54 protein-coding genes (1 of these 54 running past the window's edge) are annotated in these 57,671 nt (G+C 67.6%); 22 read left to right on the plus strand and 32 right to left on the minus strand.

The features are described from left to right. The 6 genes from glnA to G9U51_RS09440 form a co-directional block, all read left to right on the plus strand. Positions 1-302: the 3' end of a type I glutamate--ammonia ligase gene (glnA, locus tag G9U51_RS09415; RefSeq protein WP_166196341.1), read on the plus strand. It extends 1,123 nt beyond the left edge of the window; 302 of the gene's 1,425 nt are visible here — the last part of the coding sequence; its start codon lies off the left edge, out of view; it ends in the stop codon at positions 300-302. A gap of 275 nt (positions 303-577) precedes the next feature. Beyond that, positions 578-2,221: a class I SAM-dependent DNA methyltransferase gene (locus G9U51_RS09420; RefSeq protein ID WP_166196343.1), complete on the plus strand. Its 1,644-nt coding sequence runs from the start codon at positions 578-580 to the stop codon at positions 2,219-2,221. After that, positions 2,218-3,306 carry a restriction endonuclease subunit S gene (locus G9U51_RS09425; RefSeq protein WP_166196345.1) on the plus strand — a complete coding sequence of 363 codons (1,089 nt, stop codon included), beginning with the start codon at positions 2,218-2,220 and terminating at the stop codon, positions 3,304-3,306. The genes G9U51_RS09420 and G9U51_RS09425 overlap by 4 nt, the downstream gene beginning before the upstream one ends. After that, entirely contained in the window at positions 3,303-6,467 is a 3,165-nt protein-coding gene (locus tag G9U51_RS09430) for a type I restriction endonuclease subunit R (protein WP_166196347.1), read from the plus strand. Before G9U51_RS09425 ends, G9U51_RS09430 begins: the two co-directional genes overlap by 4 nt. 169 nt (positions 6,468-6,636) lie before the next feature. Next, entirely contained in the window at positions 6,637-8,427 is a 1,791-nt protein-coding gene (locus G9U51_RS09435; protein WP_166196349.1) for a GmrSD restriction endonuclease domain-containing protein, read from the plus strand. Between the two features lie 147 nt (positions 8,428-8,574). Next, entirely contained in the window at positions 8,575-9,354 is a 780-nt protein-coding gene (locus tag G9U51_RS09440; protein ID WP_166196351.1) for an HNH endonuclease, read from the plus strand. Positions 9,355-9,441: 87 nt separating this feature from the next. Here the strand turns inward: G9U51_RS09440 and G9U51_RS09445 are convergent, their stop codons facing one another. The 3 genes from G9U51_RS09445 to G9U51_RS09455 all read right to left on the minus strand — a co-directional run bounded on the left by G9U51_RS09445 (position 9,442) and on the right by G9U51_RS09455 (position 12,228). Beyond that, a complete protein-coding gene (locus G9U51_RS09445; RefSeq protein WP_166196353.1) occupies positions 9,442-10,245 on the minus strand; it encodes a DUF1206 domain-containing protein in 804 nt (267 codons plus the stop codon). Between the two features lie 89 nt (positions 10,246-10,334). Then, a complete protein-coding gene (locus G9U51_RS09450; RefSeq protein ID WP_166196355.1) occupies positions 10,335-11,132 on the minus strand; it encodes a GH25 family lysozyme in 798 nt (265 codons plus the stop codon). A 358-nt stretch (positions 11,133-11,490) separates the two neighbouring features. Further along, entirely contained in the window at positions 11,491-12,228 is a 738-nt protein-coding gene (locus G9U51_RS09455; RefSeq protein WP_166196357.1) for a hypothetical protein, read from the minus strand. A 352-nt stretch (positions 12,229-12,580) separates the two neighbouring features. Here G9U51_RS09455 and G9U51_RS09460 point away from each other — a divergent pair, with 352 nt between their 5' ends. Next, entirely contained in the window at positions 12,581-13,174 is a 594-nt protein-coding gene (locus G9U51_RS09460) for a DUF6642 family protein (RefSeq protein WP_166196359.1), read from the plus strand. 67 nt (positions 13,175-13,241) lie between these two features. Here G9U51_RS09460 and G9U51_RS09465 read toward each other — a convergent pair whose 3' ends face one another. Next, positions 13,242-13,883: a cation transporter gene (locus tag G9U51_RS09465; RefSeq protein WP_166196361.1), complete on the minus strand. Its 642-nt coding sequence runs from the start codon at positions 13,881-13,883 to the stop codon at positions 13,242-13,244. A gap of 59 nt (positions 13,884-13,942) precedes the next feature. Here G9U51_RS09465 and G9U51_RS09470 point away from each other — a divergent pair, with 59 nt between their 5' ends. From G9U51_RS09470 to G9U51_RS09500, 7 genes are all read left to right on the plus strand, one after another. After that, on the plus strand, positions 13,943-15,364 hold the full coding sequence (locus G9U51_RS09470) for an HNH endonuclease signature motif containing protein (protein ID WP_166196363.1): 1,422 nt from the start codon (positions 13,943-13,945) through the stop codon (positions 15,362-15,364). A gap of 116 nt (positions 15,365-15,480) precedes the next feature. Continuing rightward, entirely contained in the window at positions 15,481-16,059 is a 579-nt protein-coding gene (locus tag G9U51_RS09475; RefSeq protein ID WP_166196365.1) for a hypothetical protein, read from the plus strand. Between the two features lie 110 nt (positions 16,060-16,169). Next, positions 16,170-17,720 carry an ABC transporter substrate-binding protein gene (locus G9U51_RS09480; RefSeq protein WP_166196367.1) on the plus strand — a complete coding sequence of 517 codons (1,551 nt, stop codon included), beginning with the start codon at positions 16,170-16,172 and terminating at the stop codon, positions 17,718-17,720. 2 nt (positions 17,721-17,722) lie between these two features. Beyond that, on the plus strand, positions 17,723-18,817 hold the full coding sequence (locus G9U51_RS09485) for an ABC transporter permease (RefSeq protein ID WP_166196369.1): 1,095 nt from the start codon (positions 17,723-17,725) through the stop codon (positions 18,815-18,817). Further along, positions 18,814-19,713 carry an ABC transporter permease gene (locus tag G9U51_RS09490; RefSeq protein WP_166196371.1) on the plus strand — a complete coding sequence of 300 codons (900 nt, stop codon included), beginning with the start codon at positions 18,814-18,816 and terminating at the stop codon, positions 19,711-19,713. Before G9U51_RS09485 ends, G9U51_RS09490 begins: the two co-directional genes overlap by 4 nt. After that, positions 19,710-20,504, plus strand: a complete 795-nt coding sequence (locus G9U51_RS09495; RefSeq protein ID WP_166196373.1) for an ABC transporter ATP-binding protein — start codon at positions 19,710-19,712, stop codon at positions 20,502-20,504. Before G9U51_RS09490 ends, G9U51_RS09495 begins: the two co-directional genes overlap by 4 nt. Further along, positions 20,497-21,282 carry an ABC transporter ATP-binding protein gene (locus G9U51_RS09500; protein ID WP_166196376.1) on the plus strand — a complete coding sequence of 262 codons (786 nt, stop codon included), beginning with the start codon at positions 20,497-20,499 and terminating at the stop codon, positions 21,280-21,282. The genes G9U51_RS09495 and G9U51_RS09500 overlap by 8 nt, the downstream gene beginning before the upstream one ends. Here G9U51_RS09500 and G9U51_RS09505 read toward each other — a convergent pair. From G9U51_RS09505 to G9U51_RS09515, 3 genes are read right to left on the minus strand one after another with little or no spacing between them, the layout of a single operon-like run. Further along, a complete protein-coding gene (locus tag G9U51_RS09505) occupies positions 21,271-22,815 on the minus strand; it encodes an acyl-CoA synthetase (protein ID WP_166196378.1) in 1,545 nt (514 codons plus the stop codon). The genes G9U51_RS09500 and G9U51_RS09505 overlap by 12 nt on opposite strands. Positions 22,816-22,822: 7 nt before the next feature. Next, complete coding sequence (locus tag G9U51_RS09510) at positions 22,823-23,950, minus strand: DUF5938 domain-containing protein (RefSeq protein ID WP_166196380.1); 1,128 nt, start codon at positions 23,948-23,950, stop codon at positions 22,823-22,825. A gap of 8 nt (positions 23,951-23,958) precedes the next feature. Continuing rightward, positions 23,959-24,750 (minus strand): SDR family NAD(P)-dependent oxidoreductase, encoded by a 792-nt coding sequence (locus G9U51_RS09515; RefSeq protein ID WP_166196382.1) that lies wholly within the window; start codon positions 24,748-24,750, stop codon positions 23,959-23,961. A 125-nt stretch (positions 24,751-24,875) separates the two neighbouring features. Between G9U51_RS09515 and G9U51_RS09520 the strand changes: the two genes are divergently transcribed. The 4 genes from G9U51_RS09520 (at position 24,876) to G9U51_RS09535 (ending at position 26,968) form a co-directional block, all read left to right on the plus strand. Next, entirely contained in the window at positions 24,876-25,526 is a 651-nt protein-coding gene (locus G9U51_RS09520) for a TetR/AcrR family transcriptional regulator (RefSeq protein WP_166196384.1), read from the plus strand. A gap of 129 nt (positions 25,527-25,655) precedes the next feature. Beyond that, on the plus strand, positions 25,656-26,066 hold the full coding sequence (locus G9U51_RS09525; protein ID WP_166196386.1) for an HIT family protein: 411 nt from the start codon (positions 25,656-25,658) through the stop codon (positions 26,064-26,066). 42 nt (positions 26,067-26,108) lie between these two features. Then, a complete protein-coding gene (locus tag G9U51_RS09530; RefSeq protein WP_166196388.1) occupies positions 26,109-26,378 on the plus strand; it encodes a DUF4031 domain-containing protein in 270 nt (89 codons plus the stop codon). Between the two features lie 110 nt (positions 26,379-26,488). After that, positions 26,489-26,968, plus strand: coding sequence for an SRPBCC family protein (locus G9U51_RS09535; protein WP_166196390.1), 480 nt, complete (start codon positions 26,489-26,491; stop codon positions 26,966-26,968). Positions 26,969-26,973: 5 nt separating this feature from the next. Here G9U51_RS09535 and G9U51_RS09540 read toward each other — a convergent pair whose 3' ends face one another. From G9U51_RS09540 to G9U51_RS09550, 3 genes are read right to left on the minus strand one after another with little or no spacing between them, the layout of a single operon-like run. Next, on the minus strand, positions 26,974-29,055 hold the full coding sequence (locus tag G9U51_RS09540; RefSeq protein WP_328823404.1) for a S9 family peptidase: 2,082 nt from the start codon (positions 29,053-29,055) through the stop codon (positions 26,974-26,976). A 9-nt stretch (positions 29,056-29,064) separates the two neighbouring features. Next, entirely contained in the window at positions 29,065-30,531 is a 1,467-nt protein-coding gene (locus G9U51_RS09545) for a sodium:solute symporter family protein (RefSeq protein WP_166196392.1), read from the minus strand. Beyond that, positions 30,528-30,752, minus strand: coding sequence for a DUF3311 domain-containing protein (locus G9U51_RS09550; protein WP_166196394.1), 225 nt, complete (start codon positions 30,750-30,752; stop codon positions 30,528-30,530). The genes G9U51_RS09545 and G9U51_RS09550 overlap by 4 nt, the downstream gene beginning before the upstream one ends. 108 nt (positions 30,753-30,860) lie before the next feature. Here G9U51_RS09550 and G9U51_RS09555 point away from each other — a divergent pair, with 108 nt between their 5' ends. After that, on the plus strand, positions 30,861-31,097 hold the full coding sequence (locus tag G9U51_RS09555) for a BrnT family toxin (protein ID WP_166196396.1): 237 nt from the start codon (positions 30,861-30,863) through the stop codon (positions 31,095-31,097). A gap of 5 nt (positions 31,098-31,102) precedes the next feature. Further along, positions 31,103-31,345 carry a hypothetical protein gene (locus G9U51_RS09560; RefSeq protein ID WP_166196398.1) on the plus strand — a complete coding sequence of 81 codons (243 nt, stop codon included), beginning with the start codon at positions 31,103-31,105 and terminating at the stop codon, positions 31,343-31,345. 22 nt (positions 31,346-31,367) lie between these two features. Here the strand turns inward: G9U51_RS09560 and G9U51_RS09565 are convergent, their stop codons facing one another. The 7 genes from G9U51_RS09565 to G9U51_RS17415 form a co-directional block, all read right to left on the minus strand. After that, entirely contained in the window at positions 31,368-32,222 is an 855-nt protein-coding gene (locus G9U51_RS09565) for a carbohydrate ABC transporter permease (protein WP_166196400.1), read from the minus strand. After that, a complete protein-coding gene (locus tag G9U51_RS09570; protein WP_166196402.1) occupies positions 32,219-33,193 on the minus strand; it encodes a carbohydrate ABC transporter permease in 975 nt (324 codons plus the stop codon). Before G9U51_RS09570 ends, G9U51_RS09565 begins: the two co-directional genes overlap by 4 nt. Then, entirely contained in the window at positions 33,190-34,473 is a 1,284-nt protein-coding gene (locus tag G9U51_RS09575; protein ID WP_166196404.1) for an ABC transporter substrate-binding protein, read from the minus strand. The genes G9U51_RS09570 and G9U51_RS09575 overlap by 4 nt, the downstream gene beginning before the upstream one ends. Before the next feature lie 57 nt (positions 34,474-34,530). Beyond that, positions 34,531-38,097 (minus strand): DNA polymerase III subunit alpha, encoded by a 3,567-nt coding sequence (gene dnaE / locus G9U51_RS09580; RefSeq protein WP_166196407.1) that lies wholly within the window; start codon positions 38,095-38,097, stop codon positions 34,531-34,533. Positions 38,098-38,314: 217 nt separating this feature from the next. Beyond that, positions 38,315-39,250, minus strand: a complete 936-nt coding sequence (locus G9U51_RS09585) for an RluA family pseudouridine synthase (RefSeq protein ID WP_166196409.1) — start codon at positions 39,248-39,250, stop codon at positions 38,315-38,317. Then, complete coding sequence (gene lspA, locus G9U51_RS09590) at positions 39,243-39,821, minus strand: signal peptidase II (protein WP_207948178.1); 579 nt, start codon at positions 39,819-39,821, stop codon at positions 39,243-39,245. Before lspA ends, G9U51_RS09585 begins: the two co-directional genes overlap by 8 nt. A gap of 2 nt (positions 39,822-39,823) precedes the next feature. After that, positions 39,824-40,231 carry a TraR/DksA family transcriptional regulator gene (locus G9U51_RS17415; RefSeq protein ID WP_328823406.1) on the minus strand — a complete coding sequence of 136 codons (408 nt, stop codon included), beginning with the start codon at positions 40,229-40,231 and terminating at the stop codon, positions 39,824-39,826. 1 nt (position 40,232) lies between these two features. On the opposite strand from G9U51_RS17415, the gene G9U51_RS17420 reads away from it, so the two are divergent. After that, positions 40,233-40,436, plus strand: coding sequence for a hypothetical protein (locus tag G9U51_RS17420; protein WP_235945862.1), 204 nt, complete (start codon positions 40,233-40,235; stop codon positions 40,434-40,436). 60 nt (positions 40,437-40,496) lie between these two features. Continuing rightward, positions 40,497-40,895, plus strand: a complete 399-nt coding sequence (locus tag G9U51_RS17425) for a hypothetical protein (protein WP_235945864.1) — start codon at positions 40,497-40,499, stop codon at positions 40,893-40,895. Positions 40,896-41,008: 113 nt separating this feature from the next. Here G9U51_RS17425 and G9U51_RS09600 read toward each other — a convergent pair whose 3' ends face one another. The 15 genes from G9U51_RS09600 to rsmH form a co-directional block, all read right to left on the minus strand. Further along, positions 41,009-42,148, minus strand: coding sequence for a DivIVA domain-containing protein (locus G9U51_RS09600; protein WP_166196413.1), 1,140 nt, complete (start codon positions 42,146-42,148; stop codon positions 41,009-41,011). Positions 42,149-42,233: 85 nt separating this feature from the next. Beyond that, positions 42,234-42,512 (minus strand): YggT family protein, encoded by a 279-nt coding sequence (locus G9U51_RS09605; RefSeq protein WP_166196414.1) that lies wholly within the window; start codon positions 42,510-42,512, stop codon positions 42,234-42,236. Positions 42,513-42,579: 67 nt separating this feature from the next. Continuing rightward, complete coding sequence (locus tag G9U51_RS09610) at positions 42,580-43,083, minus strand: cell division protein SepF (protein ID WP_166196415.1); 504 nt, start codon at positions 43,081-43,083, stop codon at positions 42,580-42,582. A 64-nt stretch (positions 43,084-43,147) separates the two neighbouring features. Further along, a complete protein-coding gene (locus G9U51_RS09615) occupies positions 43,148-43,858 on the minus strand; it encodes a YggS family pyridoxal phosphate-dependent enzyme (RefSeq protein ID WP_166196416.1) in 711 nt (236 codons plus the stop codon). Continuing rightward, on the minus strand, positions 43,855-44,598 hold the full coding sequence (locus G9U51_RS09620) for a polyphenol oxidase family protein (RefSeq protein WP_166196417.1): 744 nt from the start codon (positions 44,596-44,598) through the stop codon (positions 43,855-43,857). Before G9U51_RS09620 ends, G9U51_RS09615 begins: the two co-directional genes overlap by 4 nt. After that, complete coding sequence (gene ftsZ, locus G9U51_RS09625; protein ID WP_166196418.1) at positions 44,595-46,028, minus strand: cell division protein FtsZ; 1,434 nt, start codon at positions 46,026-46,028, stop codon at positions 44,595-44,597. The genes G9U51_RS09620 and ftsZ overlap by 4 nt, the downstream gene beginning before the upstream one ends. 108 nt (positions 46,029-46,136) lie before the next feature. Then, positions 46,137-47,582, minus strand: a complete 1,446-nt coding sequence (murC, locus tag G9U51_RS09630; RefSeq protein ID WP_166196419.1) for a UDP-N-acetylmuramate--L-alanine ligase — start codon at positions 47,580-47,582, stop codon at positions 46,137-46,139. Next, the gene (locus G9U51_RS09635; protein WP_166196420.1) at positions 47,582-48,667 is read right to left on the minus strand and encodes a UDP-N-acetylglucosamine--N-acetylmuramyl-(pentapeptide) pyrophosphoryl-undecaprenol N-acetylglucosamine transferase; all 1,086 of its coding nucleotides are present in this window, start codon (positions 48,665-48,667) and stop codon (positions 47,582-47,584) included. Before G9U51_RS09635 ends, murC begins: the two co-directional genes overlap by 1 nt. Continuing rightward, positions 48,667-49,899, minus strand: coding sequence for a putative lipid II flippase FtsW (gene ftsW, locus G9U51_RS09640; RefSeq protein ID WP_328823407.1), 1,233 nt, complete (start codon positions 49,897-49,899; stop codon positions 48,667-48,669). Before ftsW ends, G9U51_RS09635 begins: the two co-directional genes overlap by 1 nt. Before the next feature lie 4 nt (positions 49,900-49,903). Next, the gene (gene murD, locus G9U51_RS09645; RefSeq protein ID WP_166196422.1) at positions 49,904-51,412 is read right to left on the minus strand and encodes a UDP-N-acetylmuramoyl-L-alanine--D-glutamate ligase; all 1,509 of its coding nucleotides are present in this window, start codon (positions 51,410-51,412) and stop codon (positions 49,904-49,906) included. Then, positions 51,409-52,488, minus strand: a complete 1,080-nt coding sequence (gene mraY / locus G9U51_RS09650; protein ID WP_166196423.1) for a phospho-N-acetylmuramoyl-pentapeptide-transferase — start codon at positions 52,486-52,488, stop codon at positions 51,409-51,411. Before mraY ends, murD begins: the two co-directional genes overlap by 4 nt. Continuing rightward, positions 52,485-53,861: a UDP-N-acetylmuramoyl-tripeptide--D-alanyl-D-alanine ligase gene (locus G9U51_RS09655; protein WP_328823417.1), complete on the minus strand. Its 1,377-nt coding sequence runs from the start codon at positions 53,859-53,861 to the stop codon at positions 52,485-52,487. Before G9U51_RS09655 ends, mraY begins: the two co-directional genes overlap by 4 nt. A gap of 5 nt (positions 53,862-53,866) precedes the next feature. Beyond that, the gene (locus G9U51_RS09660; RefSeq protein ID WP_328823408.1) at positions 53,867-55,897 is read right to left on the minus strand and encodes a peptidoglycan D,D-transpeptidase FtsI family protein; all 2,031 of its coding nucleotides are present in this window, start codon (positions 55,895-55,897) and stop codon (positions 53,867-53,869) included. Between the two features lie 6 nt (positions 55,898-55,903). After that, positions 55,904-56,560: a hypothetical protein gene (locus tag G9U51_RS09665; RefSeq protein WP_166196425.1), complete on the minus strand. Its 657-nt coding sequence runs from the start codon at positions 56,558-56,560 to the stop codon at positions 55,904-55,906. A 16-nt stretch (positions 56,561-56,576) separates the two neighbouring features. Continuing rightward, positions 56,577-57,533, minus strand: a complete 957-nt coding sequence (rsmH, locus tag G9U51_RS09670; protein ID WP_166196426.1) for a 16S rRNA (cytosine(1402)-N(4))-methyltransferase RsmH — start codon at positions 57,531-57,533, stop codon at positions 56,577-56,579. Between the last annotated feature and the right edge of the window lie 138 nt (positions 57,534-57,671).

The following is a 57,671-nucleotide window of genomic DNA, read 5'->3' on the forward strand; positions in this document are numbered from 1 at the left end:
GCTTCGCGGCGCAGCTGATGGCTGGCCTGGACGGCATCCGCAACCGGATCGAGCCGCCGGAGCCGGTGGACAAGGACCTCTACGAGCTGCCCCCGGAGGAGCACGCCAACATCCAGCAGGTGCCCGGCTCGCTGCCGGCCGTCCTGGACGCGCTTGAGGCCGACCACGAGTACCTCACCGAGGGCGACGTCTTCACCCAGGACTTGATCGAGACCTGGATCGACTACAAGCGCACCAACGAGGTCGACCCGATGCGCTTCCGCCCCCACCCCCACGAATTCGAGTTGTACTACGACATCTGACGAAGCATGTAGCGGAGGCTGCGGGCGAAGCGACGAAGGAGCGGAGCACGCGGCCGAAGCGGAGTGCGAGGAAGATGTCGAGAGAGAATCGTCATCTGACTCGCACCAAGCGATACGCACAGCTGGAAGGTGGCCGGCCCCGAGGAGGGTCGGCCACCTTTTCGTCAGTCGGCCACAGCTTAGTTCCCTTGACCTCGCGTTCCAGCGTCTGACGACGAGACGCGTGCTTACCTCGGTCGCAGCCACGGCCTATCATGCGCGGAAGAGCCAGGTCGATGACGATGTCGTCTCCTGGCCACGGACACGAAGGGGAAGCGATGGCGGCACGAGCAACCAACACGAGCGCTTTAGGCTTGGAGGCCGCGCTCTGGGAGTCGGCCAATCGGCTTCGCTCCTCGATGGACGCAGCCGAGTACAAGCATGTTGTCCTGGGGTTACTTTTCCTGAAGTACGTCTCGGATAAGTTCGAGTTCCGGCAACAGCGGCTCGCGGAGTTAGTCACCGACGAGTCGAGCGATTACTTCATGCCGACCGAGGACGCGCGGCAAGCCGTTCTGGAGGACCGCGACGAGTACACCGCAGAGGGTGTCTTCTGGGTCCCTGCTGGCCACCGCTGGTCTGATCTGCGCAAGGTCGCGAAGCAGACCGACATCGGGCAGCGCATCGACGCAGCGATGGAAGCCATCGAGAAGGAAAACCCCTCACTGAAGGGTGTTCTCCCGAAGAACTACGCCCGCCGTGAACTCACCGCCGCCACGCTGGGCGGGCTGATCGACACCTTCTCCCGCGACGACCTCGCTGCCGCCGAGCACTCTGGTCTGGATGTGCTGGGCCGGGTGTACGAGTACTTCCTCGCTCAGTTCGCCTCCAACGAAGGCAGGAACGCGGGCGAGTTCTACACGCCCCGGTCGGTCGTGTCCCTGCTGGCCGACATGCTCCGCCCGTACAACGGCAGAGTGTTCGACCCGTGCTGTGGCTCGGGTGGCATGTTCGTGCAGGCCGAGCACTTCGTCGAGACTCACGGCGGCAACCGCAACGACATCTCCGTCTTCGGCCAGGAAAGCAACCCCACCACCTGGCGGCTAGCGAAGATGAACCTCGCCATTCGCGGTATCGAGGCCAACCTCGGCGCGGAGTGGGCCGACTCCTTCCACGACGACCAGCACCCGGACCTGCGGGCCGACTTCATCATGGCCAATCCACCGTTCAATATCTCCTCCTGGGGCGGCGAGCGACTGGCCGACGACCCGCGTTGGGTGCACGGCACCCCGCCACCTGGGAACGCGAACTACGCCTGGCTTCAAACCATGCTGGCCCACCTGTCACCAACCGGAACGATGGGAGTGGTGCTCGCCAACGGGTCGCTCACGGTGAACTCTTCGGGTCAGGGTCAGATCAGGCAGCGTATGGTCGATGCCGACTTGGTGGAGTGCATCGTCGCGTTGCCGTCGCAGTTGTTCTACGGGGTGCAGATTCCCGTGTCCCTCTGGTTGTGCACCAAGGACAAGTCAGGAAAGAAGACCAAGAGCGGCCAGATTCGCCGGCCCCGGTTCGGCGAGGTGCTGTTCATCGATGCCCGCGACATGGGCTACATGGAGAACCGCACCCACCGCAACCTCTCACCCGAGGACACCGCGCGGATCGCTGACACCTACAACGCGTGGCGCGGCGACCCTGACCTGCCTGCCTATGAGGATGTCCCCGGCTTCTGCGCCTCGGTGACCAAGGAGCAGGTCGCGGACGCTGGCTACGCGCTCAGCCCCGGTCGTTACGTCGGCACTGAAGAGGTCGCGGACGATGGCGAACCCGTTGAGGAGAAGATCGCGCGACTGAGCGACGAGATTCGCGAGGGGCTCGCGACGCGAGCCGGACTTCACACTGAGATCGAGGCAGCGCTCGAGAGGTTGATGACTCCGTGAGTGGCACGGTTTCACTTGGAGATGCGACGGTCTCGCATAGTTCTCGCCGTGTTCCTGTCAAGGGCTCAGATCGCCGAGTCGGACCCTATCCATATTGGGGCGCATCCGGCGTAGTCGATTATGTTGACGACTACCTGTTTGATAAGCCCATGCTTCTGGTTTCGGAGGATGGGGAGAATCTTCTCTCACGCAAGACTCCCATCGCGTTCATCGCCACGGGGAAGTATTGGGTAAATAATCATGCCCACGTCCTCGCTGCCGCCCCAGGGTATGACCTTCGCTTTCTCTACTATTTTGTCTCCACCTATGACTTCAATGGGCATGGCCTAGTCACCGGTTCCGGCCAACCAAAACTCAATGCCGCCAATCTTCGCCGGGTTCGCGTGCCCTCGCTCCCCTTGGAGGAGCAGGAGCGGATCGCGGGGGTGCTAGGGGCTTTCGATGACCTCATCGAGACGAACCGCCGCCTATCCCGTCACGCCAATGACCTTCAACGGGCGGCCTTTCTGCGCGCCACCGATGGGCTCCTGCGTGTTGCAATCTCGGAGCTCATGCAGGTCGAGATGGGTCAATCGCCGCCAGGGCACACGTACAACTCTGATGGGGACGGGTTGCCCTTCTTCCAGGGAGTCAAGGACTTCGGCGACCGCTACCCCGCGATCCGTATCTACTGCAGCGAACCACGGCGGATTGCAGAGCCTGGCGATCTCCTGCTGGCCGTCCGGGCTCCCATCGGTCGGGTCAACGTTGCCACCGAGAGGTGTGCAACGGGCCGCGGACTGGCCATCCTTCGGTCGGCGAATTCAGCGGTTGCACTACAGGCCCTGACGGCCCAGCCTGATCTTTGGGCGGCCTACGAGGACGAGGGAACGGTCTTCTCTTCGATCAACCGCAAAGTGATCAGCGAGCAGCGGATTCGTTGGAGCAACGACCCGGTCCTCGCGGATGTACTGGAGACCTTGGACCATCTCGTACTCGATTGCCACGAGCAGAACGTCGCCTTGGCCCGCCAGCGTGACGAACTCCTGTCGTTGCTGATGTCGGGCAAGGTGCGGGTGCGCGATGTGGAGGTTCCGATGTCATGAGCGTGGCGGAGTCGGAGTTCGAGACCTGGGTGCTGGAGATGCTGGCCGAGCAGGGCTGGCAGACCGTTCACGGGCCGGACATCGCCCCGGGCATGCTGGATGCCGAGCGCTCCGACTACCGCGAGGTCGTCCTTGAAGGACGCCTCCGGGATGCCATCTATCGACTGAACCCGAACCTCCCAGACGATGCCGTCGAGGAGGCGATCAAGACTGCCGTCCGACCGGAGTCGTCCGTAATCCAGTCCGAGAACTGGCGGGCGTACGAACTGCTGACGCAAGGGGTCCCCGTCGAGTACCGCGACGCTGAAGGAGTGTTGCGGAACGTTCGAGCGCGGCTGGTCGACTGGGCCGAGCCCCTCTCGAATGACTTGATCGCGGTCAACCAGTTCACGGTCCAGGGGCCGAAGAAGGAGCGGCGCCCGGATGTCGTGCTGTTCGTCAACGGCCTGCCCCTCGGCCTGCTGGAGTTGAAGAAACCCGGGGCGCAGAACGCAACGATCGCCAGCGCGTACGCCCAAATTCAGACCTACAAGGCACAGATCCCCGACCTGTTCACCTGGAACGCGGGCGTCGTGATCTCGGATGGGCTGCTGGCGCGGATGGGAACGCTGACCGCGCAGGCGAACCACTACCAGGCGTGGAAGACCATCGACGGGCGGAACCTCGCGACCAAGTACCGCCCCGAGATCGAAGTCATCGTCGCCGGGTTCCTCAACCCCGAGGTGTTCCTCGACTGGACGCGCAACTTCCTCGCCTACTCCGGCGACGGCGCGAAGATAACCAAGATCGGTGCGAAGTACCACCAATACTGGGCGGTGCGGAAGGCCGTTCACGAGACCATCGAAGCGGTCGAAACGGATGGCCGAGCCGGGATCGTCTGGCACACCCAAGGCTCTGGCAAGTCGTTCGAGATGGCGTGGACAGCGGGAGCACTTATGCGCCACCCGGCGATGGATAACCCGACGCTGCTGGTACTGACCGACCGCAACGACCTCGACAATCAGTTGTTCGAGGACACCTTCGCCGCCACCAAGATCGGCGCACCGCTCCCTGAGGCTCCCGTCCAAGCGGAGACCCGAGCCGAGTTGAAGAACCTCCTGTCCGGGCGTCAGTCGGGTGGCATCGTGTTCACCACGATCCAGAAGTTCGGCCTCTCCAAGGATGAGCGAGACGCAGGGATCGCGTTCCCCACCCTGTCCGAGCGCATGAACATCGTCGTCATGGTCGATGAGGCCCACCGCTCGAACTACGACTTCATCGACGGGTTCGCTCGTCATCTACGCGACGGTCTGCCGAACGCCACGTTCATCGGCTTCACCGGCACGCCCATCGAGGCCAAGGACCGCTCCACGACGGCGGTCTTCGGAGACGTGATCGACACCTACGACCTCACCCAGGCCGTCGAGGACGGGGCCACGGTCAAGGTCCTGTACGAGGCTCGCCTGGCGAAGGTGCGCCTGCCGGAGGACGCACTCACCCAGATCGACAACGCCTTCACCGAGGCTGTCTCGGGCAGCGAGGATGAGGCTCAGGATCGTCTGAAGTCTCGCTGGTCTCGGGTGGAAGCCATCGTCGGCTCGGATGAACGGCTGACCGAATTGGCAGCCGACATCGTGGCCCACTGGGACAAGCGCAAGGAGGTCATACCCGAGGCCAAGTGCATGATCGTCACGATGTCCCGGCGCATCGCAGTCGATCTGCACGACAAGATCGCTGCGCTGCGACCCGACTGGGCCACCGATGACGACGCGACTGGGCGGATGAAGGTCGTCATGACCGGCTCCGCGACCGATCCGGAGCACTGGCAGGACCACATCCGCAACAAAGCCCAGATGCGCGCCCTGAAGGCCCGCGCCTCGGACCCGGAAGACCCCCTCGACGTGGTGATCGTGCGCGACATGTGGCTCACCGGCTTCGACTCGCCCGCCATGACAACCATGTACGTGGACAAACCCATGCGCGGCGTCTCCCTCATGCAGGCGATCACCCGGGTCAACCGGACGTTCCGCGACAAGGCCGCCGGCCTGATCGTGGACTACATCGGCATCGCGGAAGACCTCAAGACGGCCCTGGGCGATTACACCCAGCGTGACCGCGACAACGCCCAGGTTGGTGCCGACATCGAGGCGACCGCGATTCCGGAGATGGAGAACGAGCATGACATCGTGTGCTCAATCCTGTCTGGCTTCGAATGGCGTCCGCTCGTCGCGCAGAAGACCCAGAAGGCGTACATCAACGCCGTCATGGCGACGGTCGAATGGCTGCTGGAGCAGGAACACGTCGAGGACGCCTTCGAGGGCCTCGATGGCGACGAGCCTGAGAGGCGCAAGGAACTGACGGTCAAGCAGCGGTTCATCGCCCACGTGGCGCGCCTGCGGTCGTTCTTCTCCCTCGTCCCTGCATCAGACGCAGCCACGGCCATCCGTGATGACGTGGCGTTCTTCGACGCGGTGCGTGCCGCCATCGCCAAGATCGAGGGCGCGGGACGGGGCGCGACGGACGCGGGTGCGGAGTTGGATACGGCGATCCGGCAGATCGTGTCCGAGAACATGACCGGGACGGGCGTGGTGGACATCTATGCCGAGGCGGGGATCGCCAACCCAGACATCTCGCTCATCGACGATGCGTTCGTCAAGAAGATCAGCGAGTCTGATCGGCCCAACATCCAGATGGAAGCGCTGAAGCGACTGCTGAACGCCGAGATCAGAGCCATCGCCGGTCGCAACCTCGTCAAGGGCAAGCAGTTCTCCGAGATGCTCAACGCCTCCCTACTGCGCTACCAGAATCGCAGTCTCGATACCGCCGCCGTCGTAGCCGAACTCGTTCGCCTGGCCCAGGCGCTGAAGGCCGAGCAGGAGCGCGGTCGCGAGACTGGGCTGACCGAGAACGAACTCGCTTTCTACGACGCGTTACGCGACAACGAGTCTGCCCGCGAGGCGATGCAGGACGAGACCCTGAAGGAGATCGCACACGAGCTCACGGACATCGTGCGCCGTGACGCCAAGACCGACTGGAGCGTAAAGGAGCAGGTCAGGGCCAAGTTGCGCACCACTATCAAACGGCTCCTGCTGAAGCACGGTTACCCGCCCGACAAAACGAACGCCGCAACGGAGTTGATCCTGAAGCAGGCTGAGACGCTGAGCGGTCAATCGGACCGTTAGGGAAGTGTCAGCGGTGCGGCGCCGTCCACGCCGAAGGTCCAGCCGAGGGCCGCCGACGTCATCACGCCAGGAATCGCCCAGGTGGCGGATCCCGTGAAGTTCGGAAGGTCGAACCACAGGCGGCGGCAGCTGGCGCGGGCTACGTTGGCTCCCAAGCGAAGGAGACCACGTGGCGAAGTATTCGGTGACCCAGTCGGCAGTGACGCAACTGCTTGCGGACGTCAAGGGCGAGAAGATCGCGATCCCAGAATTGCAGCGCCCGTTCGTCTGGGACAGCGTCAAGGTGCGCGACCTCATGGACTCCCTTTACAAGGGATACCCCGTCGGTTATTTGATCACCTGGCAGTCGCTGGGCGCCAAGCTGAAAGGTGGTCAGATCGCGTCCCACCAGCAGATCCTGATCGATGGGCAACAGCGCATCACTGCGCTCCGCGCCGCCGTTGCCGGACTGCCCGTCATCGACAAGCGCTACAAGTCGATTAGGATCCGGATCGCGTTCAACCCGATCACCGAGGAGTTCGCGACCCTCACCCCGGTCCTCGACAAGAACCCGCAGTGGATCTCGGACATCAGCGCGTTCTTCAACTCGACGTCACCGCTGTCCTTCGCCCGCGGCTACCTCACCGAGAACCCTGACGCCGACGAGATGGTCTTCGAGACAAACCTCGGTCGCCTGGAGAGCATCAAGAACTCCCAGATCGGGATCATCGCTCTCGCCGATGACCTGGACGTCGAAACGGTCTCCGAGATCTTCATCCGGATCAATTCCAAGGGTGTGCCACTGAGCAGCGCGGACTTCGCGATGAGCAAAATCGCCACGTACGGCGACCGTGGGCGGAACATCCGCAAGCTGATCGACTACTTCTGCCACTTGGCCGTTGCGCCGCACGCCTTCGCCGACATCCAGGAGAATGACCACGAGTTCGCCGAGACGAAGTACCTGAGCGCCATCAAGTGGCTCAAGGACGACTCCGAGGACCTGTACGACCCGGCCTACAGCGATATCATCCGCGTCGCGGGCCTCGTGGGATTCAGCCGTGGCAAGGCTTCAAGCATCGTCAGTGAGCTCTCGGGCCGTGACCCCGAGACACGCAAGGTCGACGACGAGCGCATACCGATCGCCTACGACAGGCTTGAGAGTTCACTGCTCCAGATCGTTAACAAGTACAACTTCGAGAACTTCATCATGACCATCAAGGCCGCCGGCTTCATCTCCGCCGGCATGGTGAACTCAAAGAACGCTTTGAACTTCGCCTACGCCCTCTACCTGCGGCTCCGGGCAGACGCGAACCTCAGCGACGGCGAACGGAAGCGCATCGTCAAGCGCTGGTTCGTCATGTCGATGCTCACCGGCCGGCACTCTGGCAGCTTCGAGTCGACGTGGGAACAAGACATCCGCCGCATCACCGAGCAGGGCGCTGCCAACTACCTCAAGCAGATCGAGGAGTCCGAGCTTTCGGATGCATTCTGGGCGGTCGCGCTGCCCGCGGCGTTGGAGACCACCAGCACCGTGAGCCCGTTCTTCCAGACCTTCCTCGCTGCGCAGGTCGCCACCGGTGCTCGCGGCTTCCTATCGAAGGCAGTCACAGTGGCTGCAATGCACCAGCAGAGCGGAGACATCCACCACATCGTTCCAAAGGACTACCTGATCAAGAACGGCTATCCGGATCGCGGCGACTACAACCAGGTCGCCAACTTCGCGCTCACCGAGACGGCAGTCAACATCGCGATCAGCAACCGGCCCCCGGCCGAATACATGGCGTTGGTCGACGAACAGATCGGCTCCGGGATTTTGCGGCTCGGCGAGATCACAAGCCGTGCTGTGCTCGAGGCCAACCTCGCCGAGAACGCGGTCCCCTCCGATATCCGGCTAGTGACCGCGGGCAGCTACCGAGAGTTCCTCGCAGAGCGCCGCCAACTCATGGCCGCCACCGTCCGCGACTACTACTCGCGCCTCTGAGCCCATGTCACCGTGCCTGGGTGGCCCACGATGGGTCGAAGCGATCGACGCCAGGTCGCTGGCCCGCTCGCGCCGTCGTAACGGGCCGGTTCGAGACGGCGAGGATCGTTGCTGCGATACCAGTCACGATATCAAGGAGAGTCAGTAATGGGTTCGTTCTTGCTCACTGTCAATCCGTCGTCGCCATACCACTCACAACATGACGCCAGGTTCCTCGCCGCACAGGCGCGACGCACAGCGCGTGGGGAAATGGCCAAGCCGTCGCGGTGGTCTACCCATCGGCAGCGGGGCTATGCGGCCGGCGACCGGGTGTACCTACTCGCGCAGGGTTCGGGACCGCGGGGACTTATTGGCGGCGGATTCGTCGCCACTGGCGACGTCTACACCGATGACAGCTGGCGAAACGATGGATTAGTTGCCCACTATGTCGATGTCGACTGGGAGGCTTTCGTAGATCTCTCCGATGTGCTGCCGATCGACGAGTTGCGCAGAGTTGCGCCCGTTACGCACTGGAGGCCTCAAGGAAGCGGCATCCAGATTCCGCAGGCGGACGAGTCAGCCGTCGAGTCGGCCTGGACCAGGCATCTCCGCGGCCTGACGGTGCCACCGGTTTCGCTAGAGATCACGCGGTCCTACACGAATGCACTTCGGAAGGTACGGCGCCACCAGCAGAGGTTCAGAGGCCTGCTCCTTCAGTACTATCCGCAAGAGTGCGCTCATTGTGGTCTCGACATCCTTGAGCTCTTGGAGGCTGCGCACATCGAGCCAGACAGTGAGGGTGGCGCTGCCAGCGTCGCAAACGGGCGGCTGCTATGTGCGAACCATCACCGCGCACTGGACAGGGGCCTTCTGCACTGGGACGAGCAAGGTGGCCGCTTCGTGCAGACCGACGAAGCGGTTGATATCCCGCCGTTACCCCGTCATTGAACCCGGTCAAGGGCATAGGGGCCACTGCCGATGCCGCGGCAAGGACTGAGCACACGACGCGCTCCCGGCATTGACGCCGACGGTTGCTCAGACGCGAGCGAACTTCGACAGCGCCAACGAGTAGACGCCATAGCAAGCAATCCCGATCGCCACCAGCGTCAGCAGGAGCTTGCCGAACGGCTGCTCGAGCAACGTCCGCAGCGCGCCGTCCAAACCTGTCGTGTCCTTGGTTGTGCTCTTCGCTCCCCCGACGACGAACAGCACGCCAACGATCGCGAGCGCGATTCCCTTGGCAATGAAGCCGATTCGCCCGAGCGCCATCACCGCACTACCTGGGTGCTCGCGCAGGTCATCGCGGAACCCCTGCGTCCACCCCTTGTAGACGTGATAGCCGCCGATGCCGATGATCACCAACCCGACGACCACGACCAACGCACGGCCGAAGGGCTGCTGCATCAGCCTCGAGGTGAAGTCACGGGTGCTGCCGCTCGACGACGAGCCACCGCCCATCGCGAATTTCGCTGCCGCCCAGGCCAATCCAGCGAACATCACCGTCTTGGCGACATCGGTCACCGCGTCAAACAACCGATCCTTGGAGTCCGCGCCCGGCTCACCGGTGATCGCCTCGGTGAGATGCCACAACGCGAGCAACGCCATACCGACGACCACCACCCAGAGCAGCACGCGACCGCCCGGATGCGACGCGAGGTCACCGAGCGCGCCCGACTGGTCGGCGCTCCCGCCGCCCTTGGACCATGCGATCCGCAACGCGATCAACGCCATCACCAGGTGCAGGACTCCGCTCGCCGCGAAACCCGTGCGCGCGCCATACTCGATCACGCGCGAGTCGCCGACGCGGCGCGCTGTCCCCTCAACATCCGGTGTGTCCACGTGCCGAATCCTGCCGTGCCGCGCGGTCAGCGTCGAGCGGCGCGCCCTCTGCGAGCGCGCCGCCCGAACGCCGGTCCGTGAGCGGGACCTCAGTAGCCGATCTTCGAGAACGCCGCGAGCACGGCCCAGTCGCCGTTGAACTGGTTGAGGTCGTAGCCGCCGGAGTCGACCGCGGCGTACTGCCAGTTCTTCTGGTTCGCCCACGCGTATGGCGTGCTGCCGACGCTGCCTGAGTAGTTCGCCAGCCACAGCGGTGAGCGCTCCGCGATCAGTGCAACGGTCGGGCCCCAGGTGCCGATGCACTGGTTCCACCACGCGGTCGCGGTGTAGATCGTCGGGTAGGTGCCGGTCTTGGCCTTGTACTCGTCCTGGAAGGCCACGATCCAGTTCTGCATCGCGCTGTTGGTGAGGTCGTAGCAGGAGTTGCCGGCATACGGATTCCATTCAAGGTCAACGACTCCCGGCAGCGAGCCGGGCGTCCACCCGCCGCCGCGCGCGATGAAGTAGTCGGCCTGCTCGGCGCCACCGGAGACTGACGGGTTGGCGAAGTGGTACATCCCGGTGGTGAAGCCGGCGGCCTTCGCGCCGGACACCTGGCTCGGCCCGAGCTTGCTCGTGTAGTAGTTGCCCTCGCTCGCCTTGGCGTAGGCGAAGGTGTAACCCTGCGAGCGGAACGATGCCCAGTCGACGTTGCCGGTGTAACCGGAGACGTCAATTCCCTTGGCAGCAGACGATTTCGTGCCGATCACGCCGTTGGGCTGCATCCGGTTGGTGTGCATGGTGCGCGGAGCCTTGACCGCGGGCACCGCCTTCACCTGCTTCTTGCTCCAACCGGGCACGGCGCCATACGTGCTCGTCAAGCCGTGCGAGCGCGCGTTGCTCGACAAGGTGGGCGGACGTTTGCTGCTCCCTGCGGACGCGAAACCAGAACCCGTGAGCGCCAGTAGACCGACTGTAGCGGCAGAAACTACGGCAATGCGACGTGACTTCATCGGCAGTCCTTTCGGTGAAAGCTGTTGGGGGACAACGGAATCGTAGAGGTCGTGGACCATTCAACGAGGGACGTATGTCGTCCCGCGCGTCGCACGGTCAGCTGAACGTGAGACTCTCGCCCACCGCGCGGACCCACCCCGCGGTCACCGTCGCGGCCCTCGGCCCAGGTAACCCTGATGTCACTCAACCCGGAGCTCGTCGACAACCCGGTAACGCCGAGCGATTCCCAAGCGACCTCGTCCTGAGCTGCTGCTAGTCCTGCCGGCCCAACGCGGGTGGAGCGAGACCGAGCTGGAAGCCGAACATGTCGATGATCTTCGCGCGGGTGAACTGGCGACCGGTCAGGGAGCCGGTGGTGAAGTCGACCGTGTGCAGCGCAGATGCCAGTTGGTCGATCGCGGCCCTATGTCCCTCATAGAACTCCAGGAGGCGGACGAGCGACGCCCTGTTGAAGTCGAAGAAGGTTGCCCCGTCGCCGCGCTCTCGTCCAGTCCAGATCAGTTTCGCCGCCGCCTGAAAGTAGCTGTCGAACGCGGGGACAACACCCCAGACCCCGAGCATGACTTTCGTCACCAGGGTGACGTGTGCGGTCTTCTTGTCACGTAGCAGTGCCCGCCTCAGCGCGTCGTAAATCTCGACAAGAAGATCTTGCACACCGGGATCGCGGTAGGCAGGCACATCGATCCCACGCACGCGCGGGTTGTACTCCTCGACCAGCTTGATAGCGCCCTTAAGATGAGCCGCGTTGGTCTCCTTCAAAAGGTAGCTCGATCCTCGGTACATCCCCCAGCTCGCGAGATAGAACCCGAGCTGCATGCAACTCGCCTCCATCTGGCGCGTTGGTTGCTGGTTCTCCTGGAAATAGTTGTAAGCGAAGTCGAAGCTCAACTCCCGTCCGGGCGTCTTGCTCGGATCGAGCGCCCCGCCATCCTGTCGGTTGAGGAACTTGTTGACCACGCGGACGATCTCGTCGTCCCGGAACCGTTCCATCTGACGACCGTAGCGCTAGGCACGTAGCGGCGCGTTCGTCCCAAACCGGCTAGCGACGGGAGTCGACGACGAACGTTTCGAGTTTCCTTGCCCGCCAGACCATTTCCGATCGTGTGAGGGCGGGAGGCCCGCGAGGCCGACCACAGTCCCGCGACCACGACCTTCTCACCCGTCCGCTGCTGGACGCTTCACGTGTGCCGAGATCGCCCGTCTGCGACGTAGGCCATTGAGGTCGCACGATTGTTGTGAGTCGCCGCCGACAACCGAGCCGAATGTGTTGAAAGTCTTCCGGCCGCGGTTGCCAAGGGCTAGCGTCACGCGGGTCGAGACGTCGGATATCGAAGGAGGACGCATGGCTAGCCTGCCAGGGATTGTCTGTCTTGAGGGATCGTGGCGCGAGCGCCTCGACAGCACAGACTCAATCGAGCCTGCGCTCAGGTGCATCGAGTCCCTCGGCTACGCGAACGTCGTGCACAAGGACGTCGCGACGGAGAGCGAGCTAGTCCACTACATCGATCAATGGCTCGGGAGATCCGGCAAGGCGATGCCGTCGTATCGAATGGGCATGTTTGCGTTTCACGGGGATGCTCGCACGATCTGGCTCGGCGCGGAGGAGGTCACCCTCGACCGGTTCGCCGAGATCATCGATGGTCGGGCATCCGGGCGGGTCCTCTACTTCGGTAGTTGCGGAGTCCTCAACGTGGCCGACGACGTGCTGACCGACTTCTGCCGGATCACGAATGCCAGAGGAATCGTTGGGTACACTAAAGCGGTCGACATGCTTGAGACTGTCGCCTTCGAGGTCCTTCTGATCAAAGCGACTCTGCGGGCGACGTCGTACAAGCCGATCTACGCCAAGCTCTGCCGGGAGCACCCGGAGTGGACGAAACGGCTCGGCCTGCGGATGGCGCACAAGACGTGGGCTTCCCCGCGCACGTACACCTGAGGCCCGCACGTCGACGTCACGCGCCACCGAGCGTCGTGAGGCCGCCTGGCCGGCATACACCGAGCAGTTAGTCGATCTCTTCGCCGGCGAGAGCCTTCGCCGCGAGGCGCTCTTCCTCGCTGACTTCCCAGACCTCCCACGCCGCGTGCAGCGCGAGCGCGATGATCAGGCACCCCAGGATGAGGTCGGGCCAGCCGGAGGCGGTCGCGGCGGTGAGGACCGCCATACCGATGATCGCGATGTTGACCAGCACGTCGTTGCGCGCGGAGAGGAACGCCGCGCGGCTGAGCGAGCCGCCGTGGTGCCGGAACCGCACGAGCAGCCACGCGCTCGTCCCGTTGACCACGATCGCTCCCAGCGACGCCAGCACGACCGGAATCACTTGTGGTGCAACGGGATTCGAGAAGCGCTGGATCGCCTCCCAGCCGGCGACCGCCGCCGGGCCGAGTATGACGAGTGCCATCGCCTTGCCGGCCATCGCTCGCCTCGCGAGCGGCCAGCCGAGCGCCAGGAAGATCAGCAGGTTGATCGAGGTGTCTTCGAGGAAGTCGACGCTGTCGGCCAGCAGCGAGACCGAGCCCGCAGCCAACGCGACGATGAACTCGACGAAGAAGTAGCCGAAGTTCAGCCCCGCCACGATCAGCACGACGCGTCGCAGCGCCGATCGGGCGGTCGCGTCGGCGTGCACGGCTGCGTCGGTCTCGCTCATAAACCCATGAGGCTAGCCGTCGACCAAGGTCTGTCGGTGGTCAGTGCTTGAGTGTCTGTATGCCGAAAAGCCAGGCCACCACCGACCTCGACCAGATGGTCGAGGAGATGCGCATGCTGGTGCCCGCAGGCGACGACGCCGACAAGGTCGCCCAGTTGGCTGCGTTGGAGAAGTTGCAGGCTTCGGCGGCCGCGGCGATCGCGCGGGTGTCGACCGAATTCCTTGAGTCCCAACGGGATCGGCAGCGTGACCTCGGCGTGCCCAGCCACCGTCGTGGCCGCGACACCGCCGACCAGATCGCGTTGGCACGGCGAATCAGCCCAAGCCAGGCCTCACGCGACTTGAAGTTCGCGCGGGCGCTGCGCGACGACCTGCCGGTGACCGCGGACCTCCTGGCCGCCGGCGAGATCAGCGAGCGCGTTGCGCGTGCGGTGCACCGCGAGACCGACCATCTGTCGGCCGACCAGCGGTCCGCGATCGACCGCGAGGTCGCTCGCAGGCTGCCCGGACTCTCCGTCAAAGAAGCTTCTGCCGCGGCGAAACGCGCTGCCTATCAAGCCGATCCGGCCTCTGCCGTCAAGCGTGCCGCCAAGGCAGCCAAGGACCGCCGGGTCTGGACCAAGCCGGCGCCCGACACGATGTGCACGGTGACCGCACTCCTCACCGCGGCCCAGGGCATTGCGGTCTGGGCGACATTGCGACGCGACGCGCAGGCTCTCATCGCCTCCGGTGCCGCCGGCGACCGCACTCTCGACCAGGTGATGGCCGACCTGTTCGTCGAGCGGCTGACCGGCCAGAGTGTCGCCAGCGCCGTGCCGGTCGAGATCCACCTGGTGATGACCTTGGCGATGCTGTTCGGCGCGCAGCCGGACGGCGCGGCATACGGCCAGGGGGTCGAGACCGATCCCGACGGCGCCGCGTGGCTCGAGGGCTACGGCCCGATCCCCGCCGCCGTCGCGCGTGCCGCGATCGCCGGGGTGCCCGACCTGCTCGGACCGACCCCGCAGGAGCTCGACCGCGGTCAGGCGTGGATCCGCCGGCTGTTCGTCGACCCCGCAACCGGACAGCTGATCAGCGCCGACAAACGACGGCGAAGATTCGACGGCGCCGTCCGCAGATTCATCAACCTGCGAGATCGGGTATGCCGAATGCCGTTCTGCGACGCTCCGATTCGCGATCACGACCACCTCGTGCCCTATCGCGACGGTGGCGAGACCTCGGTCGACAACGGCGCCGGCGTGTGTCAGCGCTTCAACCAGATCAAGAACTTGCCTGGGTGGACCACCGAGGTCATTCACGGCGCCGCGGAGGCTGATGCTCCACCTGGTGAGCATCCGCACACGATCCGCATCACCACGCCCACCGGGGCGGTGTACTACTCGACCGCGCCGCCGGTGCCCGGCACGCGACCGGCACGGCCGAAGCCGCCGACGAGCACGGTCGATGTCCAGTTCCCGAGCGGCCTCCGACTCGCGAGCTGAACGATAAGGCGGCGCGGCGGGAAGATTCAGTTTCCACTCGCGGACGGCGAGTGAGGGCTACCTTGAGGAATGAATCGGTCGCTTAACGGTCGATACCTAGGGGAGGGAGTTTCTGAATGAGCGCTCGTCAACGCGCGGCGTCAAGTTATTCGACGTTTGTCACCGAACGCGCACCTGCGTCCATAAGTGCCACCAGTCGGCACCTCAACATCGGCGGTTCGGCGACGCGGACGTCGGTGGCTGTGATTACCAGCGCGGCTGCGCTCTTCCTCGCGGGGTGCAATTCCGAAGCGACCTCGACCGAAACAGTCACCGAGACCGTAACCGTGACTGCTGGCGTTACTGACTCGGTGGCCGGCCCAAATCCGGACAAAACCACCGACACTGCCGACCCCGCGGCACCACCGTCCGCCGATGACTTCACGATCGCACTGAAGATCCTCAGCAAACAGTGCTACGGCTCCGCCGGTTGCAACGTAACCTTTCGCATTCAGCCGACTTTCAGGGGCCAACCCTTGCAAGACGGCCAGACCGCTGAGGTGACCTACGAGATCAAGGGCTCTGAAGATCCGTACTCCAACACCTTCACCATGACCTCTGATGGGCAGGCATCAGTGCAGCAGGAGGAGTCGGTAAGCACCTCAGGTGCGAACGTGAAGTTGACCGCAACGGTGACCGACGTCTCAGTGCTGTAGCGGCAACCGACCCCGTGGGCCGTCCCGCCTCCCTGGCATGTGCCGAGATCGGTCTTATGCTGACCAGCATCGCCCGCCGCTGGTCCGGGCGCCCGAGCTGGGAGGTTCGCATGAAGCGTCTGCTCACCACCATCGTCGCCGCCGGGTTGGCCATGCCGGCCTTCGTAGCCTGTGGCGGGAGCTCCAGCGGAGGGGGCGGCGGCAGCACACTGGTCGTCGACGATCAGTTCGACCTCAAAAGCGTCGATCCCGCAAGGGAATTCGAGTTCACCGGCAACCTCATCACTCACCAGCTCTACGAGACCGCGCTGACCTTCAAGGGGTCCGACGTGAAGAAGCCGGTCCCAGGCATCTGCGACTACACGATGTCCTTCGACAACAAGGTGCTGACCCTCAAGGTGACCGGCAAGCACACCTTCTCCGACGGCAGCCCGGTCACCGCCGACGACATCGTCTTCTCCTACCAGCGCGTGCAGGGCATCGCTGGCAACCCGTCGTTCCTGCTCGATGGCGTCACGGTCAAGAAGGTCGACGACAAAACCGTCACCCTGACGAGCAAGGACCCCAACCCGCAGTTGCCGTTCATCCTGCCCAACCCCTCGCTCGGCATCGTCAACTCCAAGGTGCTGCAGAAGAACGGCGGTAGCACGACCGCGAAGGACTCCGCCGAGCAGTTCCTCAACAAGAACTCCCAGGGCTCGGGGCCGTACATGATCGACACCTACGACGTGCAGAACAAGGTCGTGCTCAAGGCGAACCCGAAGTATGCGGGGACCAAGCCGGCATACGACCGAATCGTCATCCAGAACGTCCAGGCGTCCTCGCAGAAGGTCAACATCCAGGGCGGCAAGACCCAGATGGCGCTGTCGCTCGGCCCCGACCAGGTCAAGGGTCTCGACGCGAGCAAGACTCAGACCATCAAAGGTGCGAGCACCACCACGATCTACTTGTGGTTCAACATGACTCCGGCCTACGGCAAGGCCGCGAGCAACGTGAAGTTCGTCCAGGCGATGCGCCACGCCGTCGACTACAACGCGCTGCTCAAGCTCGCCGGCGACGGGTCGGTGCAGCCCGGCGGCATGGTGCCGGTGACCTTCCTCGGCGCGCTCAAGAGCGACCCGAACAACAGCTACGACCCGGCCAAGGCCAGGCAGCTGCTCGCCCAGTCGGGCTACAAGGGTGAGCCGATCTCGATCCTCTACTCCAACGACGTCGGTTTCGGCCTTGACGATCAGGCGCAGGCGATCCAGGCGCAGGTCAAGAAGGTCGGCATCAACCTCAAGCTCAACCCGCAGCCGAGCGCAACCTCGCTCGATGCGTTCCGCAGCGGCAAATCGCAGGCCGGTCTGGCCTACTGGGGCGCCGACTTCCCGGACCCGGCCGACTACCTGGTCTTCGCGCCCGGGCAGAGCCTCGCCAAGCGGGCTGCGTGGACCGCCGCCCAGGCACCGACCTCCACCCAGCTCGCGACCGCCGCTGGGCAAGCGAGCGGAGACCAGGCCCGCGACGCGGCATACCAAAAACTGCAGCAGCAGCTGAACGTCGAGGGTCCGTGGATCCCGCTCTTCCAGCCGGTCGACCTGCTGGTCGCCGCGACGTCGGTGAAGGGCGTCGCGCTCAACCCGCTGTGGACGGTCGACTTCGGCTCCCTGACCAAGTGAGTATGACGGCCGCCTCGCCTGCCGCGGGTCCGGCGCACGACCCGCGGCAGGAGGGCGCGGAGCGCTGGTGGCAGCGGTTCCCGCTGGCGCGCTACGTCCTGGTGCGGCTGGTGGTGAGCGTGTTGCTCATCTGGGGTGTCACGCTGGTGACCTTCGTGCTGACCAACCTGGTGCCGTCCAACCCGGCCGCCGCCGCGCTCGGTGAACGCGCCGCGTCCAACCCCGACACGGTCAAGGCGTTCGAGCGGCAGTACGGCCTCGACCAACCGGTGCCGCAGCAGTACGTCAGCTATCTCGGCCGGCTGGTCCACCTCAATCTCGGCCAGTCGACCCAGACGCACAACGCGGTGTGGGACGACCTGCGTTCGGCCTTCCCGGCGACCGCCGAGCTCGCGGTGACCGCGTTGGTCATCGCGGCGGTGCTGGCGATCGTGCTCGGCCTGGCGGCGGCGTTGCGGCGCGGCAGCATCCTGGACCAGGTGGTGCGGGTCGGCTCGCTGATCGGCTTCTCCACGCCGACCTTCTGGCTGGCGCTGGTGATCTTCTACGTCTTCTCCTACAAGCTCGGCTGGTTCCCGGGCTCCGGCCGGCTCGACCCGCAGTTCGACCCGCCGCCGCAGCGCACCGGCTTCTACACGATCGACGCCCTGCTCGCCGGCCAGATCGCCGTCTTCGTCAACGCGGTCGAACACCTCGTGCTGCCGGCGTTCGTGCTGGTGCTGTACACGCTCGGCATACTCACCCGCTTTTGTCGCACAGCGGTGCTCGAGGTCCTCGGCAACGACTACGTGACGGCGGCGCGGGCGAAGGGCCTGCCGCGCTCGGCAGTCACCCGGCGTTACATCCTGCGCGCCGCGGCGGTGCCGATCCTCACGATGATCGGGCTGACCTTCGCCTCCGTGCTGTCCGGCGCCGTGCTCACCGAGACCGTGTTCGCGTGGGGCGGCATCGGCCAATATGCCTACAAGGCCGCCACCACACTCGACCTGCAGGCGATCATGGGCGTGGGCCTGCTGATCGGCATCATCTACGTCGTCGTGAATTTCATCGTCGACCTGCTGTATGGCGTCCTCGACCCGCGAGTGAGGGACCGATGACCATCACCGACCCGACCCCGACGGAGACCGCACCCATCACCGACCGGCGCCGACTTGTGCGCTGGCCGCAGGCCTGGCGCCGACCGCTCACGATCATCGGTGGGGTGATCATCGCGTTCTGGGTGATCGTCGCGATTGTCGGCATCTTCTGGACGCCCTATCCCCCGCTCGGCCAGATCGCTCCGCGGCTGAGCGCGCCGTCGGGCGAGCACCTGCTCGGCACCGACAGTGTCGGCCGCGATGTGCTGTCGAGGATCATGGCAGGAGCACATGTCTCGCTGCCCGTGCCGATCCTGGTCGTGGCGCTGTCGATGATTCTCGGCACAGCGCTGGGTGCGATCGCCGGGTACTTCGGTCGCGTGGTCGACGAGGTGATCATGCGGCTCACCGACCTGGTGCTCGCCTTCCCCACGATCATCCTGGCGATGGTCGTCACCGCGGCCCTCGGCCCCGGCCTGCAGAACGCCGTGATCGCGCTGCTCGCGGTGAGCTGGCCGTCATACGCCCGCGTGACCCGCTCGCTCGTGCTCGGCGCGCGCGGCAGCGAGTATGTCGTCTCTGGTCGCCTGATGGGTGTGAGCGCCTGGCGGTCGCTGACCCGCGACGTGCTGCCGAACATCCTCGCGCCGATCGTGGTCCTGGCGACGATGGACATCGGCAACGCCATCCTGCTGCTCTCCGGGTTGTCCTTCCTTGGCCTCGGCACCGTGCCGCCGACGCCGGAGTGGGGCGCGATGGTCTCCGAGGGCGTCGAGCAGTTCTCCTCGTGGTGGATCGCGACCTTCGCCGGCCTGGCGATCTTCTCGGTCGTGCTGGCGTTCAACTTCCTCGGCGACTCGCTGCGCGACGCGCTCGACCCGCGCGCGCAGAAGTCGGTCGAAGGGCGGGCGGTATGACGACGTCCCCGGCTTTGCAGATCGAGGACCTGTCGCTGCGGATCGGCTCGCGGCAGATCCTCGACGGCGTCTCGCTCGCCGCTCCCCCTGGCGAGGTCACCGGCCTGGCCGGCGAGTCTGGCTCGGGCAAGACGATGACGGGTATGACGGTGATCGGGCTGCAACCGCCCTCGGCACGTGTGACCGGCAGCATCCGGCTGGGTGACCGCGAACTCGTCGGCCTCCCCGAGAAGGAGCTGAATCGGTTGCGCGGCAACGAGATTGCCGTCGTCTTCCAGGATCCGACCGCGTCGCTGCACCCGATGCTGTCGATCGGTTCGCAGCTCACCGACCACATGCGCTATCACCTCGACCTGTCCCGGTCGGACGCCCGCGCGCGGGCGCTCGAGCTGCTCGAACAGGTGCAGGTGCCTGAGCCGGCCAACGCGTTGAAGCGCTATCCGCACCAGTTCTCCGGTGGTCAGTTGCAGCGCATCGCGATCGCGTCGGCGCTGGCGTGCGAGCCTCGGGTGCTGATCGCCGACGAACCCACGACCGCGCTGGATGTCACCGTGCAGGCCAGCATCCTGCGGCTGCTGCGCGGACTGTGTGATGACCTCGGTCTGGCGATGATCCTGATCACCCACGACCTCGGGGTGATGTCAGCCGTCGCCGACACCATCACCGTGATGCGTGCCGGACAGGTGGTCGAGCACGGGCCGCGAGCGGACGTCATACAGCGGCCGCAGCACGACTACACGCGCTCGCTGATCGACGCGCTCCCCGACCACCAGGAGGCCGCCGGTGAGTGACGGACTCGCGCTCGACAACGTCTCAGTGACCTACCGGCAACCCGGCGGGCGGCGGCTGCGCGCGGTGCACGACGTGAGTCTCGCGATCGAGCCCGGCGAGGTCGTCGGGCTGGTCGGTGAGTCCGGGTGCGGCAAGTCGACGCTGGCCCGGGCGATCTGCGGGCTGGAGTCGCTGTCCTCCGGCACGGCCTCCTTCGAAGGTCACCCGATCACCCGGCTCGGGCTGCGACGCCGACCGACGCCGTTGCTCCGCGCGCAGATGGTCTTCCAGAACCCCTACGCCTCGCTCAACCCACGCCGTCGGATCGGCGCGCAACTCGAGGACGGGCGACGCATCCACCCCGGAAGGGCACCGTCAGTGGTCGAGCTGCTCGACCAGGTTGGGTTGGAATCGTCTGCAGCGCAACGGTTTCCGCACGAGTTCAGCGGTGGGCAACGGCAGCGCATCGCGATCGCACGCGCCGTGGCGACCGGCCCGGACCTGCTCATCGGTGACGAACCGATCGCCTCTCTCGATGCCTCCCTGCAGGCTCGCATCGCCACGTTGATGCGGTCGGTCGCACTGGACGCAGGCGCGTCGCTGCTGTTCATCAGCCACGACCTGTCAGTGGTGCGGCTGATCGCCGACCGGATGGTGGTGATGCGGGCCGGCGAGATCGTCGAAGCTGGGCCCACCGAGCAGGTGTGGTCGGGCCCCCAACAGGCCTACACCAAGCGACTGCTCGCCGCGATCCCGAAAGCCGACGGTCGTGGCGAACTCCCCCAGCTACTCCCGTGAGATCGCCTCGGCGTTGAGCAACGTGTCGCGGATCTCGGACTTGAGCACCTTGCCGACCTTGGAGCGCGGCAGGTCCGGCCACACCTCGACCTGCTTGGGCGCCTTGACCGAGCCGATCGCGGACTTCGCGAAGCCGATCAAGTCAGCAGACGGGACCGACGCGCCGGGCTGCAATTGCACGACCGCGACCACGCGCTCGCCCCACTTGTCATCAGGGAGGCCGATCACGCCGCAGTCCTGCACCGCGGGGTGGGCGATGAGCGCCTGCTCCACCTCGGTCGAATACACGTTGAAGCCGCCGCTGATGATCATGTCCTTGGCCCGGTCGACGATGAACAGAAAGTTGTCCTCGTCGAGATAGCCGATGTCGCCGGTGTGCAGCCAGCCGCCACGCAGCGCCTCGGCTGTCGCCTCGGGGTTCTTGTAGTAGCCACGCATGACCAGCGAGGAGCGGACACAGATCTCACCGTGGGTCCCGGCCGGCACCGGCCGATCGCTGTCGTCGAGAATCGCCACCTGCACCAGCGGCGACGGCCGCCCGGCGCTGGCCAGTCGTTCGGTCGCGATGGACCCGTCCGGCCGGCGGTGCGCCTGCGGTGGCATCGTCGAGATCATCATCGGCGCCTCGGTCTGTCCGAAAAGCTGCGCCATCGGTCCGATCGCGTCCAGCGCCTCCGCCAGACGGGCCGGCGAGATCGGCGCGGCGCCATACCAAAAGCATTGCAAACTGGACAGATTCGCCGAGGCGAGCTGCGGCGAGGCCAGGACCATATAGATGAGCGTCGGCGGCAGGAAGGTGTGCGTGACACCGTGCCGCCCGATGAGGTCGAGGAACTCCCCCACGTCGGGTGCGCGCATGATGACGATCTGCCCACCGAGGGCGAGGATCGGAAAGCAGAGAACACCGGCGGCGTGGGTGAGCGGCGCCAGCGCGAGATAGACCGGGCGGCCGTCGAAGGGATAGCCCATCAGCGTGAGGGCCGTCATCGTCTCGAGGTTGCCGTCGGTGAGCATCACGCCCTTCGGTCGCCCGGTCGTCCCGCCGGTGCCGACAAGCATCGCGAGATCGTCGAGCGGAGCGTCCGGCCGCGCCGCGCCTCCGCTGGCCAGGAAGGCCTCGAAGTCGATCGCGCCGTCCACCGCGCCGTCGAGACAGACATAGGTGTGCAGCCCGGGCAGCGCAGGCCGAATCGCCTCGACCAGTGCGGCGAACGACTGTTGGAAGATCAGCACCTGCGCGTCGAACAACTCCAGCAGTTCGGCATTCTCGGCCGCCTCGTTGCGCGGGTTGATCGGGCACCACACCGCCCCCGCCCGGCTGATGCCGAAGACGCAGGCGAAGGCCACCGGGTCGTTGGCGGACAAGATCGCCACCCGGCCGCCGGCAGTCAACCCGCCGGCGGCCAGCGCGGAGGCGACGGAGTGCGACAACGCGACCACCTCGGCATACGACATCGACTCGCCGTCGGTGGTGAGGCAGGGGCGGTCCGGCCCGAGGCTGGCGCCCTTGTCGAGATAGTCACTCAGTCGCATCGCCGGCTCAGTCCTGGGTGGTGAGCACCGGCGGCGACACCAGGCCGAAGCTGCGCAGCACGCCGAGCAACTCGCGGTGCCCGAAGGCCTGACAGGCCGAGGCGAAGCCGGTGCGCTGGGGCGGCGATTGGGTCAGGGAGTAAGCGGCATACGCCTGCAAGAGCCCGGTCTGCTTGTAATTGGAGTTGCCGTGGATCACGCAGTGCGCGCGGCCGAGCGGCCCGGAGGCGTAGACCGAGTCGAGCGACTTGTTGATCCGCGGGTTCTCTCGCGGCGGCATCGTGTCCATCACCTGCCGGGCGGTTGCGGTCAGCGCGGCCTGCTTGTCGTCGGCGTTCATGTCCTTGGTGGCTTCCAGGGCCCCGGCGACGATCTGCGGCACGCCATTCATCAGCGCCGCGTTGAACACACCGCCCTGCGCCTTGCAGTTGGCCACCCGCGGGTCGTGCTTGAACCACACCGGATGTGAGGTGCCGCCCCACGGGAGGGACTGCGCGAGCTCGTGCTGCCCGGGCACGACCAGCGGCACCAGTCCCTGCTCGGGATCGAAGGGCACATAAGCGTTCTGCTCCAGATAGTGCGCGGCCGAGGACGCCGCGTTGACCAGGATCGTCTCGGTGGACGCGATAGTGGGCGATCCGCCCCAGAAGACCGCGATATCCAAGGTGTCCAGCCCGGGCTGCTCGAGGCACAGCTGCGCGGCGATCTCGCCGGTGGTGTACATCTGCGCGATGCCGGGCGAAAGCAGCAGCCCCTTGTCGGCGAAGGCCGCACCGTGCTGCTCGTCGCAGGTCATCAACCAGTCCTGCTCGCCGGTCGTGTCGACATAATGCGTGCCGGCCTGCAGACACGCCTCCACCACGACGCCGCCGAGCGTGCTGAACGGTCCGACGGTGTTGCAGACCACCGACGCGCCGTCGAAGAGCTCGGCGAGCGCGTCCGCGGTGTGGTCGACGACCTTGATCTCATAATCGGCGGTCTCGATGCCGGCGACATGGGACTGCATCGATTCGGTCAGCTTGTCCTCGTTGCGCCCAGCGGCGACGAAGGGCAGGTTGAACTCGCGTAGGTATTCGCACACGAGGCGACCGGTGTAGCCGGAAGCGCCATACACGACAACGGGTTTGGTGCTCATGCTGCTCCTCACATTCCCATTCCGCCGTCGACCGGGAGGCCGGCGCCGGTGATGAATCGGGCGGCGTCGGAGGCCAGGAAGACCACCGCGTCCGCCATATCGCTGACTTCGCCGAGCCGGCCGGACGGCGTCAGCTCCACCACCGCACCGACGGCGGCCTCGGGGCTGTCGAAAAGTCCGATCTGGGCGACATCGTTGGCGAGCCCGGCGCCCATCTCGGTCGGCACCAGGCCGGGGTAGACGCAGTTCACGCGCACGCCATAACCGAGCTTGCCGGCCTCCATTGCGGCCACCCGGGTGAGCCGGTCCACGGCCGACTTGGTGGCGCTGTAGACCGCGATCCCCGGGAAGGCGATGGTCGCCGCGACCGAGGCCATGTTGATGATCGCGCCGCCCTTGCCCGCCGGCCCGTCCGGCCGCATCGCCCGCAGCCCGTGCTTGAGCCCGAGGACCGTGCCGAGCACGTTGACCTCCAGCATCCGCCGGGCGTCGGCCGCCTCCACCTCGGTGAGCAGGCTGGTGATCTCGATGCCCGCGTTGTTGACCAGGATGTCCAAGCCGCCGAGTTGTTGCACCGTGTGCTGCACGGCGGTGGTCCAGCTCGCCTCGTCGGTCACGTCGAGCTGCACATAGCCATGGCCTTCGCCCAGGTCGGCGGCGGTCTGCTCGCCTTCGGCCTTGACGTCGCCGATCATCACCTTCGCGCCGGCCGCGGCCAGCGCCTGCGCCATGCCTTGCCCCAGCCCCTGGGCACCGCCGGTCACCAGCGCGATGCGGCCGGTGAGGTCGTAGGTCGTCATACGGGAACCTCCTGCAGTCGGCGTGACGGGCGTCACGTCCCCACCCTGACCGACGATCTTGACACTCGTCAAGACTTTGTTTTGACGAATGTCAAGATATCGGCGGTCTCGACTACCCTGGAGCCATGGCTGCACCCGCACGCGCCCTTGCGCCCTCGCCGGAATCCTCCGCGCGCGCCCTCGGGGCCAAGCAGGACGCCCGGCGCGACCAGCTCGCCGAGTCGGCGCTGGAGACCCTCGGCGAACTCGGCTATGCCCGCACCAGCCTGCGCGAGATCGCCGCCAAGTCGCCCTTCAGCCACGGCGTCGTGCACTACTACTTCGCCAGCAAGTCCGAGCTGATCGCCTACTGCGTGCGCTACTACAAGGCGCGCTGCGTCACTCGCTATGACGCGATCGTGGCCGACTCCTCGACCGCCGAGGAGTTGCGGGCCGCGTTCGCCGCCAAGCTCGCCGAAACCTTGCGCGACGAGGCACCGATGCACCGGCTCTGGTACGACCTGCGCACCGCCGCCTATTTCGAGCCGGACCTGCGCGAGGCGGTGGTCGAGATCGACGCCGGCCTGGAAGCGATGATCTGGCGGATTATCGAGCGGTATGCCGATCTCGCCCGCGCCCGGCCGTCCTTCGACTCCCCCACGACGTATGCCGTCCTCGACGGACTTTTCGAGTCAGCCCTCACCCAGGCGACGCTCGGTGACCCCGCCGCTGCCGGGCAGCGGCTCGAGGCCTCCGCGGCCGCCGTGCTGCCGACCCTGATCTCTCTACACCCGTAGTAGAGCTTTCCGGTCGTTATAGCGACCATCTCCGGGGTTTCGACTCGCTCAACCGGCGAATGAACTACACCCGTAGTAGCGACGTCCGGCGGTTATAGCGACCGGACGGTTCTCGTGTAAAAGAGGCCCATGACCGATTGCATCTTCTGCGGGATCGTCGCGGGCACCCTGCCGGCGCAGATCGTGCACGAGACCGACACGACCGTGGCCTTCCTCGACACCCGGCCGCTCTTCCACGGCCACGTGCTGGTGGTGCCGCGCGAGCACTACGTCACCCTGCCGGACCTGCCTGCCGATCAGGTGCCCGGCTTCTTTGCCGAGGTGCGCCGCATCGCCGGGGTCATGCCGATGGCGCTGGACGCTCAGGGCACCTTCCTGGCGATGAATAACGTTGTGTCGCAATCGGTTCCGCACCTGCACTGCCATATCGTGCCGCGCACGAAGGGCGACGGATTGCGCGGGTTCTTCTGGCCACGCCGGCGCTACAAGGACGACCAGGCGAGCCAGGTCGCCGAGCGACTCCGCAAAGCCCTCAACTGACCCCGCGCGCGCCGGTCAATCCCCCTCGTAGGCTCGACCTTCGTGACCATCCTCATCGATCCGCCGTTCTGGCCGGCACACGGCCGGCTGTGGTCGCATCTGGTGAGCGACAGCTCGTATGACGAGCTGCACGCCTTCGCGCGCGCGCTCGACTTGCCGTCGCGCGGCTTCGACATCGACCACTACGACATCCCGCAGGAGCGGTATGCCGAAGTCGTCGCCGCGGGCGCAACCGAGGTCACCGCGAGCGAACTCATCCGACGGCTCATCGACAGCGGTTTGCGCGTGCGCGAACGGGACCGGCCCAGCTGAGCGGTGTGCGCGCCCGGGTGAAGCGGTCACCTGAACGGATTCGACTGCGCCGATAGTGAGCGCTCGCTTAGGATCGGTGCCGAGCAATGACCCCGAGTCGTAGGAGCGCCATGCCCGCCAACCTCAGCACCTCCGTCACGATCGACGCGCCGCCGAGCGCCGTCTGGGCCGTGGTGTCCGACCTCAAGCGGATGGGCGAATGGAGCCCGCAGTGCCGCAAGGTGATCGTGCGGGGCGGCGGACCGATCGCCAAGGGCACCAAGATGGTCAACGTCAACCGCGAAGGCCTCAAGGTGTGGCCGACCCAGTCGATGGTCACCGAGTTCGAGCCCGATCGCGCCATCGCTTTCCGGGTGCGGGAGAACAAGGCGATCTGGCGCTTCGACCTCGAGCCGGCCGCCGACGGTGGCACAAAACTCACCGAAACCCGCGATGTCACGAACGGCACGACCGCGATCTCGCACAAGCTGATCGACGCCTTCCTCGGCGGCGAGGCCCGCTTCGAAGCCGACCTCGTCACCGGCATGAAGCAGACCCTGGCCAAGATCAAGGCCGAGGTCGAGAAGGCGCCCGCTCGACGCAGCGCCTAAGGCAGTCAGCGCAGCGCGTAGGACACCAAGAAGGCGCGCTCAAACGCCTGGTCGCGCCAGGCGTCATACCGCCCGCTGCTGCCGCCGTGCCCAGCGACGATCTGCGTGCGCAGCACGATCGGCCGCCCGCCGGTGACCGTCTCGCGCAGCCGCTGCACCCACTTCACCGGCTCGACGAAGGACACCCGCGTGTCGTTGATGCTCGTCGTCGCGAGGATCGCCGGGTAGTCGACCGGGCGGACGTTCTCGTACGGCGAGTAGGCCTTCATGCACGCGTAGATCTCGGCGTCCTCGATCGGATTGCCCCACTCCTCCCATTCGCCGACCGTGAGCGGCAGCGTCGGGTCGAGGATGGTGGTGAGCGCGTCGACGAAGGGCACCCCCGCGTGCACGGCGGCGAACAGTTCCGGCGCCTCGTTGACCGCGGCACCGATGAGCAGGCCACCGGCCGAAAATCCTTCGGCGACAAGGCGATTGGGTGCCACCCAGCCCTGCTCGATGAGCGCTCGACCACAGTCGACGAAGTCGTGGAAGGTGTTGGGCTTGGCGAGGAATTTGCCCTGCTCATACCACCGCCGGCCGAGCTCGCCACCACCGCGCACGTGCGCGATAGCCACCACGAGACCGCGCTCGAGCAGCGATAGCCGCGACACCGCGAAGCTCGGGTCGCTGCTCGCCTCGTAGGACCCGTAGCCATAGAGATAGCCGGGGTTGCTGCCGTCCGCAGTGAGCTCAGCCCGCCGGGCGACCGACATCGGCACCCGCTCGCCGTCGCGCGCGGTGACCCAGACGCGCTCCTCGACATACCGGCTCGGGTCGTAACCCGGCACCTCCTGTCGCTTGAGCAGCTCGGGTTCGCGCCCCGGCCCGACGGACAGCACCGACCGTGGGATCAGCAGCGAGGAGGCGACCACCTGCACCGCGTCGGTGTCGTATGCCGGGTTGGACCCGAGCCCGACCGTCGTCAGCGGACCGAGCCCGGGAATGTCCTCGATCTGCCCGTATGACGACCCGTGCTTGGGCACCAGCCGCACGGTCCCGATCCCCTGGTGCCGCATCGCCACGGCCACCACATCGCGGAACGCCGCGACACCGAGGATGCGGTCCCCCTCTTCGCCGGTAAGCAGCGGTCGCCAGTGCTGTCGGCCGGGCGTCTGCAGCGGAGCCCACGCGACATCGAAGTCGGGCCGAGACCCGTTGTGCGTCACCAGGATTCGTGGACCGTCCACTTCGACGTCATAGTCCAGCCCTGGGGTGCGCGGCTCGACCATGACCGGCTCCGACAGCGGGTGCCGCAGGTCGAGCAGCCGCACCTCGGTCGTGGTGCGCGACTCGGAGTAGATCGTCAGCCAATTGCCGTCGCGGGAGGAGTCGATGCCGAGGGAGAAGACCTCGTCCGGCTCGTCCGCGACGAGCACGTCGGTCTCGGCCGGTCGGCCGAACTCGTGCCGCCAGACCTGGAAGGAGCGCCACGCGTCGTCCCGGCGGGTGTAGAACAGGTGGCTGCCGTCGACCGACCAGGCCAGCTCGTTGCCGACCTGGCGCACGCTGTCGTCGAGCACCGCGCCGGTCGCCGCGTCCCGCACCTCGAGGTCGTAGAGCTCTCCGCCGGTGCGGTCGACGAGCACCGCGATGCGCTCCCCCGCGTGGTCCACCTCGAGTGCGGCGAGCTCGAAGAACTCCTGGCCCTGCGCCTCGGCGTTGCCGTCGACGAGCACCTGCTCGCCCTCGACCGGCGCGCCCGGCTCGACATGCGGGCGCTCGGGGTGCGCGGATCGCGGTGCGCGGCAATGGATTTCGTATTGCAGCCCGGCCACGGTGCGTGAGTAGTACCACCAATCACCCAGGCGCACCGGCACCGAAACGTCGTCCTCATGGATGCGTGCCCGCAACTCCTCGAAGAGCGTGTCCGCGAGCGGCGCAAGGTCGGCGGTGACCGCCTCGGTGTAATCGTTCTCGGCCCGCACCAGCTCGAGCAACCGTGGGTCGTCGTGGTTGCGCATCCACGCCATCGGGTCGTCGACGACGTCCCCGTGGAAGGTGCGCTGGTGGGGTTCGCGGTCGGCATACGGTGGCTGAACGGTCACCCGCACACCTTAGGTCGCGGGCCGCACCTCCCGCGCGCGAGCCGGCCCACCGGTGACCGCGGAAACGATCGCCATCACGATGACATTGGCGACCAGCGCGACCATGCCGACGTTGAGGTGGTGCAGGCCGCTCGGCAGGAACGGCAGCACGTCACCGGTCGTCAGCTTGCCGATCGTCAGCCAGGTGACGATCGCGGCTCCGACGACCATGCCCGCGGCCGCTCCGATCGCCGACACCGGGTTGCGCCGCAGCAGGCTGAGCACCATTGACGGGAAGAGCTGGGTGACGAAGGCGTAGCCGAGCAACAGCAGGTTGACGATCGCGTCGCCGCCGTTGAAGACCAGATAGAGCGCGACCAGCGCGATGATCGGCACGAACGCACGGGCCACGAGCGACAGCCGCTGACCGGAAAGGCTGGGCGCCAACGGTTTCAGCACGTTCTGGGCGATCAGCGTCGCGCAGGTCGTGAGCAGCATTGCGCCGGGCACCAGCGCGCAGAGCATGCCGGCCGCGCCGATGAAGCCCACCGCCCACGACGGCAGCTGCGAGCGCGAGATCGCGAGCAGCGACAGGTCGCCGTTGGCCAGGCCCGGCGTCACCAGGAAGGCGGTGAACCCGACGAAGATCACGAAGAGCAGCACCAACTGGTAGATCGGCAGCAGCGCGGCATTGCGCCGGAAGGTTTTCTGGTCCTTGCTGGAGTAGATCGCGCTGAAGTAGTGCGGCCACATGAAGAATCCCAGGGCGGACAGCAGCACGCTGGTGATGAACCAGCCTGGGTCGAAGGCCGGCTTGCTCAGCACCAGGTGCCCGGGCGCCTTGGCGTTCACCGCTTGCAGCATCGCCTCGATCGATCCGCTGGTGTGGATCGGCAGGTAGATCCCGATCGCGATGACCACGATGAGCACGAGCACGTCCTTGACGATCGCATTGGTCGCCGCCGCGTGGATCCCCGAGATCGTGACGTATGCCGCGAGTCCCAGCGCGCCGATCCAGACCGCTGCGGTCGCCGAGACCCGGCCGTAGGAGGTCTCCTGCACGATGATCCCGAGGCCCTTCAGCTGCAGTTCGAGATAGGGCACCATCGCGATCACGCCGAGGATCGCCACGACCGTGCCGAGCATCCGGCTGTTGTACTTGCTGATGAACCAATCTGGTTGGGACAGAAGCCTTTTGCTCTGTCCATAGCGCCAGATCGCCGGCGCCAGCCAGTAGGAGATGACATAGGCCAGCGCGCCGTAGCACAGGATGTAATAGGCGGCGCCGCCGTTCTTGTAGGAATAGCCGGAGGCGCCGAGGAAGGTGAAGGTCGTGTAGATCTCACCGGCCAGCAGCAAGAAGACGATCAATGAGCCGAAGCCGCGCCCGCCGACGCTCCATTGCTCCAGGTCCATCTCCTTGCCCCGGCGGCCGGCGATGCCGAGGCCGAGCGCCAGCAGGAAGAAGAGCGCCAGGATGACGAGGGCGGCGCTCACTGGTCACCCTCCGCGCCGCGCTTGTTCGCCGGATCGGTGAGGTAGACGGTCGTCATACAGATCGCGGTGATGACGACCGCGAGGACGATCCAGAAGAGGAAGAACGGCAGGCCAAGCACGAACGGCTCGGTGCGGTTCACGAAGGGGATCGCGAGGAGCATCATCACGAACGGGATCGCGGCGAGCACCAGGTGCAGGGCGCGGGGCGGGGACGGGCGCATCGCCCCAACCTGCCAGCGAGCACCCCTGGGCCGTCAAGGGATTGGTCAGCTGCTGATCGTTCGTTGCACGCGATGACCGGACAGCAAGCGTCAATGTTATGATGACGAATGCAGATCGCGTGGAGCGCACGCAAGCACGGCATCGAGGATGCCGACATCCTGCACGCCATCACCAACCTCATCCGATATGCAGAACAGACCTACGACGGCGAAGAGCGAATCTTCCTCATTGGCCCCGCTCGCGACGGACGCTTTCTCGAACTGGTCCTCGTTCCCGCCAGCCAGCCTGTGCGGGTGATCCACGCGGACATCCTCCAACCGAAGAACTACCGCCTTCTGGGGTGAGCACCATGACGACCAAGACCACCAAGCAGCGCAAGATCGACGACTTCATCGACTCCATCGACACGGCCGATATGCGCGACGGCTCCCACCTGCGTGAGATCGCTTCCGCCGCGAAGGCTCGGGATGCCGCCGACGAGAAACTCCACGCAGCCGTCCGGGCGGCTCGCGAGGCCGGTGATTCGTGGACCGCGATCGGACTTGTTCTCGGCACGAGCAAGCAGAATGCCCATCGGAAGTACGGTCACTAGATGGATCGACGCCAGCAGATGGTCATTCGTTGATGCCGGTCTGCTCGACACCGGCGACGATCCACCGCTGCAGGAACAGGAACATCAGCAGCAGCGGCACCATCGAGATGAGCGCGGCCATGAACATGCCGTGCAGGTTGATCGACTGCGCCGTGGCGTAGGTCGACAGGGTGATCTGCACCGTCCAGGAGTTCTGGTCCTGGCCGATCACCAGCGGCCAGAGGAAGGCGTTCCATGAGCCGATGAAGGTGATCGTGGCGATGGCTGCCACGAAGGACCACGAGTTGGGCACCACGATGCGCCAGAAAGTGCGCCACGGCCCGGCGCCGTCGATCTGCGCGGCCTCCTCGAGCTCCTTGGGAAAACCCAGGAAGTACTGCCGGAACAAGAAGGTCGCCAGCGCCTGGAAGAGTCCCGGCACGATCAGCCCGCGCAGGGTGGAGACCCAACCGAGGGTGGAGACCATCACGAAGGACGGCACGAAGGTCACCGCGGCCGGGATGAGCAGCGTCGCCAGCACGACGTAGAACACCGCACTCGCGTAACGCACCCGGATGCGCGCGAGCCCGTAGCCCGCCATACCGGAGATGACCAGCACGCCCACGGTCTGGGTGACGGCGATGAACAGCGAGTTCAGCATGCTGCGCCCCAGCGGAGCACTCGGATCGTTGAACGCGTCGATCAGGTTGTGCCACTGCGGATTCGACGGGAACCAGGTCCAGCCGTTGACGTTGTTGATCTGCTGGTCGGTCGACAGTGCGTCGCGCACCAGCAGGTAGAACGGGATCAGGAAGGCGATCGTGAGCAACACCAGCACGATCCCGCGCGCGACCTTGGCCGCGCGCCGGTCGCCCTGGCCCACCCCGACCGAGCTCACGACTCGCTCCGTCCGAGGCCGGTGAGCTTGCCCTGCACCAGCGCGAAGACCGCGATCAGCAGGGTGAGGATGACGGCACCGGCGCTGCCGTTGCCGAAGTCCTGCACGCTGCCGAGCGCGATGTTGTAGAGATAGATCAACGGCGGACGGGCGTATGGCGGGTAGCCGCCGGGCGTCGCGAGGATGTTGTAGAACTCGTCGAACGCCTGAAAAGCGTTGACCAGCAACAACATCAGCACCGCGGTCGAGGTCGTGCGCAACTGCGGGAAGGTGATGTAGCGGAACGCCTTCCAGCCCGTCGCACCGTCCAGCGCGGCCGCCTCGTAGAGATGTCGCGGGATGCGTTGCAGCGCGGCCAGGAAGAGCACCATGTAGAACCCGACCTGCAGCCACAACCGCACGGTGGTGATCACCAGCCAGTACCACGGCGGGTGCACCACCGACAGCCACGGCACCGGGTCGAGACCCACCCAGCCCAGCACGGTGTTGGCCAGGCCGCTGGAGATGCCGGTGAAGATGCCGTGCCGCCAGATCAGCGCGGCCACGACATACGAGCAGGCGACCGGCAGGAAGAAGACCGAGCGGAAGAACGCCCGCCCCCACGACGTCGCCTCCAGCAGCACCGCCAGGCCGAGCGAGATGACGAAGGTGGTCGGCACGATGAACGCCGCGAAGACCACGAAGGTGACCAGGCTGGAGCGGAAGGCCGGATCGCCCAGCATGGCGCGGTAGTTGTCGAAACCGACGAACTCGGTCGGCGTCACCGTGTTGTGCGCGTTGTAGAAGCTCAGCCAGATGCTCCAGCCGATCGGGATGAGCACGAAGATCGCCAGGCCGAGGAAGAACGGGCCGACGAAGACCCAGAACCACAGGTGCGGGTTGTCGGTCCAGCGCCGTCGGCTGGGTGCCGGCCGCGCCGGGCCGGACCGGGCAGCCCCGGCCGAGTCCGACGCGGCTGCCGGTGCGCTCACGCGAAGCGCTTCATTTCGTTCTTCACCGTCGCCTCCACCGACGCCAAGGTCTTGGCCGGGTTGGCGCCGGAGCGGATGATCTTGTCCATCGCGTCGGTGAACGCCGTCGACGAGGTCGGGGTCCACAGCAGCGGGGTCTGCGGGTGGCCGTACTTGGCGATGAACCCGGCAGCCTCGGCGGCCGGCCCGGACTTCAGCTTGTCGGCCTTGGCGATCAGGCTGGTGCGCGAGGGCACGTGGAAGCCGTAGCTCTGGGCGAAGTCGAGCTGGTCGTCGGTCTGGTCGACCCACAACCACTTCACGAACTTCTTGGCCGCCTCGACATCCTTGGCCTTCGCACTCACGCAGGAGGCATAGGCGCCGAACGGGATCGACTGCTTGCCCGACGAACCGATCGCCGGGAAGGGCAGCACCCCGAAGTCGTCGCCGAGCGCCTGCTTCAGCTGCGGGAAGGTCCACAGGCCGGTCCACTGCATGGCGCACAGGCCCTGGGAGATCGCGCCCGGGTCGGACCAGTCGGTCGGCGCGCCGAGCAGCAGGTTGCCGGACCGGAAGAGCTTCTGCAGTGTGGCGAGTGCGCCCGCGACTTCGGGGTTGTTGAAGGCGGGCTTGTTGTCCTTGGTCAGGTAGTCGTGCCCGGTGCTCCACAGCACCGGCCCACCGAGCACGCCGGCGCCGCCGTCGTTGCCGAGGAAGAGCCCCTTGACCTTGCCGGAGGTGAGCTTGCCGGCCGCGTCGATCAGCTCATCCAGGGTGGTCGGCGGCTTGACGCCCGCCTTGGCCAGCAGGCTTTTGCGGTAGACCATCAACTGCAGGTCGACCACCTGAGGTATGCCGTAGAGCTTGCCCTGGTAGGTCATCCGCGCGAGCATCGCCGGGGTGAAGTCGGATTTGGCATCGCCCAGCAGGTCGGTGAGGTCGACCACCTGCTTGCCGGTGATCATGTCGATCGTCGGTCCGTTGCCGTATTCGAAGACGTCCGGGCCGCTGGAGGTCAGCAGCGCGGCAGCGGACTTCTTGTCGTAGTCGCCGGGCACCCAGGTGACATTGACCTTGGCGTCCTTGTACGCCGCGGCATACTTTTTGACCGCCTGCTCGGTGCCGGGCTCGCCGTACTGGTGATACCACTGCGCGATCGAGCCGGACCCGCCGCCGCTGGAGCCACCACCACTGCGGCCGGTGTTGCCACCACACGCGGCCAGCGCGGCGGCCGCGGCGACGGAGCCGACACCGGCGAAGACCTGACGACGGCTGGGGTTGGGCAGGGTGGGACGCGACATGACGTGCTCCTTCGTGCGGGTCCCGTCAGGCTATTGCGTCGGGCAACGGTATGGCGCTCAGCCCGTCAGACACGCCGGACCGAGCAGCGCCTTCAGATCTCCGAACAGCGCCGGCGAGGCGGTGACCCGCAGCGCGTCGTCGAGTTTGACCGTGACGCACCGTCCCGGCTGGGTGAGCCGCATGTGCACCTCGGTCGCGCCCGGGTGTTCCCCCAACACGCTCTTGAGCTTGGTTGCCAGGCCATTGTTGGCTCGCGACAGCGGCAGCGTCAGCACGATCGGGCCGCGCACGTCGCCCTTGAGCTCGGGCAGCGTCAGCTCGTCGGCCGACAGCTGGATGCCGTCATCGCGGGTCATCACCCGGGCCTTGATCACGCACACCACGTCGGTGGCGAGCATGGTCGACACGGTGAGATAGGTCTTGGCGAAGAACATCACGTCGATCGCACCCTCGAGGTCCTCGACGGTCGCGATCGCCCACAGCTCGCCACGCTTGTTGCGCTTCAGCTGCAGGGCGGTGATGAGCCCGGCGATGGTGACCCGGGATTTGTCGGGCGGTGCGTCCTCGCCGAGCAGCCGGGCGATCGAGGTGTCGGCATACTGCGCCAGCATCCGCTCGATGCCGAACAGCGGGTGATCGGACACGTAGAGCCCGAGCATGTCCCGCTCGAAGGCGAGCAGGGTCTGCTTGTCCCATTCGACATCCGGTATGGCGGGCAGCGCGGCCAGCTGCACCGCCTGCTCCTCGTCACCGAAGCCGCCGAAGAGGCTGTCTTGACCGTGCGCCTCGTGCCGCTTCTCCTCCGCGAGGGAATCGACATAGGTCTCGTGGATGTGCACCAGGCCCTGCCGCTTGTGCTTGAGGTCATCGAACGCACCGGCCTTGATCAGCGACTCGATCGTGCGCTTGTTGCACACCACCGCGGGCACCTTGCGCAGGAAGTCCTCGAAGGAGGTGAACCGGCCCTTCTCCTCGCGCGCCTGCACGATCGCATCGACCACATTGCCACCGACATTGCGCACCGCCGCCAGGCCGAAGCGGATGTCCTCCCCGACCGCGGTGAAGTCGTCGATCGACTCGTTGACATCCGGCGGCAGCACCTTGATCCCGAGCTTGCGGGTGTCGGCCAGGTAGACCGCCATCTTGTCCTTGGAGTCCTCCACCGAGGTGAGCAACGCGGCGGCATACTCCGCCGGGTAGTTCGCCTTGAGGTAGGCCGTCCAGTAGGACACCAGCCCGTAGCCGGCGGTGTGCGATTTGTTGAACGCATAGCCCGAGAAGGGCAGCATGACGTCCCACAACGCTTTGGTGGCCTCGGCCGAGAAGCCGTTGCTCGTCATACCGGCGGAGAAGTTGTCCCACTCCTTGGCCAGCACTTCGGGCTTCTTCTTGCCCATCGCCCGGCGCAGCAGGTCGGCGCCACCCAGGGTGTAGCCCGCGAGCTCGCGGGCGATCGCCATGATCTGCTCCTGGTAGACCAGCAGGTGGTAGGTCGTGCCGAGGATCGGGTCGAGCGCCTGCTCCAGCTCGGGGTGGATCGGCGTGATCGGCTGGCGGCCGTTCTTGCGCTCGGCGTAATTGATGTGGGCGTTGGCGGCCATCGGACCGGGCCGGTAGAGCGCGAGCACCGCCGCGATGTCCTCGAACCGGGTCGGGGCCATCAGCTTCAGCAGCGAGCGCATCGCGCCACCGTCGAGCTGGAAGACACCGAGGGTGTCACCGCGCGCCAGCAGCTCGTAGGTCTTGGCGTCGTCCAGCGGGATCGATTCGGTGGTGATCTGCTCGCCGCGGTTGGCCTCGATATTGCGGATCGCCTGGTCGATGATGCCCAGGTTGCGCAGCCCCAGGAAGTCCATCTTGACCAGGCCCATCTCCTCGCACTGCGGGAAGGAGAAGCCGGTGATGATCGTGCCGTCCTTGTCCCGGCGGTGCATCGGGATCAGGTCGAGCAGCGGCTCGCTGGACAAGATGACCGCTGCGGCGTGCACGCCGGTGCCGCGGATCATCCCCTCCAGGCCCATCGCGGTGTCGACGACCTGCTTGACCTCCGGCTGCGATTCGTACATCGCGCGGAAGTCGACGCCCTCGTTGTAACGCTCGTGCTCGGGGTTGAACAGCTGCTTCAGCGGCACCCCCTTGCCCTGCACGTCGGGCGGCATCGCCTTGGAGATCTGGTCGCCGAGGCTGAACGGGTGGCCGAGGATGCGGTTGGCGTCCTTGACCGCGGCCTTGGCCTTGATGGTGCTGAAGGTGTTGACCTGAGCGGTGTAGCCGGCACCGTATTTTTCGGTGACATAGCGGACCATCTTGTCGCGCTGCCGGTCGTCGAAGTCGAGGTCGACGTCCGGCGGGTTGATCCGCTCAGGGTTGAGGAAGCGCTCGAAGAGCAGCTGGTGCTCGATCGGGTCCAGCTCGGTGATGCGGGTCAGATAGGCGACCATCGAGCCGGTCGCCGAGCCGCGGCCCGGGCCGAGCGGGATGCCGTTGTCGCGCGCGTATTTGCAGATGTCGGCGACCACGAGGAAGTAGGAGCTGAACCCCATCGGCTCGATGACCGCCATCTCGGTCTCGACCCGGTCGAGCACCTCCTGGGGCGGGTGGCCGTCATACCGCTCCTGCAGGCCGACCTGGATCTGCTCGCGCAGGTATGCCGCCTGGGTCACCCCCTCGGGCACGTCCGGGAACTGGGGCATGCGGTCGACATACGCGAAGACCTCGTCGTAGGAGGTGACCTGCTCCGCGACCCGCAGCGTGTTGTCGCACGCCTCCGGCAGCTCGGCGAACAGCTCGCGCATCTGGTCGGGCGTCTTGATGTAGTAACCGCTGCCGTTGAACTTGAACCGGCCCGGGGTGTCCTTGTTCTTGCCGACCCCGACGCACAGCAGGTCGTCGTGGCTGTCGGCCTGGTCCTCGGTGACATAGTGGCTGTCGTTGGTCGCCAGCAGCGGCAGGTCGAGCTTCTCGGCCAGGCGCAGCAGGTCGCGGCGCACCTGCCGCTCGATGTCGACCCCGTGGTCCATCAGCTCGAGGTAGAAGTTCTCCTTGCCGAAGATGTCCTGGTATGCCGCGGCCGCCTCCACCGCCTGGTCGAACTGGCCGAGACGAAGCCGGGTCTGGACCTCACCGGACGGGCAGCCGGTGGTGGCGATGATGCCCTCGGAGCGTTGCGACAGCAGCTCGCGGTCCATGCGGGGCTTCATGTAGTAGCCCTCGAAGCTCGCCAGCGAGCTCAGCGCGAACAGGTTGCGCAGACCCTGGGCGTTCTTGGCCCACATCGTCATGTGCGTGTAGCGGCCGCCGCCGGAGACGTCCTTGCCGCCCTCGCCGTCGACATTGTTGTCGCGCTGGCCGCCGGTGGCCCAGAACTCCTGCTGGCGGCTATGGCGGGTGGAGGGGGCGACATACGCCTCGATGCCGATGATCGGGGCGACGCCGGTGTCCTTGGCGGCGGTGTAGAAGTCGTAGGCGCCGAACATATTGCCGTGGTCCGACATCGCCACCGCGGGCATCCCGAGCCGCTCCACCTCGGCGAACAACGGGGCGACCTTGGCCGCGCCATCCAGCATCGAGTACTCGGTGTGCACGTGCAGGTGCACGAAGTTCTGGGCGGGTGAGCTGGACATCGCGACGAGTCTAAGACGGGGCACCGACAGGGTCCGCCGGCCACGCCAGGACGTGACGGATGAGGCGTGTGATACGCGCCCACACACGCCCGCTCCGCTGGTTGAGCGAGCGGAGGAGCGCAGCGACGACGCGCGTCGAAACCCGCTGTGGCGCGACGGGTTTCGACGCGGGCTCGTCCCTCGCCCTTGCTCAACCGGCGAGGAGGGTGCGGCTGAGTTAGTTGATGTTCGTGCGGGCGACGTCGAGGGCGTGCTGGAGGTCGGGCGGGTAAGGGCTTTCGAAGGTGACCCACTCCCCAGACCCCGGATGCTCGAAGCCGAGCTCGACCGCGTGCAGCCACTGCCGGTCCAGGCCGAGCTTCTTGGCGAGCTTCGGATCCGACCCGTAGAGCGGGTCGCCGACGCACGGGTGATGCAACGCGGCGAAGTGCACCCGAATCTGATGGGTGCGTCCGGTCTCCAGGTGGATCGTCAGCAGCGACATCGACCGGAACGCCTCGAGCAACTCATAATGCGTCACGCTCGCGCGCCCCGAGTTCATCACCGCGAACTTGTAGTCATGCCCCGGATGCCGCCCGATCGGTGCATCGATGGTGCCGACCACCGGGTCCGGAAGTCCTTGCACGAGAGCGTGATACGTCTTGTCGACGGTCCGATCGCGGAAGGCCTGCTTGAGCACCGTGTAGGCCCGCTCGGATTTGGCCACGACCATCAGCCCACTCGTGCCGACGTCCAGGCGCTGCACGATCCCCTGCCGCTCAGGCGCACCGGAGGTCGAGATGCGGTAGCCCGCTGCAGCGAGCCCACTCACCACATCCGGGCCGTCCCAGCCGACACTCGGGTGCGCGGCGACCCCGGCCGGCTTGTCGACGACGACGATCTCGGTGTCGTCATACACGATGCGCAGCCCCGGCACCTCCTGCGGCCGCACTTCGGCGACCCGGGGAGCGCTGTCGGCGAGTTCGACCTCGAGCCACTGCCCCGCACTCACCCGCGCCGACTTGACGACCACCTGGTGGTCGAGGGTGACCGCGCCGGCGGCAACAAGCTCGGCCGCTCGCGTGCGCGACAGCCCCAGCACCCGCGCGAGCGCGGCGTCGATCCGCTCCCCCTCCAGCCCGTCCGGCACGAAGAGCGTCTTCAGTTCACCCACCGGACTTCTCCGGCCGTATGCCGTCCGCGGTCGCCCCGGCAGGTTCGGTCGCCTTCGCGTCGTCGCCCGACGCGCGGGTGCCGTCCACGCCGATGCCGCGGAAGGCCAGCAGCGCGATCAGGCAGGCGGCCGTCACCACACAGATGTCGGCGACATTGAAGATCGGCCAGTTCGGCAGCTCCAGCATGTCCACGACATGTCCTTTGCCGCCGCCGGGCGCCCGGAAGAAACGATCGGTCAGGTTGCCGAGCGCACCGGCCAGCAGCAGCCCGAGCGCGCAGGCCCAGGCACGGCTGCGCAACCGGCGGGCGACATACAAGGTCGCGCCGATGACCACGATGGCGATGATGGTGAGCACCCAGGTGGCGTTCGTCGCGATCGAGAACGCCGCCCCGGGGTTGCGGGTCAGGTGCAGTCGCAGCACCGAGCCGATCAGCTCGCGCGGCTGGCCCGGCTCGAGAGCAGCGACCGCCCACGCCTTGACCAGCTGGTCGGCCGCGTAACCGAGGACCAGCACCCCAGCGAGCAGCGCGAGGGCCGACCGTCGCACCACCGGGACCGCGGTGGACAAGATCAGCGACGCTCCTGCTTGGCCTTGTCGACCACGCACAGCGTCGCGCGCGGGAAGGCCTGCAGCCGCTCCTTGCCGATCGGGTTGCCGCACGCCTCGCACACGCCATACGTGCCGTCGGCGATCCGCTCCAGCGCGCGCTCGGTCTGGCGCAACGCGTCACGCGAGTTCTGCGCCACGGAGTATTCGTATTCGCGCTCGAAGGTCTTGGACCCCACATCGGCCTGGTCGTCGCCGGCCCCGTCGCCGCTGTCCTTCACCAGGCCCGCGATGTCTTGCTCGATCTCGCGCAGTTCGGCGCGCAAGCGGTCGCCGTCTTCGGTGAGTTCGCGGCGGACCTCGGCGAGTTCGTCGGCGGTCCACGGGGATTCGTCCTCGCGGACGACGAGGTTGGCGGCAGTGGTGGTCACGGTGTCCTTCTTGGTCGTTGAGCTGCGACGTGCCGTGCTGGCGGAGGACGAAACGGTAACCCCGCGACCTGTGACGCTGCGCGGCGAGGTGGACTTCGTGACCGGCGGGGTCGTTTTCTTCGCCGCGGTCTTCTTCGCGGCAGTCTTGGTCGCGGTCTTCTTCGCGGCAGTCTTCGTCGCCGTCTTCTTCGCCGGAGCGGCCTGAGCCGTGCTCTTCTTCGCGGCAGTCTTCGTCGCCGTCTTCTTCGCCGGAGCGGTCTGAGCCGTGCGCTTCTTCGCGGCAGTCTTGGTCGCGGTCTTCTTCGCCGCGGTCTTGGCCGGAGCGGTCTTCTTCGCCGGAGCAGCCTTAGCCGCGGTCTTCTTGCTTGCGGCCTTGGGTGCGGTCTTGGCCGGAGCAGTCTTCTTCGCAGACGTGGCCTTGGTGGTGCTCTTCGTGCTCGGCTTGGCAGCTTTGCTGGCGGCTGCCGTGGTGGCGCCATTCTTCGAGCCGCCGGTGGCGCGCCCAACGAGGGACCCGGCCGACCTCAACACCGAACCCACCGTCGGCCGGCGGCGCGCGGACGTCTTCTCAGCCATGGATGACCCTCCCGTCGGTCTGCCCTGCCCGTCCCATGACCGGCAGGCGCGGCGACGCACCCGCCCGCAGGCTGGTGCGACTGCCTGAGGATAAGCGACCGCGCACCGCCTCACAACGAACGCCGCACCGGGGATTTGCGCGCAGACACCGCACAGGGCCACCCGCGCGACGCGGATGGCCCTGTGCGAAAGGAGGGTGGCTCAGCCGCGGACGCCGTTGGACGAGCCGTCCGCCGGCCGGTCCTCGAGCTGACCGAGCTGACCGGTGATGAACTCCTTGAGCTGGCGACGGTAGTCGTTCTCGAAGGTCTTCAGCCGGTCGATATTGCCGTTCAACTGGTCCTGCTGGGTGGTGAGATCAGCGAGGACCGAGGTCTTCTTCTCCTCCGCACCCCGCACCAACGTGTCGTGCTTGTCCTGGCCGGTGGTCACCAGTTCGTCGTGCTTGCGCTGGCCGGTCGACACCAGCTCATCGTGCTTGCGCTGGCCGGCGGTGACGAGCTCATCGTGCTTGGCCTTGCCGGTGCGCACGAACTCGTCGTACTTGGCCTGGCCGGTCTTGATCAGCTCGTCATGCTTGGCGTTGGCCTCGCCGATCACCCGAGTGTGGTGCTCGTTGGCCTCCTTGACGAGGCGGTCGCGGGTGGTTTCGCCTTCCCTGACGTGCTCGTCGTGCAGCTTCTGCGCGAGCGCGATGACCCCGGCCGCGGAGGTCGCGCCACCGGCGGCACCGGCGGCAAGGGCGGCACCCTGGCCGTCACCGGTGGGCTGCGCCTGCTGGGCGGGCGCTGCGGCCTGGGCCTGCACCCGCTCGCGAGCCGCGGCCTCATCCTTCTCGGCCTGAGCGATCTGCTGACGCAGGCCGGCCAGCTTGTCCTCGGCGGTCTTGGTCTCGCCCTGGACCTTGGCCAGCTCGGCCTTGGCGGCGCGCAGCTGGTCCTGGACCCGGGTGAGTTCGGCCTTGGCGGCGGCGAGTTCCTTCTCGTCGACACCGCCGGCCTTCGCCGCGACCTTGTCGTCCGACTTGTGGTCGGCGTCCTTGCCGGGCCCGACCGTGCCGGCATCGGCCTTGTCGCCGGCGCCGGCCTGCACGGCCGGGACCGCGGTGGCGGCCGACGCGGTGCCCGCAGCACCGGAGGAAGCGGGTGCGGAGCTGGTGGAGCTACGCCGGCAGTCCTCGAGCTTGGTCGCGAGGTCCTCGTTCTCGGCGTTCAGTCGACGAAGTTCGATGACGATCTCGTCGAGGAAGTCGTCCACCTGGATCTCGTCGTAGCCGCTCTTGCCAAACCCCTTGGGCTTGGTGAATTCCTTCTTGACGACATCTTCAGGCGTCAACGCCATGTGGTCACCTCAGTGCTGCTTCGGGCCGCAGACGGTCGGCGGCGGGGGTCCGCTCGCTCCGCGCGGCAGTGGGTATTCGTCCGCGTCAGCTTAGGATACGCAACAGAATTGAGACAGCCAGGATCAGCAACAGGAAGGCCAGGTCCAGCCGGATCGAGCCCAACTGCAGCGGCGGAACGACGCGCCGGATCGCCTTCAGTGGCGGATCGGTGACGGTGTAGACGCCCTCGGCGACCACCAGCACCGGGCCACGCGGCGTCCAGTCCCGCGCGAAGACCTGGATCCAGTCGAAGACCAACCGCGCGATCAACGTTATGAAAAACACGTAGAGCGCGATCGCGACCACGGACAGCACGACGCCCACGACTGTTCAACTCCCACCGGACGAGACGACCTTCACCCACGTCAACGCGTGGGTGTCCCCGATCGTCTCAGCTCTGGTTGAACGGGCCGCGCGCGCCACCGGCGTTGTCGGCACCGCTCGTGCTGACCTCGACCCCGCTCGGCGACAGCAGGAACACCTTGGCGGTGACCCGCTCGATGGTGCCGTGCAGGCCGAAGACCAGGCCGGCGGCGAAGTCGACGAGGCGCTTGGCGTCGCTGTCCTCCATGTCGGACAGGTTCATGATGACCGGGATGCCCTGGCGGAAGCTCTCGCCGATCTCCTTGGCCTCGTTGTAGGTGCGCGGGTGGATCGCGTTGATGCGCTGCATGTCGTGGCCCTTCGAGGAGACCGCCCGGACCGGGGATGACTTGTGCAACTGGGTCACCGGGGCCGGCGCGGCGTCGCGCTCGTCCTCCTCCTGGAGGAACCCGGAGTCCTCGTAGTCGTCGTACGCCTCGTAGTCGTGGTGCTCGTCGTACTGGTCGTCGTAGCGACGGTCCTCCTCGGCGAGGCCGAGGTAGGCCATGGTCTTGCGCAGGGCGCCTGCCATCTTGCAGCTCCTTGGTCCGGCCGGGGGCGGCCGTCGGCATGTCAGTGGTGGGACGCGACCGACGCTACCGGCGAACGGGACGCGAACCGAGGATTGCGCTTCCGACACGCAGGTGTGTCGCGCCCGCGGCGATCGCCTGCTCGAGATCACCGCTCATGCCGGCCGAGATCCAGTCGGCGCCTGGCACCTGCTCGCGCAGCCGATGGCTGACTTCCGCCAGCCGCTCGAACGCCTGGGCCGGGTCCGGTCCGCGCGGCGCCACCGCCATCACCCCACGCAGTCGCAGCCGGTCGCACTCCCCGATCTGCGCGGCGAGCTGCTCGACCTCGTCCGGCAGGGTCCCGCCGCGGCCGGGGTCCGAGCCGTCCAGGTCGACCTGGATGGTCACCTCCAGCCGCCGGTCGGCGCGCTCGGCGCCGCGCTGCAGGGCACGCGCGATCTTGCCGCGGTCGACCGACTGGACCACATCGGCATACGCCGCCACGTGACCGGCCTTGTTGGACTGCAACTGACCGACGAAGTGGACGGTCAGCCGGCCGCGCAGGTCCGGGTCGAGCTCGGCGACCTTGGCGCCGGCCTCCTGGTCCTTGTTCTCACCGATCGCGGTCACTCCGAGCTCAGCGAGTATGCCGATGTCGCTCGCCGGGAAGTATTTGGTGATGACCACCAACTGCACGTCGGCCGGTGCTCGCCCGGCGGCGGCGCAGGCAGCGTCAATCCGCTCCCGCACGGCGCGCAACGACGCCGCCAGCTCTTCCTGACGCGCGCCGCTCACGCCGGCTCCCGGCGAAAACTGACCAGCCCGGCGAAGCGACCCGCACCCTGGTCGCGGCGGTGGGAGAAGAGCCGGTCACTCTCCCGGGTGCACCCGGGCACCCAGGTCAGGGGCACCTCGGCAGCGCGCAACTGGGCGACGACCGCACCGGCGACGTCGATCGCCGGCGTGCCGGTCCAGCTCACGCCGTATGCCGCTGGATTCGTTTGTGCGGCAACGGATCTCATCTCGTCCGGCACTTCGTAGCAGCGGGCACACACCGACGGCCCGACGACCGCCTGCGGGTCGGTCGCGCCCAGCTCACGCATCGTCGCGACGGTCTGCGGCACGACACCGGCGAGCATCCCCGGCCGCCCGGCGTGCACGGCGGCGACCAGGCCCGCGGACCCGTCATAGAGCAGCACGGGTGTGCAATCGGCGACCAGCACGGTGGCGGCATAGCCCTCGGCGGTGGTGATCACAGCATCGGCCTGCGGGATCTCCCGGGCGGCGGGATCGCGCACCACATCGACCGCCGCGCCGTGCACCTGGTGCATGAACAGCATTCGCTCGCGGCCGACGCCAAAGGCATCCCCGACGACGGTGCGGTTGTGCTCGACCCGCGCGGGGTCGTCGCCGACGTGGGCGCCGAGGTTGAGCGAGGCATAGCCGCCCTCGCTCACTCCCCCCGCGGTGTCGGTGAACGCCAGGTCGACGACCAGGTCGCCGGCCCGGCGCTGCTCACGCCACCAGAAGGTCACTTCAGGAAGTCGGGCACGTCCAGGTCGTCGTCACCGTCGTCGAAGCTGACCTCACGCGGCGGGCGCTGGGTCTGCGACGGCTGCACCTGGCCGGGACGACCGCCGCCGGGGCGCTCGCCCTGGTCACCGGCCTGCTGGCCCTGCTGCGGACGGGCGCCGGGCTGACCCTGCTGGGCGCCAGGCTGACCACCGCCCTGCTGGCCGGCACCGCCCTGAGCGAACTGACCGCCCTGCTGACCCTGCTGACCGCCGTGGCCACCCTGCGCACCGGCCGGCTGACCCGCGCTGCCCTGGCCGAACCCGCCACCCTGCGGCTGGCCCTGCTGCACACCGCCCGGGCGCTGCGCGGTCGCACCCTGCTGGCTGCCCTGCGGACCGCCGCCCGGCTGGCCCTGCTGGGCCCCACCCTGCGGACCGCCGTCGCGGCGCTGCGGCGCGCCCTGAATCTGACCGAGGGCGCGGTCGTCGGTGCGCTTGGTCGGCGTGCCGCCGTCGAAGCCGGCCGCGATCACGGTGACCCGCACCTCGTCGCCGAGCGCGTCGTCGATGACCGCGCCGAAGATGATGTTGGCCTCGGGGTGGGCGGCCTCCTGCACCAGCCGGGCCGCCTCGTTGATCTCGAACAGGCCGAGGTCGCTGCCACCCTGCACCGACAACAGCACACCCTGCGCGCCGTCGATGCTCGCCTCGAGCAACGGGCTGGAGATCGCGAGCTCGGCCGCCTGGACCGCGCGGTCCTCCCCGCGGGCCGAGCCGATGCCCATCAGCGCGGAGCCGGCACCCTGCATGACCGACTTCACGTCGGCGAAGTCGAGGTTGATCAGGCCCGGGGTGGTGATCAGGTCGGTGATGCCCTGCACACCGGACAGCAGCACCTGGTCGGCGCTGTGGAAGGCGTCCAGCATCGAGACATTGCGGTCGCTGATCGACAGCAGCCGGTCGTTGGGGATGACGATGAGCGTGTCGACCTCTTCGCGCAGCGCGTTGATGCCGAGGTCGGCCTGGTTGGCGCGGCGACGGCCCTCGAAGGTGAACGGCCGGGTGACCACACCGATGGTGAGGGCGCCGAGGCTCTTGGCGATCTTCGCAACGACGGGTGCGCCACCGGTGCCGGTGCCGCCGCCCTCGCCGGCGGTGACGAAGACCATGTCGGCGCCCTTGAGCACCTCTTCGATCTCCTCGCCGTGGTCCTCGGCAGCCTTGCGGCCGACCTCCGGGTCAGCGCCGGCGCCGAGCCCGCGGGTGAGCTCGCGGCCCACCTCGAGCTTGACGTCGGCGTCGCACATCAGCAACGCCTGGGCGTCGGTGTTGATCGCGATGAACTCGACGCCCTTCAAGCCGACCTCGATCATCCGGTTGACGGCGTTCACGCCACCGCCGCCGATGCCGACGACCTTGATGACTGCGAGGTAGTTCTGCGGTGATGCCACGAGCGGCGCCTTTCGACTTGCGGTCGTTCGGTCTGAAGGTGGAGCTAGAGATTTCTGAGCGATCGCGGGCATGCTACGCGGTCCGCGCGTGGCAAGCGACTGTGAACCTCAGGTTGAGTCTGATTCTTCGAGGGCTTGCAGGATACGGGGTCCGAGGTGGGTGATGTCACCGGCTCCCACCGTCAGGACAAGGTCACCCGCGCGCGCCTCGCGCCGGACCACCTCGACCGCCTCGTCGAAGCCGGTCGCGCGCACTCCGGGCGTGCGCATCGCGTCGGTCACCAGGTCGGCGGTGACGCCGTCGATGGGCTGCTCACGGGCGCCGTAAATGTCCAGCACGACCGCCAGATCGGCGCCGTCCAGCGCTTTCGCCAGGCCGGCCGCGGCATCGCGGGTGCGCGAGTAGAGGTGGGGCTGGAAGACCACGATCAGCCGGCCGTCGCCGGCCAGCCCGCGCCCGGTCGCGACCATCGCCTGCAGCTTGCCCGGGTTGTGCGCATAGTCGTCCACCACCCGTATGCCGGCCGCCTCGCCGACCCGTTGCGCGCGCCGCGAGGTGCCGCGGAACTGCACGAGCCCCCGCACCACCTCAGCCGCGGGCAGGTCGAGGCCGGCGGTCAGCGCGGCCACGACGCCCGCGGCATTCTCGAGGTTGTGCAGACCCGGAACCTCAAGTTGAAGGTGATGGTTGGTGCCGGTCAGATCGGTGAGCGTGCCCTCCCCCGACCAGCCCGAGGAGCGCAGGTCGGTGATGCGGACATCAGCGGTTTCGGTGGTGCCATAGGTCAGCACCCGCAGGTCGGCGCGGCAGCGCGCCGCAGCGGCCAGTGCGGCGCTGCCCGGGTCGTCGGCACAGGCCACCAGCAGGCCGCCGGCGGCGATGGTGTCGACGAAGGCGCCGTAGGCCGCGTGCAGCGTGGCCGAGTCGCCGTAGAAGTCCAGGTGGTCGTCCTTGACGCTGGTGACGATCGCGATGCGCGGCCGGTAGACCACGAACGATCCGTCGCTCTCGTCCGCCTCCACCACGAAGGCCGAGCCCTGCCCGACCCCGGCATTGGCACCCAGCCCGGCGATCTCCGCCCCGATCGCGTATGACGGGTCCGCTCCCACTGCGCGCAGCGCCACGGTCGCCATCGCGCTGGTGGTGGTCTTGCCGTTCGCCCCGGCGACCGCGAGACCTTCGCGGCCGGCCAGCAACGCGCCGAGCGCCTGGGCCCGGTGCAGCACCGGCAGCCCACGGGCCCGCACCGCGGCGAGTTCGGGGTTGTCCTCGCGGATCGCCGAGGAGATGACCACGACGGTGCCTTCGGGCAATGCCTGCGCGGTGGCGGCGGCATACCCGAGGGTGATCTGGCAGCCCGCGTCGGCGAGCGCGGCAAGCACCGGCAGGTCCACATTGTCCGAGCCGGACACCGGCAGGTCGCGGGCCCGCAGCAGCCGGGCGATGCCGGACATCCCGGAGCCGCCGATCGCGATGAGATGCACCCGCGCGAGGTCGGTGAGGTCGGGCAGCGGCGCGGCGAAGTCGAACCGCTCGTTGACGCCGTGCGCCATCAGTGCGCGGCCCGCTCGATGAGGTCGACGAGGGCGTCCGCCGCGCCCGCGTGGCCCTGGCCCGACGACGCCGCCGCCATCGCGGCCAGCCGCTGCGGCGAGGTGACCAGGGGCAGGAGTTCGCGCTCGACCCAGGCCGGGGTGAAGTCGGCGTTGTCGACGATGACGGCGGCGCCCGCGTCGACGGCGTCCTGGGCGTTGAGCCGCTGCTCGCCGTTGCCGATCGGCAACGGCACGAACACCGCCGGCAGTCCGACCGCGCCGGTCTCACAGACCATCCCGGCGCCGGCGCGGGTCACCGCCAGGTCGGCGGCGGCATACGCCAGGTCCATCCGCTCGGCATAGGGCCGCACGACATAGGGCACCCCGGTCTGCGCGGGCTCGAACTCCTTGCCGCGCCCGGTGAGGTGCAGCACCTGCACACCGGCCGCCGCCAGCGCAGGCTGGGCGGCCTGCATCGTCTCGTTGAGTCGCTGGGCGCCGAGCGAGCCGCCGGTGACGAGCACCGTCGGGCGGTCGGCGTCCAGGCCCCAGAACTCGCGGGCGGCCGCGCGCTCAGCCGCGCGGTCCAGACCGGTGATCTCCGGGCGCAGTGGCAGCCCGATGACCTGGGCATGCGGCAGCGAGGTGACCGAGAAGGTCGTGGCGACATAGGGAGTCAGGCGCGCCCCGAGCTTGTTGGCCAGGCCGGCCCGGGCGTTCTGCTCGTGCAGCACGAAGGGCGTATGCCGCGCTCGCGCGGCGAGGTATGCCGGGGTGCTCACGTGTCCGCCGAAACCGACGACCACCTGCGCGCCGGCATCGTCCAGCAGCCGGCGGGTGCGGGCGACCGCGGAGCGGAAGGCACCGGGGAAGCGCGCGGCGGCGAGATCCGGCCGACGCGGGAAGGCGACCTTGGGGATCACGGTCAGGTCGTAACCGCGGGCCGGGACCAGGTCCTCCTCCAGCCCACCCTGCGACCCGAGCACGGCGATCTGACAGTCGGGGTGGCGGCGGCGCAGCGCATCGGCGGCGGCGAGCAGGGGCGAGACATGGCCGGCGGTGCCACCGCCGGCAAGCACGACGCTGGTGAGGGCAGCAGGCATCAACGGTTCCGGTGGGTCGGCATGACCGCCAGGGTACGGCGCACCATCGACGGGCGCTGCGCCAGCGCCGCCTTGCACTCGGGCTCGTTGCGTGCGAAGGAGATCACCATGCCCAGGCCCACCAGCGCCATCACCAGCGCCGAACCGCCGGAGGACATCAGCGGCAGCGGCACCCCGATGATCGGCAGCAGCCCGATGACCGAGCCGATGTTGATCATCGCCTGGGCCAGGATCCAGGCCATCACCCCGGCCGTGGCGAGCCGCACGAAGAAGTCCTTGCTGGTGGCGATCAGCCGGTAGCACGCGTAGCCGAGGACGGCATACAGCCCGATGACCGCGAGCGTGCCCGGCAGCCCGAGCTCCTCGCCCACGATGGCGAAGATGAAGTCGTTGTGCGCCTCCGGCAGCCAGAACCACTTCTCCCGGCTGGCGCCCAGGCCGACGCCCCACCAGCCGCCGTCGGCCATCGCGTAGAGGCCGTGGACCTTCTGGTAGCAGCCGGCGGTGTGCTCGTTGACGCAGGTGCCGAGCCAGGCGTCGAAACGCGCGCTGCGGTTGCCGCTGAACTTCACCGCGGCGCCGAGCGCGACCACCGCGACCGCGAGCGCGCCGCCGAAGAACTTCCAGTTGAGCCCGGCCACCCACAGCACCGCGCCGGCGGTCAGCGCGAGCACCATCGTGGTGCCGAGGTCGTGGCCGGCCATCACCAGCCCGAGCAGCAGCAGCACCATCGGCACGAGCACGATCAGGACATGCTTGGGCCGGGCCAGGTGGCGGCGTTTGCGCTCCAGCACCACCGCGCAGATCAGCACGATCGCGAGCTTGCCCATCTCCGAGGGCTGCATGGTGAAGCCAGCGACCCGGATCCAGTTGGTGTTGCCCAGCACGTTCACACCGAGCGGCGAGAAGACCAGCATCTGCAGCGCGAGAGCCAGCCCGTAGATCGGGAAGGCCAGCCGCTTCCACCACGCGACCGGCAGGCGGGCGGCGATCACCGCCGCGATCACCCCAATGACCGCGAACATCGCCTGCTTGTTGAAGACGGCGTATGCCGACCCGTGGCCGCCGGCGTAGGAGGTCACGCTCGAGGCGGACAGCACCATGATCAGGCCGAAGACGAGCAGCAGGGTCGTCGCGCCGAGCAGCAGATAGTAGGGCGCGACCGGCGAGGTCAACCGCTGGCTGAACGACCGCGCATCGAAGCCGCTCTTGGTGGGGCTGGCGGTCGTCACGGGTTCAGGTCCTCCGGTCGTCGTCGAGCGCGCGGACGGCGTCGGCGAAGGCGTCACCCCGGGCGCCGTAGCTGGCGAACATGTCCAAGGACGCAGCCGCGGGCGCGAGGAGGACGACATCACCGGGCCGCGCCTGCGAAGCCGCAGCCCGCACCGCCTCGTGCATGGCACCAGTGTCGGTGCGCTCGATGTCGATCACCGGCACATCCGGCGCGTGTCGGTGCACCGCCTCGGCGATCTGGGCGCGGTCCCGCCCGATCAGCACGACCGCGCGCAGCCGTGGCGCGGCCGCCGCCACGAGATCGTCGACGTCGGCACCCTTGAGCAGCCCACCGGCCACCCACACGACCTGGTCGTAGGCGAGCAGCGAGGCCCGCGCAGCGGGCGGGTTGGTGGCCTTGGAGTCGTCGACATAGCGCACCCCGTCGACCTCACCAACCGGCGAAATCCGGTGCGGCTGAGGGTGATACGAGCGCAAGCCGTCGCGCACGGCCAGTGGCGGGACGCCATACGCCCGGGCGAGTGCGGCCGCGGCGAGCGCGTCGGCGACATAGTGCGGTGCGGGCGGCGCACCCTCCTGGCCGAGGTCCTTGACCTGGCACAGCTCGGCGGCATTGCGCTGCCGGTCGGCCACGAAGGCCCGGTCGGCGAGCACGTCCTCCACGATGCCGAGCATCGAGGGGTGCGGCACCTTGAGGGTGAATCCGACCGCGCGGCAACCCTCGACGACCTCGGCGTCCTCGACCAGTTGCTCGGTGGTCGGGTCGTCGTGGTTGTAGATGCAGGCCACCTGGGTGCGGTCGTAGACGCGCCCCTTCATCCGGCGGTATTCCTCGAAGGAGCCGTGCCAGTCGATGTGGTCCGGCGCGACATTGAGGCAGCAGGACGCCAGCGCGGAGATGCTGCGCGACCAGTGCAGCTGGAAGGTCGACAGCTCGACGGCGATCACCTCGTAGCCCGCCGGGTCGAGCACCGCCTCGATGATCGGCAGCCCGACATTGCCGGCCGCGGTGGTGCGCTTGCCCGCCGCGCGCAGGATCGACTCCAGCATCGTCACCGCGGTGGTCTTGCCGTTGGTGCCGGTCACCGTGAGCCACGGCGCGGCACCCTCGCGGGCGCGCATCCGCCAGGCGAGCTCGACCTCGCCCCACACCGGGATCCCGGCGGCCTGCGCCGCCATCAGGTATGGCGTGCTGGGCGCGAAACCGGGCGAGGTCACCACCAGCTGGGTTCCCTCGGACGGCCCGGCGGGCAGCTCGCCATACCTCACGCTCGCCTCGAGGATGGCGAGGATCTTCTCGCGGTCGGTGATCTCCTCCGAGCGCGCCGGGCTGAGCACGCTGACCTGCGCGCCGCGCTCGGCCAGCGCGACCGCGGCCGCGAAACCGCTCACCCCGAGGCCGACGACCTCGACCACGAGGCCGGACCAGTCGGCATCGCGATGGGTGAGGTCCCGCGCGCCGCCCAAGGGTTCGTATGCCGGGTCGACCGGCCAGGACGCACCCGCGGTCATGCCCCGACGACCCACTCGGCGTAGAAGATGCCCAGGCCGAGCGCGACGAAGAGCCCGGCGACGATCCAGAACCGGATCACCACCGTCACTTCGTTCCAGCCGACGAGCTCGAAGTGATGGTGCACGGGGGCGATGCGGAAGACGCGTTTGCCGCGCAGCTTGAACGACCCGACCTGGATGATCACCGACAGCGTCTCGAGCACGAACAGCCCGCCAAGCACCACCACGAGCAGCTCGGTGCGGGTGGTGATCGCCAGGCCGGCGAGCGCGCCACCGAGGGCGAGGGAGCCGGTGTCGCCCATGAAGATCTTGGCGGGTGAGGCGTTCCACCACAGGAAGCCGAAGCAGGAGCCCATCACGCAGGCCGCGATCACCGCCAGGTCGTGCGGATCGCGCACCTCGTAGCACTTCAGCGAGCCGACATATTTGCAGTTCTGGTTGAAGGTCCAGATGCTGATGAGCAGGTAGGCCGCGAAGACCATCACCGAGGCGCCGGTCGCCAGACCGTCGAGGCCGTCGGTGAGGTTCACGCCATTGGAGGTGCCGGCGATCATCAGGTTGGCCCAGATGATGAACAGCACGATGCCGACGCCGGTGCCGGCGAAGGCCCAGTTGAACCAGGTGTCGCGCACGAACGAGATGTTGTAGCTGCCGGGCGTGCGCCCGTTGACATCGGGGAACTGCAGCGCCAGCACCGCGAAGGTGATGCCGACGAAGGCCTGCCCGATGAGCTTTTGCCAGGACTTCAGCCCGAGCGAGCGCTGGTGGCTGATCTTGATCCAGTCGTCGGCGAAGCCCACCGCGCCGAGCCCGACCATGAGGAAGAGCACGAGCAGCCCGGAGGCGGTGACCGGGGTCAGAGTCAGCAGATGCGCGAGCCCGTAACCGACGACGGTGGCGACGATGATGACGGCACCACCCATGGTGGGCGTGCCGCGCTTGGTGTGATGGGTCGTCGGGCCGTCGTCGCGGATGAACTGCCCGTAGCCCCGCTTCGCCAGGAACTTGATGAAGGCCGGCGTCCCGAAGAGTCCTCCCATGAGCGCGACGAACGCGCCGATGAGAACCGCCTTCACGAACCAACCTCCTGATCACCGAATGCCATGCGGTCGCCAAGGTAGCGCAGCCCCGAGTCCCGGCTGGACTTCAGCAGCACCACATCGCCCGGACCGAGCGAGTCGCGCAGCAACGCATAGGCCGCGTCGACGTCGGCGACCTGCTCGGTCGGTATGCCGTCTGCTCCCCTGCCGATCGCGGCGGCACCCGCGCCGACGGTCACCAACCGGTCGATGCCAAGCTCGCGGACGAGTTCACCGATCGCCTGGTGCTCTGCCTCGGAGTCCTCGCCGAGCTCGCGCATCTCCCCCAGGACCGCGACCGTATGCCGCCCGCCCGCCATCGCTTGCAACGCCCGCAAGGCGGCGGTCATCGAGTCGGGGTTGGCGTTGTAGGCATCGTTGATCAACGTGGCGCCGGAGTCCAGCTCGTGCACTTCCATCCGCCACCGGCTGAGCGCTCGAGCGTCAGCGAGTGCCGAAATCGCTTGTGCGACAGGCACGCCCAGCTCGATCGCGGCCCCGATGACGGCCAGCGCGTTGCCGACGTGGTGTTCGCCGTGGACCGCCAGTTGCACCGGGCGCGGGTCGCCGGCACCGACCAGCGTGAAGGACGCCCGGCCGAGCGGGTCGAGCCGCACCTCGGTGGCCCGCAGGTCGGCATCCGGTGACCGGCCGACGAGCAGGACCCGAGCGTCGGTGCGGTCGCGCATCGCGCGCACGCGCGGGTCGTCGGCATTGAGCACCGCCAGGCCGTCGGCCGGCAGCGCCTCGACGAGTTCGGCCTTGGTGCGGGCGATGGCGTCGACCGAGCCGAACTCCCCGACATGCGCGCGGCCGACATTGAGCACAATGCCGACGGTCGGCGGGGCGATCCGGGTGAGATAGGCGATATGGCCGACCCCGGTCGCGCCCATCTCGGCGACGAGATAGTCGGTGGTCGGGGTGACCCGGCAGACGGTGAGCGGCACGCCCACCTCGGAGTTCAGCGAACCCTCCGGGCTGATCGTCTCCCCCACCCTCGACAGCACCTGCCCGAGCATGTCCTTGGTCGAGGTCTTGCCCGAGCTGCCGGTGATGCCGACGATCCGCAGCGCGGGCGCGCGGTCGACCACGGCCCGGCCCAGCGCGGCGAAGGCGTCCTGCACGTCGGCCACGACGACCGTGGGCATCCCCTCGATCGCGCGCGAGCCGAGGGTGGCCACGGCACCCGCCTCGGCAGCGGCCCCGGCATACCGGTGCCCGTCGGCGAACTCGCCGATACGGGCGACATACAGGCTGCCCGGACCGGCCTGACGGGAATCGGAGACGACCGGGCCGTCCACCGCGATCTGCCCGGCGTCGGCAGGAACGAGCGATCCGCCGGTCGCGGCAGCGACCTCGGCGAGCGTCATCGCGATCAACGGCCCACCGACTTCTTCGGGTCGTAGGTCAACGGGTACTCCTGGGTCTTGGCGGTGCTCGGCGGCACGTGGTTGCGGCGCAGCGCGTAGCCCATCAGATCGGAGAAGACGGGTGCCGCGACCTCGCCACCGTAGATGCTGCCTGCGGTCGGCCGTTGCAGGGTCACCGCGATGATGAACTGCGGGTTCTCCGCGGGCGCGAAGCCGATGAACGAGGCGGTCTGGCCGTTGTAGCGCCCGAGCGTCGGGTCGTAGCGGTCGGCGGTGCCGGTCTTGCCGGCCACGTTGTAGCCGGGGACCCGCGCCGCCTTGGCGGTGCCGTCCTTGCCGACGACGCCGGCCATCATGTTGGTGACCTGGGTGGCGACCTGCGGGCTCACCACGGTGACCGCCTTACGGCTGTCCTGCGGCGGGCTGAGTTTGCCGTCCTTGCCGACACCGGCGAGGAGTTTCACCGGCTCGCGCACGCCGCCGTTGGCGATCGCCTGGAAGACCGACGCCTGCTGGATGGCGGAGCCGGACAGGCCCTGGCCGAACATCACCGTGTAGCGGGTCGAACCGGACCACTTCTGGTAGGGCGCGAGGATGCCGGCGGTCTCACCGGGGTATCCGATGCCGGAGGTGGAACCGAGGCCGAACTTGCGCATATAGCCGTAGAGCGTCGCCGGGTCGAGCTTCTCACCGGCCTCGATGGTGCCGATATTGGAGGACTCGGCGAGGATCCCGGCGAGGGTGAGGTTCAACGTCGGGTGCTCGTGGGAGTCCTTGAAGGAGGTGCCGGCCCGCTTCAGCCGGTTGGGCACGACGAACTGCGACTGCGGGGTGGCCTTGCCCTGCGCGAGCAGCGCGGCCATCGTGATCACCTTGCTCGTCGAGCCCGGCTCGTAGGCCTGCACGAAGGGCGCCGACTGCAGGGCGGCGGGCGAGGCCGAGGCGAGGCTGTTGTTGTCGAAACTCGGGTATGACGCGACCGCGCGCAGGTTGCCCTTGACGTCCATGATGATCGCATCACCGCTGAGCGCCTTGTACTTCTTCACCGCGCCGGCGATGGCGTTCTGGGCATACCACTGCAGGTCGTTGTCGATCGTCAGCTGCACCGGGTTGCCGTCGAGCGCCGGGCTGTCGGACTGGTCGCCGGTGGCGATCACCGTGCCGTCGGGCGCCTGCTCGTAGGTGCGCACGCCGGGCTTGCCGTTGAGCGTGCCATTGGCGATCGCCTCGACCCCGCCCCCGGGCTTGCCGTTGGCCGAGACCCACCCGAGCAGCGGAGCGACCGTGGTGCCTTGCGGATATTGCCGCGCCACCGTGCGCTCGCTGTAGATCCCGGGGATGTGCAGGTCGTTGATGCGGTTCCACTGGTCGGGCGTCACCGAGCGCACGAGGTAGACGAAGCGCAGCTTCTTGGCGTCCGCCTGCTTCAAGGCGGTGACGATGTCCTGCGGCGCCGCCCCGGTGATGGACGACAAGGCGGTGGCGGCCTTGGCGAAGCCGTCACCTTGCAGCTTGCCGCCGATCTCGGTGCCGTAGTACTGCCGGATGTTCTGCGGGTCGGCGGTGACGTCATACCGCTCGACCGAGTTCGCGAGCACGACACCGTTGGCATCGGTGATCTGGCCGCGCAACGCCGGGATCGTCGTGCGGGCGATGCGGGAGTCGACCGCCTGCGCGGCGAGGGTGGAGGCCTCCAGCCCCTGGATCCGGAACAGCTGGCCGACAAAAAGGGTGAGCACGAACATCGAGGCGATGAACACCACCCGGGCCCGCCGGCGCGGGTGCCCCACGCCGAGCCGGACCGGCTCGCGCGGCGTCGGCGGCGGGGTGACCCGGCCCCGGGTCGAGGGCTTGCGCGGACCGCCCGACCCGCGGGTGCCGCCCGCCGAGCCGGCGGGCTTGCGGCCGGCCGTGCCGCTCGGCCGCTTCGGACCGCCCGTCTCGGGCCGGCCTCGTGCCGGGGTGCGTGCGGCGGTCCTGGTGCCCGATGGCCGGCCCGCGGTGGAGCGGGTGCCGGGCCTGCGGGACTGCGTCACGGTGTCTTACCTCGTCGGGCTCGGTGCGGGCGTCTTGGTCGGCTGCTTCGCTGCCGGGGCCGAGGACTTCGGCGCCGACTGGCTCGGCTTCGCGCTGGAGGTGGGCTTGGGCTGGGTGGGCTTGGCGGTCGGTGTGCTCGGCTTCACGGTCGGCGTCGGCTTCGCCACCGGTATGCCGAGGCGGAGCGCTCCGTCGGCTGCCTGAACGGCCGTGGACGCCAGCTTGGACGCCGGGGTCGTCGGCAGCGTCCCCACCGTAAACGGCGCGCCGGTCGAGGCAGCGCCCGCCACGCCGAGGACCTTGCCATCACCGGCGCGCACATACTGGATGCGCGTCGCCGGGCGCAGGCCCATCGCCTGAGCGCGCAGCGCGAGCTGCTGCGGCGCCGCCATACTGTCCAGATCGCTGCGCAGGTCCTGCTCGGTGCCCGCCAGCCGATTCGACTGTGCCTGAAGGGAATCCACCGCATACTGCTGCTGTGCGCGGGCGGTGTTGAGCAGCAGCACGGTGAGCAGACCGGCCGCGAGAAGCACGGTGCAGATCACCGCGAAGACCGTGCTGCTCATCGTGGCCTCGGAGGCCTGCACGACCCGCAGCTGCGGTCGGGCCGGTGCTCGGCGGACGGCGCGGGGGCGGGCGGCGGCGACGGTGGCGTTGCTCATCGGTGCGGGCCTTTCGTTAAGAGCGGACGCGTTCGGCGGCCCGCAGCCGGGCCGAGGCCGCCCGCGGGTTGTCGGTCATCTCGGCATCGCTGGGGGTCTCGGCACCCCGGGTCAGCAGCCGGAAGGTCGGTCGGTGTTCGGGCAGCTCGACGGGCAGGTCGGGCGGCGCGGTGCTGCGCGAGCGCGCGGCGAGCTCGGTCTTGGTGATCCGGTCCTCCAGCGAGTGATAGGACAAGACCGCGATCCGGCCCCACTCGGCCAGCGCGTCGAGCGCGGCCGGCAGCGCGGCGCGCCAGCCGTCGAGTTCGCCGTTGACCTCGATCCGCAGCGCCTGGAAGGTGCGCTTGCCGGGGTGGCCCCCGGTGCGCTGCGAGGCCGCCGGCACCGCGCTGCGCAGCACCGTCATGAGTTCCTCGGAGGTGTGCAGCGGGCGGGCGCGCACGATCGCGGCAGCCACCCGGCGGGCGAACCGCTCCTCGCCGTATTCGCGCAGGATGCGCTCGAGCTCACGCTCGTCGTAGCTGTTGACGACCTCGGCAGCGGTGACGCCCTCGCTCTGGTCCATCCGCATGTCGAGCGGGGCGGTGCGGCTGTAGGAGAACCCGCGCTCGGTCTCGTCCAATTGCAGCGAGGAGACCCCGAGGTCGAAGAGCACCGCATCGACGGTGGCGATGCCGTCCTCGGCGAGCAGGTCGAAGGCCCGGTCATAGGTCGCGTGCAGCGGACGGAAGCGATCACCGAACCGGGCCAGCCGCTCACCGGCGAGACGAAGCGCCTCCTGGTCGCGGTCGACGCCGACGACGATCGCCTGCGGGCAACGCTCGAGCAGCGCCTCGGCGTGCCCGCCCATCCCGAGGGTGCCGTCGACCGCGACCGCACCAGCGCGCTGCAGCGCGGGCGCGAGCAGATCCGTGATCCGGTCGCGCAGCACGGGCGCGTGGCGCGTGGCGGCGGATCCGTCGGTCTGGTTCACGAGCGGCCTTTCCGGTGAGCATGGGCGGTCATCGAGGGCGGGTGGTGCGAAGCCACGGGCTGTGGGTCGTCGATCGCGCGTTCGCCGGTTCTGGCCTTCGGTCACCGGCCGCTGGCTGGAAGCACGGGTTCGGCACCG

The organism is Metallococcus carri, from assembly GCF_011440275.1.
In the GTDB taxonomy this organism is placed as follows: domain Bacteria; phylum Actinomycetota; class Actinomycetes; order Actinomycetales; family Dermatophilaceae; genus Metallococcus; species Metallococcus carri.

Bases quoted from the DNA above. Each gene is read 5' to 3' on its own strand.
- G9U51_RS09420 (WP_166196343.1), top strand. From the start codon at position 578: ATGACGATGTCGTCTCCTGGCCACGGACACGAAGGGGAAGCGATGGCG.
- G9U51_RS09430 (WP_166196347.1), top strand. From the start codon at position 3,303: ATGAGCGTGGCGGAGTCGGAGTTCGAGACCTGGGTGCTGGAGATGCTG.
- G9U51_RS09440 (WP_166196351.1), top strand. From the start codon at position 8,575: ATGGGTTCGTTCTTGCTCACTGTCAATCCGTCGTCGCCATACCACTCA.
- G9U51_RS09455 (WP_166196357.1), bottom strand. From the start codon at position 12,228: ATGGAACGGTTCCGGGACGACGAGATCGTCCGCGTGGTCAACAAGTTC.
- G9U51_RS09460 (WP_166196359.1), top strand. From the start codon at position 12,581: ATGGCTAGCCTGCCAGGGATTGTCTGTCTTGAGGGATCGTGGCGCGAG.
- G9U51_RS09465 (WP_166196361.1), bottom strand. From the start codon at position 13,883: ATGAGCGAGACCGACGCAGCCGTGCACGCCGACGCGACCGCCCGATCG.
- G9U51_RS09470 (WP_166196363.1), top strand. From the start codon at position 13,943: ATGCCGAAAAGCCAGGCCACCACCGACCTCGACCAGATGGTCGAGGAG.
- G9U51_RS09475 (WP_166196365.1), top strand. From the start codon at position 15,481: ATGAGCGCTCGTCAACGCGCGGCGTCAAGTTATTCGACGTTTGTCACC.
- G9U51_RS09480 (WP_166196367.1), top strand. From the start codon at position 16,170: ATGAAGCGTCTGCTCACCACCATCGTCGCCGCCGGGTTGGCCATGCCG.
- G9U51_RS09485 (WP_166196369.1), top strand. From the start codon at position 17,723: ATGACGGCCGCCTCGCCTGCCGCGGGTCCGGCGCACGACCCGCGGCAG.
- G9U51_RS09490 (WP_166196371.1), top strand. From the start codon at position 18,814: ATGACCATCACCGACCCGACCCCGACGGAGACCGCACCCATCACCGAC.
- G9U51_RS09495 (WP_166196373.1), top strand. From the start codon at position 19,710: ATGACGACGTCCCCGGCTTTGCAGATCGAGGACCTGTCGCTGCGGATC.
- G9U51_RS09505 (WP_166196378.1), bottom strand. From the start codon at position 22,815: ATGCGACTGAGTGACTATCTCGACAAGGGCGCCAGCCTCGGGCCGGAC.
- G9U51_RS09510 (WP_166196380.1), bottom strand. From the start codon at position 23,950: ATGAGCACCAAACCCGTTGTCGTGTATGGCGCTTCCGGCTACACCGGT.
- G9U51_RS09515 (WP_166196382.1), bottom strand. From the start codon at position 24,750: ATGACGACCTACGACCTCACCGGCCGCATCGCGCTGGTGACCGGCGGT.
- G9U51_RS09520 (WP_166196384.1), top strand. From the start codon at position 24,876: ATGGCTGCACCCGCACGCGCCCTTGCGCCCTCGCCGGAATCCTCCGCG.
- G9U51_RS09525 (WP_166196386.1), top strand. From the start codon at position 25,656: ATGACCGATTGCATCTTCTGCGGGATCGTCGCGGGCACCCTGCCGGCG.
- G9U51_RS09535 (WP_166196390.1), top strand. From the start codon at position 26,489: ATGCCCGCCAACCTCAGCACCTCCGTCACGATCGACGCGCCGCCGAGC.
- G9U51_RS09550 (WP_166196394.1), bottom strand. From the start codon at position 30,752: ATGCGCCCGTCCCCGCCCCGCGCCCTGCACCTGGTGCTCGCCGCGATC.
- G9U51_RS09555 (WP_166196396.1), top strand. From the start codon at position 30,861: ATGCAGATCGCGTGGAGCGCACGCAAGCACGGCATCGAGGATGCCGAC.
- G9U51_RS09560 (WP_166196398.1), top strand. From the start codon at position 31,103: ATGACGACCAAGACCACCAAGCAGCGCAAGATCGACGACTTCATCGAC.
- G9U51_RS09575 (WP_166196404.1), bottom strand. From the start codon at position 34,473: ATGTCGCGTCCCACCCTGCCCAACCCCAGCCGTCGTCAGGTCTTCGCC.
- dnaE (WP_166196407.1), bottom strand. From the start codon at position 38,097: ATGTCCAGCTCACCCGCCCAGAACTTCGTGCACCTGCACGTGCACACC.
- G9U51_RS09600 (WP_166196413.1), bottom strand. From the start codon at position 42,148: ATGGCGTTGACGCCTGAAGATGTCGTCAAGAAGGAATTCACCAAGCCC.
- G9U51_RS09610 (WP_166196415.1), bottom strand. From the start codon at position 43,083: ATGGCAGGCGCCCTGCGCAAGACCATGGCCTACCTCGGCCTCGCCGAG.
- murC (WP_166196419.1), bottom strand. From the start codon at position 47,582: ATGGCGCACGGCGTCAACGAGCGGTTCGACTTCGCCGCGCCGCTGCCC.
- G9U51_RS09635 (WP_166196420.1), bottom strand. From the start codon at position 48,667: ATGCCTGCTGCCCTCACCAGCGTCGTGCTTGCCGGCGGTGGCACCGCC.
- murD (WP_166196422.1), bottom strand. From the start codon at position 51,412: ATGACCGCGGGTGCGTCCTGGCCGGTCGACCCGGCATACGAACCCTTG.
- G9U51_RS09655 (WP_328823417.1), bottom strand. From the start codon at position 53,861: ATGACGCTCGCCGAGGTCGCTGCCGCGACCGGCGGATCGCTCGTTCCT.
- G9U51_RS09665 (WP_166196425.1), bottom strand. From the start codon at position 56,560: ATGAGCAACGCCACCGTCGCCGCCGCCCGCCCCCGCGCCGTCCGCCGA.